Origin of the sequence: Xanthomonas cucurbitae (genome assembly GCF_002939885.1) — a bacterium.
GTDB classification, from domain to species: domain Bacteria; phylum Pseudomonadota; class Gammaproteobacteria; order Xanthomonadales; family Xanthomonadaceae; genus Xanthomonas; species Xanthomonas cucurbitae.
In genome coordinates this window covers 1-56,457 of sequence record NZ_MDED01000006.1, presented here as the reverse complement: position 1 = coordinate 56,457, position 56,457 = coordinate 1, and the positions used below count along the sequence as shown (strand labels likewise).

The 56,457-nt window shown below is 66.2% G+C and carries 47 protein-coding genes, 1 other RNA gene and 1 pseudogene (1 of these 49 only partly in view); 28 read left to right on the top strand and 21 right to left on the bottom strand.

Going from position 1 to position 56,457, the window contains the following annotated elements; all coding sequences use genetic code 11:
• The 4 genes and pseudogenes from XcuCFBP2542_RS05165 to XcuCFBP2542_RS05150 form a co-directional block, all read left to right on the top strand.
• Positions 1 to 1,774, top strand: a pseudogene (locus tag XcuCFBP2542_RS05165) (phospholipase effector Tle1 domain-containing protein); its annotated part reaches 1,277 nt to the left of the window's first position; the annotation flags it as partial.
• Between the two features lie 807 nt (positions 1,775 to 2,581).
• Positions 2,582 to 4,321, top strand: a complete 1,740-nt coding sequence (locus XcuCFBP2542_RS05160) for a type IV secretory system conjugative DNA transfer family protein (RefSeq protein WP_104602551.1) — start codon at positions 2,582 to 2,584, stop codon at positions 4,319 to 4,321.
• Positions 4,322 to 4,586: 265 nt separating this feature from the next.
• Entirely contained in the window at positions 4,587 to 5,402 is an 816-nt protein-coding gene (locus tag XcuCFBP2542_RS05155; protein ID WP_104602550.1) for an SDR family oxidoreductase, read from the top strand.
• 246 nt (positions 5,403 to 5,648) lie between these two features.
• Positions 5,649 to 6,875 carry an acetylornithine transaminase gene (locus XcuCFBP2542_RS05150; RefSeq protein ID WP_104602549.1) on the top strand — a complete coding sequence of 409 codons (1,227 nt, stop codon included), beginning with the start codon at positions 5,649 to 5,651 and terminating at the stop codon, positions 6,873 to 6,875.
• A gap of 120 nt (positions 6,876 to 6,995) precedes the next feature.
• Here the strand turns inward: XcuCFBP2542_RS05150 and XcuCFBP2542_RS05145 are convergent, their stop codons facing one another.
• Positions 6,996 to 7,598, bottom strand: coding sequence for an HAD-IA family hydrolase (locus tag XcuCFBP2542_RS05145; protein ID WP_104602548.1), 603 nt, complete (start codon positions 7,596 to 7,598; stop codon positions 6,996 to 6,998).
• Positions 7,599 to 7,621: 23 nt separating this feature from the next.
• Positions 7,622 to 8,911, bottom strand: a complete 1,290-nt coding sequence (gene hemL / locus XcuCFBP2542_RS05140) for a glutamate-1-semialdehyde 2,1-aminomutase (RefSeq protein ID WP_104602547.1) — start codon at positions 8,909 to 8,911, stop codon at positions 7,622 to 7,624.
• Positions 8,912 to 9,205: 294 nt separating this feature from the next.
• Between hemL and XcuCFBP2542_RS19705 the strand changes: the two genes are divergently transcribed.
• Positions 9,206 to 12,385, top strand: a complete 3,180-nt coding sequence (locus XcuCFBP2542_RS19705) for an outer membrane beta-barrel protein (protein ID WP_170066952.1) — start codon at positions 9,206 to 9,208, stop codon at positions 12,383 to 12,385.
• A 440-nt stretch (positions 12,386 to 12,825) separates the two neighbouring features.
• Here the strand turns inward: XcuCFBP2542_RS19705 and thiE are convergent, their stop codons facing one another.
• Complete coding sequence (gene thiE, locus XcuCFBP2542_RS05130; RefSeq protein ID WP_104602546.1) at positions 12,826 to 13,464, bottom strand: thiamine phosphate synthase; 639 nt, start codon at positions 13,462 to 13,464, stop codon at positions 12,826 to 12,828.
• Positions 13,465 to 13,487: 23 nt separating this feature from the next.
• On the opposite strand from thiE, the gene XcuCFBP2542_RS05125 reads away from it, so the two are divergent.
• Positions 13,488 to 13,727, top strand: coding sequence for a rubredoxin (locus tag XcuCFBP2542_RS05125; protein WP_104602545.1), 240 nt, complete (start codon positions 13,488 to 13,490; stop codon positions 13,725 to 13,727).
• An 88-nt stretch (positions 13,728 to 13,815) separates the two neighbouring features.
• Here XcuCFBP2542_RS05125 and XcuCFBP2542_RS05120 read toward each other — a convergent pair whose 3' ends face one another.
• The 8 genes from XcuCFBP2542_RS05120 to XcuCFBP2542_RS05085 all read right to left on the bottom strand — a co-directional run bounded on the left by XcuCFBP2542_RS05120 (position 13,816) and on the right by XcuCFBP2542_RS05085 (position 18,025).
• Complete coding sequence (locus XcuCFBP2542_RS05120) at positions 13,816 to 14,697, bottom strand: SirB1 family protein (protein WP_104602544.1); 882 nt, start codon at positions 14,695 to 14,697, stop codon at positions 13,816 to 13,818.
• A 40-nt stretch (positions 14,698 to 14,737) separates the two neighbouring features.
• A complete protein-coding gene (locus XcuCFBP2542_RS05115; RefSeq protein ID WP_104602543.1) occupies positions 14,738 to 15,184 on the bottom strand; it encodes a DUF192 domain-containing protein in 447 nt (148 codons plus the stop codon).
• Between the two features lie 156 nt (positions 15,185 to 15,340).
• The gene (gene rpiA / locus XcuCFBP2542_RS05110; RefSeq protein WP_104602542.1) at positions 15,341 to 15,988 is read right to left on the bottom strand and encodes a ribose-5-phosphate isomerase RpiA; all 648 of its coding nucleotides are present in this window, start codon (positions 15,986 to 15,988) and stop codon (positions 15,341 to 15,343) included.
• Positions 15,989 to 16,041: 53 nt separating this feature from the next.
• Positions 16,042 to 16,512: an EVE domain-containing protein gene (locus tag XcuCFBP2542_RS05105; protein WP_104602541.1), complete on the bottom strand. Its 471-nt coding sequence runs from the start codon at positions 16,510 to 16,512 to the stop codon at positions 16,042 to 16,044.
• Positions 16,509 to 17,099, bottom strand: a complete 591-nt coding sequence (locus XcuCFBP2542_RS05100; protein WP_372372302.1) for a 5-formyltetrahydrofolate cyclo-ligase — start codon at positions 17,097 to 17,099, stop codon at positions 16,509 to 16,511. The genes XcuCFBP2542_RS05105 and XcuCFBP2542_RS05100 overlap by 4 nt, the downstream gene beginning before the upstream one ends.
• Positions 17,100 to 17,227: 128 nt before the next feature.
• Positions 17,228 to 17,411, bottom strand: a non-coding RNA gene (gene ssrS, locus XcuCFBP2542_RS05095) — 6S RNA.
• A gap of 96 nt (positions 17,412 to 17,507) precedes the next feature.
• A complete protein-coding gene (locus XcuCFBP2542_RS05090; protein WP_104602540.1) occupies positions 17,508 to 17,807 on the bottom strand; it encodes a cell division protein ZapA in 300 nt (99 codons plus the stop codon).
• The gene (locus tag XcuCFBP2542_RS05085; protein ID WP_104602606.1) at positions 17,804 to 18,025 is read right to left on the bottom strand and encodes a TIGR02449 family protein; all 222 of its coding nucleotides are present in this window, start codon (positions 18,023 to 18,025) and stop codon (positions 17,804 to 17,806) included. Before XcuCFBP2542_RS05085 ends, XcuCFBP2542_RS05090 begins: the two co-directional genes overlap by 4 nt.
• A gap of 237 nt (positions 18,026 to 18,262) precedes the next feature.
• On the opposite strand from XcuCFBP2542_RS05085, the gene XcuCFBP2542_RS05080 reads away from it, so the two are divergent.
• The gene (locus tag XcuCFBP2542_RS05080) at positions 18,263 to 18,805 is read left to right on the top strand and encodes a YecA/YgfB family protein (RefSeq protein ID WP_104602539.1); all 543 of its coding nucleotides are present in this window, start codon (positions 18,263 to 18,265) and stop codon (positions 18,803 to 18,805) included.
• 13 nt (positions 18,806 to 18,818) lie between these two features.
• Positions 18,819 to 20,150: an aminopeptidase P N-terminal domain-containing protein gene (locus XcuCFBP2542_RS05075; protein WP_104602538.1), complete on the top strand. Its 1,332-nt coding sequence runs from the start codon at positions 18,819 to 18,821 to the stop codon at positions 20,148 to 20,150.
• Positions 20,151 to 20,335: 185 nt separating this feature from the next.
• On the opposite strand, the gene XcuCFBP2542_RS05070 is transcribed toward XcuCFBP2542_RS05075, so the two are convergent.
• The 7 genes from XcuCFBP2542_RS05070 to rph all read right to left on the bottom strand — a co-directional run bounded on the left by XcuCFBP2542_RS05070 (position 20,336) and on the right by rph (position 27,666).
• Positions 20,336 to 20,734: an XVIPCD domain-containing protein gene (locus XcuCFBP2542_RS05070; protein ID WP_104602537.1), complete on the bottom strand. Its 399-nt coding sequence runs from the start codon at positions 20,732 to 20,734 to the stop codon at positions 20,336 to 20,338.
• 28 nt (positions 20,735 to 20,762) lie between these two features.
• On the bottom strand, positions 20,763 to 22,088 hold the full coding sequence (gene pepQ, locus XcuCFBP2542_RS05065; protein ID WP_104602536.1) for a Xaa-Pro dipeptidase: 1,326 nt from the start codon (positions 22,086 to 22,088) through the stop codon (positions 20,763 to 20,765).
• Positions 22,089 to 22,149: 61 nt separating this feature from the next.
• Positions 22,150 to 22,497, bottom strand: a complete 348-nt coding sequence (locus XcuCFBP2542_RS05060; protein ID WP_104602535.1) for a PilZ domain-containing protein — start codon at positions 22,495 to 22,497, stop codon at positions 22,150 to 22,152.
• Positions 22,494 to 24,911: a DUF1631 domain-containing protein gene (locus XcuCFBP2542_RS05055; protein ID WP_104602534.1), complete on the bottom strand. Its 2,418-nt coding sequence runs from the start codon at positions 24,909 to 24,911 to the stop codon at positions 22,494 to 22,496. Before XcuCFBP2542_RS05055 ends, XcuCFBP2542_RS05060 begins: the two co-directional genes overlap by 4 nt.
• A 195-nt stretch (positions 24,912 to 25,106) precedes the next feature.
• Positions 25,107 to 26,264, bottom strand: a complete 1,158-nt coding sequence (gene hemW, locus XcuCFBP2542_RS05050) for a radical SAM family heme chaperone HemW (RefSeq protein ID WP_104602533.1) — start codon at positions 26,262 to 26,264, stop codon at positions 25,107 to 25,109.
• A 15-nt stretch (positions 26,265 to 26,279) separates the two neighbouring features.
• The gene (rdgB, locus tag XcuCFBP2542_RS05045) at positions 26,280 to 26,879 is read right to left on the bottom strand and encodes an RdgB/HAM1 family non-canonical purine NTP pyrophosphatase (protein WP_167526934.1); all 600 of its coding nucleotides are present in this window, start codon (positions 26,877 to 26,879) and stop codon (positions 26,280 to 26,282) included.
• Between the two features lie 61 nt (positions 26,880 to 26,940).
• On the bottom strand, positions 26,941 to 27,666 hold the full coding sequence (gene rph / locus XcuCFBP2542_RS05040) for a ribonuclease PH (protein ID WP_104602531.1): 726 nt from the start codon (positions 27,664 to 27,666) through the stop codon (positions 26,941 to 26,943).
• Positions 27,667 to 27,775: 109 nt separating this feature from the next.
• Between rph and XcuCFBP2542_RS05035 the strand changes: the two genes are divergently transcribed.
• From XcuCFBP2542_RS05035 to XcuCFBP2542_RS05020, 4 genes are all read left to right on the top strand, one after another.
• Positions 27,776 to 28,636 carry a YicC/YloC family endoribonuclease gene (locus XcuCFBP2542_RS05035; RefSeq protein WP_104602530.1) on the top strand — a complete coding sequence of 287 codons (861 nt, stop codon included), beginning with the start codon at positions 27,776 to 27,778 and terminating at the stop codon, positions 28,634 to 28,636.
• Positions 28,637 to 28,755: 119 nt separating this feature from the next.
• Positions 28,756 to 29,367: a guanylate kinase gene (gene gmk, locus XcuCFBP2542_RS05030; protein WP_104602529.1), complete on the top strand. Its 612-nt coding sequence runs from the start codon at positions 28,756 to 28,758 to the stop codon at positions 29,365 to 29,367.
• Positions 29,368 to 29,654: 287 nt separating this feature from the next.
• Positions 29,655 to 29,954, top strand: coding sequence for a DNA-directed RNA polymerase subunit omega (rpoZ, locus tag XcuCFBP2542_RS05025; RefSeq protein WP_002812428.1), 300 nt, complete (start codon positions 29,655 to 29,657; stop codon positions 29,952 to 29,954).
• Between the two features lie 128 nt (positions 29,955 to 30,082).
• Positions 30,083 to 32,254 carry a RelA/SpoT family protein gene (locus XcuCFBP2542_RS05020; protein ID WP_104602528.1) on the top strand — a complete coding sequence of 724 codons (2,172 nt, stop codon included), beginning with the start codon at positions 30,083 to 30,085 and terminating at the stop codon, positions 32,252 to 32,254.
• Positions 32,255 to 32,320: 66 nt separating this feature from the next.
• Here the strand turns inward: XcuCFBP2542_RS05020 and XcuCFBP2542_RS05015 are convergent, their stop codons facing one another.
• Positions 32,321 to 33,190 (bottom strand): LysR family transcriptional regulator, encoded by an 870-nt coding sequence (locus XcuCFBP2542_RS05015; RefSeq protein WP_104602527.1) that lies wholly within the window; start codon positions 33,188 to 33,190, stop codon positions 32,321 to 32,323.
• 295 nt (positions 33,191 to 33,485) lie between these two features.
• Here XcuCFBP2542_RS05015 and kdgD point away from each other — a divergent pair, with 295 nt between their 5' ends.
• The 11 genes from kdgD (at position 33,486) to XcuCFBP2542_RS04960 (ending at position 47,655) form a co-directional block, all read left to right on the top strand.
• Positions 33,486 to 34,403, top strand: coding sequence for a 5-dehydro-4-deoxyglucarate dehydratase (kdgD, locus tag XcuCFBP2542_RS05010; protein WP_104602526.1), 918 nt, complete (start codon positions 33,486 to 33,488; stop codon positions 34,401 to 34,403).
• Entirely contained in the window at positions 34,403 to 35,983 is a 1,581-nt protein-coding gene (locus XcuCFBP2542_RS05005) for an aldehyde dehydrogenase (NADP(+)) (protein WP_104602525.1), read from the top strand. Before kdgD ends, XcuCFBP2542_RS05005 begins: the two co-directional genes overlap by 1 nt.
• A gap of 115 nt (positions 35,984 to 36,098) precedes the next feature.
• Complete coding sequence (locus XcuCFBP2542_RS05000) at positions 36,099 to 37,493, top strand: MFS transporter (protein WP_338000097.1); 1,395 nt, start codon at positions 36,099 to 36,101, stop codon at positions 37,491 to 37,493.
• Between the two features lie 19 nt (positions 37,494 to 37,512).
• The gene (gene gudD / locus XcuCFBP2542_RS04995; protein ID WP_104602524.1) at positions 37,513 to 38,868 is read left to right on the top strand and encodes a glucarate dehydratase; all 1,356 of its coding nucleotides are present in this window, start codon (positions 37,513 to 37,515) and stop codon (positions 38,866 to 38,868) included.
• Positions 38,869 to 38,944: 76 nt separating this feature from the next.
• Positions 38,945 to 40,216 (top strand): OprD family porin, encoded by a 1,272-nt coding sequence (locus tag XcuCFBP2542_RS04990; protein WP_104602523.1) that lies wholly within the window; start codon positions 38,945 to 38,947, stop codon positions 40,214 to 40,216.
• 36 nt (positions 40,217 to 40,252) lie between these two features.
• Complete coding sequence (garD, locus tag XcuCFBP2542_RS04985; protein ID WP_104602522.1) at positions 40,253 to 41,794, top strand: galactarate dehydratase; 1,542 nt, start codon at positions 40,253 to 40,255, stop codon at positions 41,792 to 41,794.
• Positions 41,795 to 42,188: 394 nt separating this feature from the next.
• The gene (locus XcuCFBP2542_RS04980; protein ID WP_104602521.1) at positions 42,189 to 42,569 is read left to right on the top strand and encodes a RidA family protein; all 381 of its coding nucleotides are present in this window, start codon (positions 42,189 to 42,191) and stop codon (positions 42,567 to 42,569) included.
• Positions 42,570 to 42,599: 30 nt separating this feature from the next.
• Positions 42,600 to 44,741: an ATP-dependent DNA helicase RecG gene (recG, locus tag XcuCFBP2542_RS04975; protein ID WP_104602520.1), complete on the top strand. Its 2,142-nt coding sequence runs from the start codon at positions 42,600 to 42,602 to the stop codon at positions 44,739 to 44,741.
• Between the two features lie 140 nt (positions 44,742 to 44,881).
• The gene (locus XcuCFBP2542_RS04970) at positions 44,882 to 45,820 is read left to right on the top strand and encodes a nucleoside hydrolase (protein WP_104602519.1); all 939 of its coding nucleotides are present in this window, start codon (positions 44,882 to 44,884) and stop codon (positions 45,818 to 45,820) included.
• 72 nt (positions 45,821 to 45,892) lie between these two features.
• Positions 45,893 to 46,135 (top strand): type B 50S ribosomal protein L31, encoded by a 243-nt coding sequence (locus XcuCFBP2542_RS04965; protein WP_104602518.1) that lies wholly within the window; start codon positions 45,893 to 45,895, stop codon positions 46,133 to 46,135.
• 230 nt (positions 46,136 to 46,365) lie between these two features.
• Positions 46,366 to 47,655, top strand: a complete 1,290-nt coding sequence (locus tag XcuCFBP2542_RS04960) for a citrate synthase (RefSeq protein ID WP_104539991.1) — start codon at positions 46,366 to 46,368, stop codon at positions 47,653 to 47,655.
• Positions 47,656 to 47,828: 173 nt separating this feature from the next.
• Here XcuCFBP2542_RS04960 and XcuCFBP2542_RS04955 read toward each other — a convergent pair whose 3' ends face one another.
• A complete protein-coding gene (locus XcuCFBP2542_RS04955) occupies positions 47,829 to 48,476 on the bottom strand; it encodes a hypothetical protein (protein WP_104602517.1) in 648 nt (215 codons plus the stop codon).
• Between the two features lie 244 nt (positions 48,477 to 48,720).
• Positions 48,721 to 51,147, bottom strand: coding sequence for a penicillin-binding protein 1A (locus XcuCFBP2542_RS04950; RefSeq protein ID WP_170066951.1), 2,427 nt, complete (start codon positions 51,145 to 51,147; stop codon positions 48,721 to 48,723).
• A gap of 214 nt (positions 51,148 to 51,361) precedes the next feature.
• Between XcuCFBP2542_RS04950 and XcuCFBP2542_RS04945 the strand changes: the two genes are divergently transcribed.
• Genes XcuCFBP2542_RS04945 through XcuCFBP2542_RS04925 form a run of 5 tightly spaced genes read left to right on the top strand, consistent with a single transcriptional unit; the run spans position 51,362 to position 56,333 of the window.
• Positions 51,362 to 52,420 carry a pilus assembly protein PilM gene (locus XcuCFBP2542_RS04945; protein WP_104602515.1) on the top strand — a complete coding sequence of 353 codons (1,059 nt, stop codon included), beginning with the start codon at positions 51,362 to 51,364 and terminating at the stop codon, positions 52,418 to 52,420.
• Positions 52,420 to 53,157 (top strand): PilN domain-containing protein, encoded by a 738-nt coding sequence (locus XcuCFBP2542_RS04940; RefSeq protein ID WP_104602514.1) that lies wholly within the window; start codon positions 52,420 to 52,422, stop codon positions 53,155 to 53,157. The genes XcuCFBP2542_RS04945 and XcuCFBP2542_RS04940 overlap by 1 nt, the downstream gene beginning before the upstream one ends.
• A complete protein-coding gene (locus XcuCFBP2542_RS04935; protein WP_104602513.1) occupies positions 53,154 to 53,819 on the top strand; it encodes a type IV pilus inner membrane component PilO in 666 nt (221 codons plus the stop codon). Before XcuCFBP2542_RS04940 ends, XcuCFBP2542_RS04935 begins: the two co-directional genes overlap by 4 nt.
• A complete protein-coding gene (locus XcuCFBP2542_RS04930; RefSeq protein WP_104602512.1) occupies positions 53,816 to 54,349 on the top strand; it encodes a pilus assembly protein PilP in 534 nt (177 codons plus the stop codon). The genes XcuCFBP2542_RS04935 and XcuCFBP2542_RS04930 overlap by 4 nt, the downstream gene beginning before the upstream one ends.
• Before the next feature lie 19 nt (positions 54,350 to 54,368).
• Positions 54,369 to 56,333, top strand: coding sequence for a type IV pilus secretin PilQ (locus tag XcuCFBP2542_RS04925; RefSeq protein WP_104602511.1), 1,965 nt, complete (start codon positions 54,369 to 54,371; stop codon positions 56,331 to 56,333).
• The last annotated feature ends 124 nt before the right edge of the window (positions 56,334 to 56,457 follow it).

The window sequence follows — 56,457 nt, the reverse complement described above, 5'->3', positions numbered from 1 at the left end:
GTTCGACCATCCTGGCGTGCGGGCTGCTGGCGCGCTGGGTGTTGCCGCCACGCTCTACGAGGCGCAACAATCCGGCGAGAAGATCGCCGCGCTGCTGTCGCAAAGCAACCCGCTGGCTGCGCAGTCGGAGTTGGCGCATTTCACCGGCCGCAACGTCGGTGGCTGGGCCGGTGGCGCTGCGGCAGCCTACGCGCTGGGCGCATCCGGCGCCGGGCCGATGGCCTTGATCGCCGCCGATGCGTATTTCATGAGCAAGGCGGGGGAGAAGGTCGCTGATTTGCTCGACAACCGCGCCATCTACACCCAGACCGATCGCCAGGGGACGCAGTGGTCGTTCAATGGCACCGCGTGGGCGCGCGAGGGCAAGGCCGATACCACCGATGATGGCGTGGACAATCCCACGTCCACGCAGATCGTGGCCAGTTACGCCAAAGCCCGCGAACTCAATTATCAGGCCACCAACGCCGCTGCGGTGCTGGCGCTGAAAGATGCGCCAGCACCGCAGGATCCGTACCGGTTGCCGGCCAACGCCACCGATCCGCCCAGCCTGAGCACGGCCGACTGGGCGCGCGATCCCACCGACGGGCAATGGCGGCGCACGCTGCAAAGCGGTGTGGTCGCAGACGCCGATAGTGCTGTGTATCGCACCGATATCGCCGCGCCAGCGCGTGCAGCGGAACTGGACGCACAAGCGCAGCAAGTGATCGCCGGCAACATCGCCAACAGCCCCGGCGCGATTGCGGCGCGTTATGAACTGGCTTATCAGCGCAGCGGCTGGGCCGCCGCCGGTTTGCCATTGTCGGACACACTCCGCCAGGCCCTGCCCAATCCAGACGCGTTGACCGCGTCGGATGGCCACGCCTATCGCCGCGATGCGCAGGGCCACTGGTCTGGTGAGGGCGGCGTTGTCGCCGGCAATGTGGCGCTGGAACTGGAGACCACGCGCCGCCTGCTACAGCCGGCCCTGGCCGAGCATGCACAGGTGGTTGCGGCCATCGCGCAGTCGCCGCCCTCGCCGCAGGATCAACAGCGCGAGGAAACGCTGTACCGCTATCGCATCACGGGCACCGAGCTCAAACCGGATTGGCAGCAAGCCATCGAATTGGCGACCCAGCGCACGCGCGCGGCGCATGGCCTCACCGGCGATGGCGCCATGAAACTCCAACGTGGCCCGGCCGGCACGTTTGGCGCCGATAGTCCGATTGCGCATCTGCAACGCGATACCGATGGGGTGGAGCGTGTTGCCGCAGTGACCAGCAGTGAGGACATTCGCCAAGCGTTGCGCGAGGTGCAAATGCGCGGGCAGGGCCTGGCCACTGGCGCTGAACGCGCGCTGCCGCAGGTGGCCGCGCAGCCCTCGCAGCCCTCGCAGCCTAACGCCCAGCAGGTAGCGCCGCACGCAGCGCCTGAGATCGCCACGCTCGCCACCGTCAACGTGCGTGCGCCCGAAATCGACAATGTGCCTGTGCCAGCCATCCCGGCTGTCGGACCGTCGGTTGCACCGCCAGCGCTACGCACTGACAACGGTTTGCCCATCACCGCAGGAGTAGCTGCCAGCTTGGCGCCCAGCGATCAGGGACACCTGCAACCCGGCGACCGTGGCGCCGAGGTGCAGGCGCTGCAGGCCAGTTTGATCCAGCTGGGCATCAACGAACGGATCAAGATCCCGGTGGAAATCAATGGCGTCTACGATCAACCTACCGAACGTGGCGTGCAGGCCTTCCAGCTGATGCACGGCATGGAGGAGGTCAGCGGCATTGCCGACCGCAGCACATTGGCCGCGTTGCAACAACAGGCCGGCATTGCCATTGCCCAGCGCGATATGGTGCCGCAACAGCCCGGCGTCGCGCTGCAGGATGCGCCCCATCGCGCGATGGTCATGCCCTCCACACCATCGCCGGCCGTCGCGCCCGAACGCAGCCAACCCGATCTGCATGCGCAACAGCAGCAACAAGCGCTGGAGCAACAACGCCAGCTGCAACTGCAGCAGGATCAACAGCTACAGTTGCAGGCCCGGCAATACCAGCAGGAGCAGGCGCAGCGCGACGAAGACGAGAACAGCCGCAAGGCACAGCGCGACAAGGAGCTGTCGGCCACCGCCGTCCAAGACGACGCGCACACACCGCCGCCAGGTCTACGCCCCTACAGCAATCCCGCGCATCCCAAGCATGCCCTGTATGCGGACGTGCAAGAGCGGATGCAGGCGCAAGGCCATCAGTTTTCGGAGGAACGCCTGACCCAGATCACCGCAGCGCTGAACGAGTCCTACTTCAAGCCAGGTTGGAAGGGGCAGTTCTATGTAGCGCGCGACACCGTGTTTGCGCTCAATTACGATCACCCGCTTGGCATCGCGCGCGTGCAGATGCATGAGGCGGCACCGTCGATCCAGGCTTCGATGGAAGTGGCGCAGGCCGGCGATCTGAAACACGCGCAGATCAGCGAGTACATCGCCCAGAGCCGCATGCAGGCGCAAGCGCAGTCGCAGCCCGGCATGGGCATGGGCATGTAAGGCGATCAGGCGACGCCCGCCCTGCATGGCGCTGTGTACTTGCTGAATGCAATGAACCCCGGAGATGGATGCATGAGTAGCAAGGCGAAGGTAGCCGTAGTCGTGGTCGTGTTGATCCTTGCACTGGTCGCCGGGGTATACCTGTCGGGTTTCATCACCCTGCTGCTGTTGAACGTGCAGGTGCCATTGAAGGCGACCACCTACCTGGAGTACTGGAAAGCGCTCGATCTACCGCAAGTCAAGCCCTACGTTCTGCGCGTCAAGGCAAGCGGCGCTCTTGGCTTCGGGTTGCCGCTGTTGGGCTGGTGGCTGCTGCTGATCCCGATGCTCAGGACCAGGAAACAATCCCTGCACGGAGAGGCGAGTTTTGCCAGTGTCGCCGACTTGAAGAAAGCTGGCATGCTCGAGAACAAGCCGGAAAGCATCCTGGTGGGCAAGCTCAACGGTCGCTACATCTACATCAACGGCGCACTGCATGTCATCGTGGTGGCGCCCACACGTTCGGGCAAGACCACCTCGATTGCGATCCCTGTCCTGCTGACCTACCAACAGTCGATGGTGGTCCTCGATTTGAAGGGCGAATTATTCAAGGCCACCAGTGGATACAGGGCATCGCAAGGTCAACAGATCTATGTCTGGGCGCCGTATGCAATCGATGGAAAGACCCATCGCTTCAATCCACTCACCTTGGTGCCGGACGATCCGCGTGAGCGCATCGCGTCCATACAGACCATGGCGGCAATTCTGTATCCGGATGAACCTGGCAAGGACAGCTTCTGGATCACGCAGTCGCGCGCCGCGTTTGTGGCGTTCGCCTGTTTCATGTTCGAAAAACGCGATCACTTGCGCAGCCAGGGCTTTGCGGGCGTGGACGATCGCAATCAAAGCCTGCTGTCTCCTAGCCTGGAGCGGTTGCTGCGCTTGTCTGCAGGCGGCGACGCTGGCCAGAGCACCGCAGACCTGTTGAAAGGCCTGCTTGCAGATACGCAGGTGAGTTACCTCAGCCCGCAGACCCGCTCCACCTTCAGCGCGCTCGCAGGGTTGGCCGAACAGACCTTCTCCTCGGTCATGGCCACCATGCAGGCCCCGTTGCAGCAGTTCTTGAGCCCGATCCTGGCGGCCGCCACCAATGCCACCGACATCGACGTCACTGCGATCCGCAAACGGCTCACCACCGTCTACGTCATCATCCCCACCCAGAAACTGGATGAAAGCAGCAAGCTGTTGAATATCTTCTTCAGCTCCGTCATCGGCAACAATCTCGATAAGCAGCTCAACGAAGATCCCGCCCTGAAGTATCAGATGCTGATGCTCATGGACGAATTCACCGCCATGGGTCGGGTCGATGTCTGGGCCAAGCGCATCTCGATCTCGGCCAGCTACGGCGTGCGCGATTTGTGCATCATCCAGAGTCAATCGCAGTTGCGTGCAACCTACGGCGCCGACGATGCGAAGAACTTCATCACCAATCATGCGGCCAGCATCGTGTTCACCCCGCGCGAGCAGGAAGATGCCAATGCCTACAGCGACATGCTGGGCTATGCAACCATCGGCAGGCAGCACCGCTCCACCAGCAGCGGCGGTGGCGCAAGCAACGTGTCCTACAGCTATACCGAAGAACGCCGTGCACTGATGCTGCCGCAGGAAATCAAGGAGCTGCCCGGTGATGATGAGTTGCTGTTCTTTGAAGGCAGCAAGCCGATCCGCTGCGAAAAGAACTGGTTCTTCAAGGACAGCGTATTGAAAAGTCGCATCATGGACCCGGTGGCAGTGCCTGCGCCCGGGCCGGAGCAGGCACCTTGCACGTCGTGAGTGAATCCACCCGCTCTTTATCACCGGAGCCTCGCGCGGGGTGGGGTTGGCGATGAGTGGCCGGGATTGGTCATTCGGGATTAGGGATTGGTCACAGCAGATGGCTTGAGCGGTGGGCTGGTCGGTGTAAGGAACGAAGGAATAAGCTCTTACGAATCCCCAATCCCCAATCCCCAATCCCCAATCCCCAATCCCGACTCCCGACTCCCGACTCCCGACTCCCGACTCCCGACTCCCGACTCCCGACTCCCGACTCCCCAATCCGATGACGTTAAATGGCAAAACCCTCTTCATCACCGGTGCCTCGCGCGGGATCGGATTGGCAATCGCGCTGCGGGCGGCGCGCGATGGGGCCAATGTGGCGATCGCGGCCAAGTCGGCGGTGGCCAATCCAAAACTACCCGGTACCATCCATAGCGCCGCCGATGCGGTGCGTGCGGCGGGTGGGCAGGCGCTGGCGCTCAAATGCGACATCCGCGACGAAGCGCAGGTGCATGCCGCTGTGGCCGCCACCGTGGAAGCGTTTGGCGGGATCGATATCCTGGTCAACAACGCCAGCGCGATCTGGCTACGCGGCACGCTGCAGACGCCGATGAAGCGCTTCGACCTGATGCAGCAGGTCAATGCGCGCGGCAGTTTTGTGTGCGCGCAAGCGTGCCTGCCACACCTGTTGCAGGCGCCCAATCCGCACATCCTCAGCCTGGCCCCGCCGCCCTCGTTGAATCCGGCGTGGTGGGGCGCGCATACCGGCTACACGCTGGCCAAGATGGGCATGAGCCTGGTGACGCTGGGGCTGGCCGCCGAATTCGGCCCGCAAGGCGTGGCGGTCAATGCGCTATGGCCGCGCACGGTGATCGCCACCGATGCGATCAACATGCTGCCCGGCGTGGAGGCGGCTGCCTGCCGCCGGCCGGAGATCGTGGCCGATGCGGCGCATGCGGTGCTCACGCGCGAGGCGGCCGGCTTCCACGGGCAGTTCCTGATCGACGAACAGGTGCTGGCGCAGGCCGGCATCACCGATCTGCGCGGGTATGCGGTGGATCCGGCGCGTGACTTGCTGCCGGATCTGTTTCTGGACTGAGCGTGTGCATGTGCGGCTTGATCGCCGTGCTGCGGTAGAGCGCACCGCTGGTGGCGCGTGTGATGCGTATCGCCGCAGTCGGACCTGCCGGCTGCGTGCGACCTGCGTGGGTTTGCCTCAGCCGCTGTCGAGCGCCGCCAGCGGGCGTGAGCCGGGGATCGAAAGAGGGCGCATGCGCGCAGTGTGCCGCAGGCGTGCGAATGCGCGAGAATGCGGGTTCCCCTTCCGCTTCCGCGACCGATCCCCATGCACACCGCTGCCGATTCGCCCCTGTCACTGGCGCACTACTACCTGCCGGTGTATCGCCCGCGCCAGGTGGTGCTGGAGCGCGGCCAGGGCAGCCGGGTGTGGGACGAGGCCGGGCGCGAATATCTGGATCTGTCCTCGGGTATCGCGGTCAGCGGACTGGGCCACAACGATCCGGACCTGGTGGCCGCGCTCACCGAACAAGCCGGCAAGCTGTGGCACACCAGCAATATCTTCTACAGCGCGCCACCGCTGCGGCTGGCCGAAGAACTGGTCCAGGCCTCGCGCTTTGCCGACAAGGTGTTCCTGTGCAACTCGGGTACCGAGGCCAACGAGGCGGCGATCAAGCTGGTGCGCAAGTGGGCCAGCGATCAGGGCCGCCCGCCGGAGCGGCGCGTGATCGTGACCTTTCGCGGCAGTTTCCACGGCCGCACGTTGGCTTCGGTCACCGCCACCGCGCAGCCGAAGTACCAGGAAGGCTACGAGCCGTTGCCGGGCGGATTTCGTTATGTGGATTTCAACGATGTGCCGGCGCTGGAAGCGGCAATGGCGGCAGGCGATGTGGCGGCGGTGATGGTGGAGCCGATCCAGGGCGAGGGCGGGGTGATGCCGGCCGCACCGGGCTTCCTGGCCCGCGCACGCGCGCTGTGCGACCAGCACGATGCCTTGTTGGTGCTGGACGAGATCCAGTGCGGCATGGGCCGCACCGGCACCTTGTTCGCGCATTGGCAGGAGCAGGTGACGCCGGACATCGTGACCTTGGCCAAGGCATTGGGCGGCGGTTTCCCGATCGGCGCGATGCTGGCTGGCCCCAAGGTGGCGCAGACCATGCAGTTCGGCGCGCACGGCACCACCTTCGGCGGCAATCCGCTGGCCGCGGCGGTGGCACGGGTGGCGGTGCGCAAGCTGGCCTCGCCGGAAATCGCGGCCAATGTGGAGCGTCAATCGGCTGCGTTGCGTGCGGGGCTGGAGGCCTTGAATGCCGAGTTCGGCGTGTTCGCGCAAATCCGCGGGCGCGGCCTGATGCTGGGCGCGGTGCTGGCGCCGGCGCATGCCGGCCAGGCCGGCGCGATCCTGGACCTGGCCGCCGGGCATGGATTATTGCTGCTGCAGGCCGGGCCGGATGTGCTGCGTTTCGTGCCGGCGCTCAACCTGACCGACGCCGAGCTGGCCGATGGGCTGCAGCGCCTGCGCCTGGCCATTGCCGAGTACGCCGCGCAGCGGTGAGCCGTTGCCATGGTGGGGAGGATTGCCGTGGTTGCGGTTGCTTGCGTTGCAACCGCGTACCCTCACCCGCAACCCGTCTCCCGATGGTAGCGGGGCCAGCACGTCTGATGCACCACTGCCTCATCCCAACCCATAGCGCTTCAATACCCGCCGCACTGCCCGCGCATCGCGCACCGTGTCGGCATGCAGGCCGGCGGCGCGCGCGCCACGCACGTTGACGAACAGATCGTCGAGAAACAAGGTGTCTGCTGCGGTCGCATCGAGGGCGGCAAGCGCGCGGTGGTACACCTGGACATCCGGTTTGCGCCCGCCCAGTGCGCCGCTGCACAGCACGCGTCCCTGCAGCAACGGAAACAGCGATGGCACGATCTTCGCGATCGCGTCAGCCATCAACGGGCCGTTGTTGGTCAGCACTGCCACGGGCGTTGTCGCCGAGACCGTCAGTACCTGCGCCACGACCGCGGCGTCTGCGCGGCAGGCGGCCACGCGCGCATCGATCCAGGTGGCCCGATCGATCCGGTGCCCCAGGCCGTCGCCAAGTTGGCTCAGGTAGGTCGGCGTGTCGAGCGTGCCAGCATCGTAGGCGCGCTCGAGTCCCTGTTCGAACAGCACCTGCTGCACGCGTTGCGGGGCACAGCCGGCTGCACTGGCAAGTGCTGCCACACGGCGTGGGCGCGAATAGCTGGCCAGCACGCCATCGAAATCGAGCAGGAGCAAGGACATTCGCCACGCCCCCTTGGCCGCTCTCAGCGCGCGACCTCCGCAAAGGCCTCGCGTGCGGCGGCAAGCGTGGCCTCGATCACTGCCTGGTCGTGTGCGCTGGACATGAAGCCGGCTTCGTACGCCGACGGCGCCAGGTACACGCCCCGCTGCAGCATTGCGTGGAAAAAGCGGTTGAAGCGGGTGCTGTCGCAGGCGGTGGCCTGTGCATAGCTCTCCACGATCTCGTCGGTGAAGAACAACCCGAACATGCCACCCACCTGGTTGGTAGTGACGGCGATGCCGGCCGCATGCGCGGCGTCTTCCAGGCCTTCGCACAGCGCATTGGTTGCCTCGCTCAGGCGGTCGTGGAAGCCCGGTGCCTGCACCAGTTCCAGCATCGCCAGGCCCGCGGCCATGGCCACCGGATTGCCTGACAAGGTACCCGCCTGGTAGATCGGCCCGGCCGGGGCGATCTGTTCCATCAGCTCGCGTCGGCCGCCGTAGGCGCCCACCGGCATGCCGCCGCCGATGATCTTGCCGAAGGTGGTCAGGTCCGGCGTCACCCCGTACAGCGCCTGCGCCCCACCCAGTGCGACGCGAAAACCGGTCATCACCTCGTCGAAGATCAACAGCGCACCGTGGCGCGTGCACAGCGTGCGCAGATGCTGCAGGTAGCCGGCCAGCGGCGGGATGCAGTTGGCGTTGCCCACCACCGGTTCGATGATGACTGCGGCCACCTCGGCGCCGATCTCGTCGAACAACGCGGTAGCGCCTTCGAAGTCGTTGAAGCTGAGCGTGGCGGTCAGCTCGCTCAGGCCGGCCGGCACGCCCGGCGAGGTGGGCACGCCCAGGGTCAGCATGCCGCTGCCGGCCTTGACCAGGAACGAGTCGCCGTGGCCGTGATAGCAGCCTTCGAACTTGATGATGCGGTTGCGCCCGGTGGCGCCGCGCGCCAGGCGCACTGCCGACAGCGTGGCCTCGGTGCCGGAGTTGACCATGCGCACCATTTCGCAGGAAGGCACCAGCCGGGTGATGGTGTCGGCCATGGTCACCTCGGCCGCGCACGGCGCGCCGAACGACAGCCCGTCGCGGATGGCGCGTTCCACCGCCTCGCGTACCGCCGGGTGATTGTGGCCGGCGATCATCGGGCCCCACGAACCTACGTAGTCGATATAGCGGTTGTCGTCTACGTCGTACAAGTACGCGCCATCGGCACGCGCTACGAAGAACGGCTCGCCGCCCACCGACTTGAATGCCCGCACCGGGGAATTGACGCCGCCGGGCAGCAGGGTCTGCGCCTGGGCGAACAGGGCGTGGGAGCGGGTGTGATTCATGCGCGCAGATCCTTGAGGAAGACCGATGGGGGGCATCGATGCCCGGTCGTGGGCATCGCGTGCGCCATTGTCAGGCCTGCAGCCTCGCACGCCTACCCGGCAGAGGTCCGTCTGCCTGTCGGAGCCGGCGGGTAGCACACCCCGGCGGCCTGCGATCGAACACGACGATTGAGCATGAGCTGATGGCCTGCGGTCATTGGCGCCCCGCTGCAGATGTTCAGAAAGTGTGATTCCGGTGGCCGTTGGCCCCGTTCAGTGGTCGCCTTGCGACAGTTCCAGACTTGAGGAAAAAGCATGAACCGTGGGATCCAGAAGCGTGCCCTGGCGTTGGCCCTGGTGGTGGCCATCGGCAGTGCACACGCGCAGTCGACCACCGGCAGCATCGTCGGCAGCGTGGGGCAGGGCAGCGGCACCAGCGTGGTGGTGGAAAACAACAGTGGCCTTAGTCGCGAAGTGCCGGTGGATGCGCGCGGCCGCTACACCGCCGGCAACCTGCCGCTGGGTACGTACAAGGTGACGGTCAAGCGCGACGGCGCAGTGGTGGAAACCCGCGAAAACGTCGCCATTACCGTTGGCGCCAATACCGACGTCTCGTTCGCCGCCAGTGCCGCGGGGAGCGGCGTGCAGACCCTGGACAGCGTCACCGTCAATGCCGCCAGCCTGGCCACCATCGACGTCAGCAGCGTGGATACCCGCACCGTGGTCACCGCCGAGCAGCTGGCGCAGCTGCCCTTGGGCCGCACCGCCGAAGCGATCGCACTGTTGGCGCCGGGCGTGGTGGTCAACAGCGGCGGCTTCGACAACGGCCCGCTTGGCGGCTCGCTGCCCAGCTTCGGCGGCTCGGCCGCCAGCGAAAACGCGTATTACCTCAACGGCTTCAACACCACCACCATCAGCAATAATCTGGGCGGCCTGACCCTGCCCTACGGCGCCATCGACCAGCAGGAAATCTTCACCGGCGGCTACGGCGCGCAGTTCGGCCGTTCCAATGGCGGCGTCATCAACCAGATCGGCAAGCGCGGCACCAACGCATGGAAGTTCGGCGCCGCCGTCATCTGGGAACCCAATGGCCTGCGTGCCAACCAGCGCGATCTCTATTGGCGCCCGGATAGCCAGGCCAGCACTGTCAACAATGCCGCCTACCGCTACGCGCGTGCGGCAGGCGGCCTGTACCAGCCGGCCAGCGAAGCCGAAGCCAACCAGACCACCTATAGCGCCTATGTCGGCGGGCCGATCATCCAGGACAAGCTGTTCTTCTTCCTGGCCGCCGAGCAGGTGGATTCGGATGGCGTGCGCGTGGGCACCAATCGCGACACCGACAACGGCCGCACCGGCGGCCTCACCGACTACGACTACACCCAGAAGCGCTGGTACGCCAAGGTGGACTGGAACATCACCGACAATCACCTGATCGAGGTGACTGGTGCCAGCGACGAGGCCGAGACCAACGGATCGATCTACCGCTACGACTATGTCAACCGCCAGCGTGGCAGTTATTTCACCGACGAATCCAGCTGGAAAACCGGCCCGACCCTGTTCACCGGCAAGTACACCGGCTACATCGGCGACACCCTCACCGTGACTGCGCTGTACGGCAAGATGACCACGCCCGACGAGCTGACCCCGTTCAACTACAATGCGGCTGGCGGGCCCGTCATCAATAGCGCCGCGTTGCAGAATCCGGCCTACACCGGCGGCACGCCGCGCATCGGCAACCAGCTGGTGACCTCGGTCAGTTCGCCCGACCGCGAATACAAGAAAGACAATCAGCGCCTGAATCTGGAATGGCGCCTCGGCCATCACACGCTCAACTTTGGTATCGACAACCAGAAGTCCGAAGGCATCGACGTGGGCTCGGTGCTGTCTGGCCCCGGCTTTGCATGGACCTATGGACAGACCAACGACCCCAACGGCCTGGCCACCGGCGGGCTGGTCAGCCAGTCGGCCAACGAGGCCGGCGGCATCGGCGCGCCCAGCCCGGGGTTGGTGGATCCGGTCAACGGCTCCAGCGGCTACTACGTGGTGCGCAACATCAACACCAGCCTGTATTCGTACGAGGCAAAACAGCGCGCCTATTACATCGAAGACAAGTGGCAGGTCACCGACAACCTGCTACTCAGCCTGGGCCTGCGCAAGGACGAATTCACCAACTACACCCCATTAGGCGACCCCTACATCGAGGTGGACAACGCCTGGGCACCGCGGCTGGGCTTCAGTTGGGACGTCAACGGCGATTCCAGCCTGAAGGTATTCGGTAACCTCGGCCGTTACTACCTCGGCCTGCCGCTGTCGGCGGTGAGCCTGTTCACCCCGGCCACCACCACCGACACCTACTCCACCTATAGCGGCATCAATGCCGACGGCACGCCGATCCTGGCGCAGCAACTGGGCTCGGCGGTCTCTGCCAATTCGCGCTTCGGCCGCATTGCCGACGTGCGCACGGCAGTGGCCAAGGACATCGAAGGCGAGAACCAGGACGAACTCATCCTCGGCGTTACCAAGCAACTCGACAGCGGCTGGGTGCTGGGCGTGCGTGGCACGCACCGTCGTCTCAATGCCGGCATCGACGACCAGAACTACGATGTCTCCAATACCGCGTTGATCGACGCGGCGGCGGCGCAAGGCGTGACCATCGATTTCTCGAAGGTGGCGGGCGCTGCGTTGATCAATCCCGGCCAGACCAACACCTGGGGCGTGATTGGCACCGATGGCCAGTTCCACGAGGTATCGGTGACCCGCGAGGCGTCGGGCTTTCCGAAGCTCAAGCGCAATTACTCGGCCGTGGAATTCAATCTGGAGCGCCCGTTTGACGGCCAGTGGTATGCCAAGGTCAACTACGTGTGGTCGCACAGCTACGGTACGACCGAAGGCCAGGTGCGTTCGGACCTGTGGCGCACCGGCGGCGCGCTGGGCAGCTACCAGGGCCAGGCCTCGGTGTCGACCACGCAGAGCTGGGACCACCCGGCGTTGATGGAACATTTCAACGGCGATCAATCCAACGATCACCGTCATCAGCTCAAGTTGTTCGGCTTCTACCAGTTCAACCCGCAATGGGGTGCGTCGGCCAACTACAGCCTGATCTCCGGTGCGCCGCGTAACTGCCTGGGCAATTACTACGGCACCGAGTACAGCGGCCGCGATCCGGCCGGCTATGGTGGCAGTGCGATCACCGGTGGCCCGTATCACTACTGCTACAACCCGGAAACCGGCACCGGCGTGACATCGCCTCCGGGCTCGCAGGGGCGGCTGGGCTGGATCGCCCAGCTCGACCTGGGCGTGACCTACAAGCCAGCCTTCGCCGACGGCAAGCTGGCGCTGCGCCTGGACGTGTTCAACATCACCAACGAGCAGACCGCGACCAATATCTACCCGTTCTCGCAGCTGCCCGACAACACCACCAATCCGTTGTGGAACCAGGTCGTGGCCTATCAGGCGCCGCGCTCTGGCCGGGTGACGTTGAGCTACGACTTCTGACCGCGTAGCCGATAAGTCGGTCCCGGCAGCGACGCGTGGTGGCGCGCGGCGCTGCTTTTTTTCTGGGAGGTGATGGTTACATCGGCGCTGCAACGCTGCAGGTCTGCCACTTGGTTGCAGGGCCCTTGCCCGCCCACCATCGCAGGACACGCCGCAAGTACGTCCCTGTAGGCTCTTACGCGGCATCCATGCCGCGTAAGGTCCCGCGACGGTAGGCGGGCAAGGACCAGTCGAGATGGTCGGTGTGCAAGGCTTTCAACAAGCAATCAGCAAGCTGGCGAAACAGTGCCTCGCTCTTCAATAGACCGCCGGCCTACTGTCTGGTGCGGCGAGGGCACCGCGCACCCGACCAACCAGCTTTTGAAATCAAGCGATGCCGCGAGTGAAATCTTGCTGTCGTGAAGCAGAGCGTCGAGCTGGAATAAATAACCTGCAGCGCTTCAGGGTTTGTCGCGCGCCCCCGCAAACCCTGCCCGATACGCCTGCACTGCAGCGACCGGATCCGGCGCCGCGTACACGCCACTGACCACGGCCACCAGATCGGCGCCTGCGGTGACGAGTTCGGGCACCTGTGTAGCGGCGATACCGCCGATCGCCACCCGCGGCAGCCCTAGCTCGGCCGCCTGCTGCAACAGCGCAGGCGTGGCGCGCCGCGTGGTCTGCTTGGTGGGGGTGGGGAAGAACGCGCCGAACGCCACGTAGCTGGCGCCGGCAGTTGCGGCGGCGCGCGCGCGCGCGATCTCGTCGTAGCACGACACCCCGATGATCGCCTGCTCGCCCAACAAGGCGCGCGCGGCCGCCACGTCGCCATCGTCCTCGCCCAGGTGCACGCCTTGCGCGCCGATCTGCGCAGCCAGCTGTGCATCGTCGTTGACGATCAAGGGCACGCCATGTGCCGCGCAGGCCTCGCGCAGGGCGCCGGCCTGGCGCAGCCGCAAGGCCGCATCAGCCTGCTTGTTGCGGTATTGCAGCCAGGTGATGGATGACAACAAAGGTGCGGTGCGCAGGAGCAAACGGTGGGTGTTGGGCTCATCGGGGGTAATCAGGTACACGCCGCGGGCGTCAAGGCGGTTGGGCATGGCAGCGCTTCCGAAAGCGGTGAGTGGAGTGGGACAATGCAGCCCCACCGTTACGTGACCGCGATTATCCAATGAGTGACGCATCCACCACCATCTACCGCACCTGGATGTGCGTCGTCTGCGGATTTCTCTACCACGAGGCCGACGGCATTCCCGAAGAAGGCATCGCGCCAGGCACCCGCTGGCAGGACGTGCCCGACACCTGGACCTGCCCGGACTGCGGCGTCACCAAGGACGATTTCGAGATGGTGGAGATCGATTAAAGCGCTTGTCTGCCCGGATGGGGTATCGATCACGGGTAGCAGGGCCATACTGCGGTGGCCAAGCGGATCGCGTGACGCGTACAGGGGGTCAGTGCGCGTGCGTGCGCTGGCTGTTCAACTCGACCAGGTGCTCGTGCAGATTGCCTGCATCCTGTGCGCTCGGATTGAGCAGCACGTAACGGGACAGATCGTGGCGTGCACCGGAGCGATGGCCCAGGTGCAGGTAGGCCATGCCGCGGTCACGTAGTGCCTCGGGTTGGTCCGGAACCAGCTTCAGGATGCGGTCGGCGCTGCGCGCGGCCCGGTCCCAGTGCTCGGCGTCGGCGTAGACGCCGTGCAGGTTGCGCAGGATGCGGATCAGGATCGTGCGGTGCGGTGCCGGGTCGAGGATCTGCGCCAGCGCACGGTCGTCGGGGATCTCGCCGCCCAGGTGCGGGCGGGCGCGCTCGCGTAGCTCGTCCACGCCCAGCGGGCGACCGCCGTTGAACGGGTCCATGACCAGCACGCCGTCGTCCACCGGCAGGCGCACCAGGAAATGTCCGGGAAACGACACACCTGCCAGCGGGATCCCCAGGCGCCGCGCCACTTCGATCTGCACCATCGCCAGCGAGATGGGGTTGCCCAGGCGGCGCTCGAACACCTGGTTGAGATAGCTGTTGCGCGGGTCGTAGTACTCGTCGTGATTGCCCGAATACCCCAATTCATCGAACAGGTAGCGGTTGATCGCCGCCATCTTCAATGGCCACAGGTCGATCGCGTCCACTTCGCGGCGTAGGTGTTCGACATGGCTCTGCACCAGCGTGTCGTACAACCCGGCGTCCAGCTGCGGATACTCGTCGCGCGCGATCAGCAGCGCGGTGGACATCAGCGGCACCGCCTCGTCATCCAGGCTGGCGAGCGCGGTCCAGTGGGGAAGTGGGAGCATGTCGACCATGCTGCCAAGAGTGTCGGCAAGCGGCATGGGGTTCAAGTCCGGTACTTCCTGACAGGCGACACCGCATCGCTGTGAATCACTTCAGCTTGGGAATGTCCGGGCTGAAAACAAGCTCGCTGCCGTCCTGGAGGTTGAGCCGGGCGGCCTGGCCGGCATTGAGTTCCAGCACGTAGCGCGCCGGCCCCTTGCTGGGGTAGGGCGGGCAGGCATCGCCGCCAGAGCAGGGCGGCACGTCGCGCTGCTGCGACACCAGGCGGCGCTGGTTGTCGAAATACAGGATGTCCAGCGCGATCTTGGTGTTCTTCATCCAGTACGCCAGCGGTTCCTGGCGGTCGTGGATGAACAGCATGCCGCGGTCCTCGTCCATGGCATCGCGGAACATCAGGCCCTGGGTGCGGTCGGCGTCGTTCTGCGCCACTTCCACCCGGTAGCGCGTGCCGGCCAGCTCCACCCATGGGCCGCGGCTGGCGCAGCCACCGAGCAGGATCAGGCAGGCAAGGGCGAGGAAGCGGACAAGGTGCATGGGGCAGACCGACGAGGCGAGCAATGGCGCACCATCTGCCATGCGTCGATGCGCGTCAAGCCGCTGGCGCGCATCCGGCACAAGGCAGGCTCGGTGACGGGGGGGAGTCGGCGCGCTTGCGGGGAGCTTGAGAACGCGCGTTGCAGTCGTCGTGCGTCAGAGCACGCGCGGCGGTTCGCCTCCGACGATCACCACATCGGCCGGGCGGCGCGCAAACAGGCCGACGCAGACCACGCCGGGGATCTGGTTCAAGCTGCGCTCCAGTGCCACCGGATCGGTGATCTGCAGGTTGTGCACGTCCAGCACCACGTTGCCGTTGTCGGTGACCACGCCGTCGCGCCACACCGGCTGGCCGCCGGTCAACGCCAGGATCTGGCGGGCCACCAGGCTGCGCGCCATCGGGATCACCTCCACCGGCAGCGGGAAGCGGCCCAGCACCGGCACCTGCTTGCTCGGATCGATGATGCAGATGAAGCGCTCGCTGGCCTCGGCAATGATCTTCTCGCGCGTCAACGCGGCGCCGCCGCCCTTGATGAGGCAACGGTTCGGATCGCACTCATCGGCGCCATCCACATACAGCGACAGGTTGCCGGTGTGGTTGAGGTCCAGCAACTCGATGCCATGCTGGCGCAGCCGTGCGGTGCTTTGTTCGGAGCTGGACACCGCGCCCTTGATGCGCTGGCCGATGCGGCCCAGTGCATCGATGAAATAGGCCACCGTCGAGCCGGTACCCACACCGACGATCATGCCGTCTTCCACGTAATCGATCGCTTTCTCGGCGGCCAGGCGTTTTGCTTCGGACATGGGTAAGAGCTCGGGATTGGGGAATCGGGAATCGCAAAGGCGGCTGGTCGCGGCTATTCCATCGCCAGCAACAGCTTCCATTGCGCGGCAGTCACCGGCAGGATCGACAGGCGGTTGCCGCGCGCAATCAACGCAAAGCCTTCGCCCAGCGCGTCGGCGTGCTGCTTGATCTCGTCCAGCGCGATGGTGCGCTGGAGTTTGCGCTCGAATGCCACGTCCACCAGCATCCAGCGCGGATCTTCGCGGCTGGACTTGGGGTCGTGGTAGTCGGATTTCGGGTCGAATTGGGTGTCGTCCGGGTACGCCGCGCTGGCCACCTTGGCGATGCCGACGATGCCAGGCACCTTGCAGTTGGAGTGGTAGAACAGCACGCCATCGCCCGCCCGCATGCCGTCGCGCATGAAATTGCGCGCCTGGTAATTGCGCACGCCGTTCCACGGCTCGGTGCCGACGCGCTCCAGATCATCGATGGAAAAGGTGTCCGGCTCGGACTTCATCAACCAGTAGCGCGTGCGGGCAGTCATACGGAAACGGCGTCGTCTTTCAGGAAGGTGGCGTGTTCGGTGCAGATGGCGTCCACCGCCACGTCCCAGGGTTCGGTCGGCAGGGCAGGCACCTGTTGTGCGGCGAAGCCGACACCGACCAGCCACGGCGGCGGCGCCTGGCGATGCCGGAACGCGAAGCTGCGATCATACCAGCCGCCTCCCATGCCCAGCCGCCGGCACGCCGCATCGAAGCCGGTCAGCGGGGCGATCACCAGGGCCATGTCCTCCGGTGCCAGGGTGTCGGCGCGGTCTACGTCCGGTTCCGGAATGCCGTAGCGATTACTGGTCAGCCCCTGGCCGGGGCGCCACGGCGCAAAGCGCAGCACCCGCCCGTCCAGCAAGGGCAGGCAGTAGCGCACGCCGGCCGGCAAACCGAGTTGCCAGCGGTGCAGCGCGATTTCGCCATCCATTGCCCAGTACCCGGCCACCGCACCGGTCTGCGGTGCGAATGGCAGCGCCAGCAGACGTTCGCACAAGGTATCGGCCGCCGCCAGCCGCTGCGCTGCCGGCAGCGCACGGCGCTGGGCGCGCAGCCGTTGACGCAATGCGTTTCTGTCGTCGGTCATCGGACGCTCGTGACGAAGGGAGGGAGCAATGTGGTTGCTGCGCGGTTGCAGCGACACGGGGCGATTGTCGTGGGTTTGGCGACAGAGACGCAAAAAGAAACGACGCCCGGAGGCGTCGTTTCAGATTTGCATTCTCCGCCGTGACGATGCGGGCGAAACGACCTTGAACCCGGGGTTCAAGTGGGAACGTTGTGAGGCCATCGGGCTTCCCGCTACAAGGCGGACTTGCACACCCGGCTTCGTCGCGCCCCCATGGTCGTCATTAAGGGACAAGGCGAATGTTTTGCACGCTGTCGTTTACAGCAGAGAACGCAGGTGAAGTATAGACCTCTGCGGCGCGATGGCTAGCCCATTCGTCGGCGCGCGCGTTCAAAAGTTCATCTTTGCGACGGCAGTGCGACGTACGCCTCAACGCGGCGTGTCGGCGACGCTGTCCAACCGGCGATTCAAGGTGTCCAGCGTGGTGGCCAGTTCACGCTCGTAGCGTGTCTGCTGCTCTCGCACCTGTTGCAATTCGTGCGCCAGATTCAGTGCAGCCAGCACGGCGACGCGATCGACGGCAGCCATGCGATTGCTGCCGCGGATCTCACGCATGCGCAGATCCAGCAGGCGTGCCGCTGCGGTGAGGCTCTCGCGCTCTTCCGCCGTCACGCCCACCGTGTATTCACGATCCAGAATACGCACGCTGACCGGTTCGTTGTTGCTCACGTGTGCTGCTCCAGTGACTTCAGGCGCGCGATCATCGCTTCCACGCGCGAGCGTGCCTGCTCGTTCTTGGTCAGCAATTGCGCGCGTTCGCCGATCAGTTGTTCCTGCTGGTGGCGCAGGCTGCGGTTTTCGTCGCTCAGCCGTTGAGCACGCTCGACCAGCGCCTCCACGCGGGCGGCAAGTGCGCGGATCTGGGCGAGGGCAGCGGCATTGTCCATGTGCCCACGATAGGGGGGCGTGCGCGCAGCGGTCAAGCGCTCGCTGGACGGGCGGTTGCGCCGCGCAAGGTCAAGCCTGCCAAGGCCTGCAGCCAGCGGCAGCGACACGCACGACATGCGTGGAACGCTGCATGGAACCTCAAGCAAGAGGTCGAGCGGAGGCCGCCTTGGTACACTGGAACGTCAGCTTGCCCGCCAGCGTGCGGGCACCTTTCTGCTCTTAGCCTGGATGACTCGATGGATCTGCCTGACGTGACCGCTGTGCAAACCGAAAGCCGCCAGCTTGCGCTGGCGTCGTCTGCGGCGGAATTGCATGGCGGGCTGTGCGGGTGGCTGTCCGGTGGCGGCGCCGATGGCGCCGACTGGCTGGCGCGCATCCTGGCCGAACCCTCCCAGATGGCGCCCAAACAGGGCGGCGCGCTGGATCAGCTGCGCCAGGCCACGGTCATGCAGCTGGAAGACCGCGACTTTGCGTTCGAGCTGCTGCTGGTGGAGGACGGCGCCCCGCTGTCGGCGCGCACGGATGCCTTGTTCGACTGGTGCCGTGCATTTCTGGGTGGGTTCGGGCTGGCCGCGCAGCAGCACCCGGCGCTGACCGAGGAAGGCGAGGAAGCGTTGCAGGATCTGGCGCGGTTGGCGCAGGCCTCCAGCGAGGATTTCGATGCCGGCGAGGAAGACGATGCCGCGCTGGCCGAGATCGAGGAATTCGTGCGCGTGGCGGTGCTGTTGCTGCATGGCGACTGCGTGATGGGGCCGCGTTTCCGCCAACGTCTGAACTGATCGTCGCACCGACATGAAAAAGCTCACCGGGATCGGCGCGGCCGAATACGCGCGCCGGCGCAAGCAACTGATGCAGATGGCCGGCGAGCACGCCATCCTGATCCTGCCGGCCGCGCCCGAGCGTGTGCGCAGCCATGACACGCATTACCCGTACCGGCAGGATTCGGACTTCTGGTATCTGAGCGGGTTTCCCGAACCCGAAGCAGTGTTGGTGCTGGTGCCTGGCCGCAAACATGGCGAGGCGATCCTGTTCTGCCGCGAGCGCGATGCCGAGCGCGAAGCCTGGGACGGCCCGCGCGAAGGCCAGGAAGGCGCGGTGGAGCACTATGGCATGGACGATGCCTATCCCATCGACGATGTGGACGAGATCCTGCCGGGCCTGCTGGAAGGCCGCAGCCGGGTGTACTACCACTTCGGGCGCGACGTCGATTTCGACCTCAAGCTGATCGGCTGGCTCAAGCGCGTGCGCGAGCAGGTACGCCACGGCGCGCAGCCGCCGCACGAGTTCCTGGAGCTGGGCCATCTGCTGCACGAGCAGCGCCTGTTCAAGTCGCGCGACGAGATTGCGTTGATGCAGCAGGCGGCCGACATCAGCGTGCGTGCGCATCGTGCGGCGATGCGGCTGGCACGCCCGGGCGTGCACGAATACGCGTTGCAGGCCGAGGTGGAGCGCGAATTCCGCGCCGCCGATGCGTGGCCGGCGTACGGCAGCATCGTCGGCACCGGCAGCAATGCCTGCGTGCTGCATTACCGCGCCAATGCGGCGCGCTGCCGCGCCGGCGAGCTGGTGCTGATCGACGCCGGCGCCGAGTACCGCGGCTACGCCGCCGACATCACCCGCACCTTTCCGATCAATGGCCGCTTCACCCCGGCCCAGCGTGCACTGCACGATCTGGTCGGTGCCGCGCAGGCCGCTGCGCTGGCCCAGGCGCGCCCCGGTGTGGCCTACGAAGCCGGGCATCTGACGGCAGTGGAGACCCTGACCGAAGGCCTGCTGCGCCTGGGCCTGCTCAAGGGCAAGCTGGAGCGCAACATCGCCGAAGGCCATTACAAGCGTTTTTATCGGCATAAGACCGGTCACTGGCTGGGCCTGGACGTGCACGATGTTGGCGACTACAAGCTGGCCGGCGAGTCGCGCCTGCTCGAGCCCGGCATGGTATTCACCATCGAGCCGGGGCTCTATGTGTCCGCTGACGACACCTCGGTGGAGGCCAAGTGGCGCGGGATCGGCATCCGCACCGAAGACAATGTGCTGGTGACTGCCGATGGGCATCGCGTGTTGACCGATGCACTGGCACGCAGCGCCGAGGAGATCGAGGCAGACATGGCAGGCGCGCAGGCCTGAGGCCGCCGCCTACGCGCTGTACGGGCACCGACCAGCGGGTGATCGTACCGTGCGTGCCCACGCCTGCCATGCCCGCGCCGCGCACCACATTCACGCGTAGGAGCGCGCTGGCGCACGATGAAGCGTTATCGGCAAGGCCACAGCGTGCGCCAGCCTGCGTCACCAGCCAGTGCCGCCGACGCGATCTACTGATCGAGCTGGGGCGTCTGCGTGCGCTCGGGCTGCGGCACCTGCTCGGCGGGGCCGGCGAGCTGGCGCGCACGTTCGAACGACTGCTCTTCCGGTGTGTTCAGTGCCTGCTCGGTGTTCATGCGCGCGCGCAGGTGGGCGTGATGGGTGGGGTCGCCCTCCACCACGAACACGTTCTCGCCGTTGTGCACGCCGTTGCCATAGGCCTGGCTCATCAGGACGTGGTCCACGCGCGACAGGCCGTTTTCCTTGGCCAGCGGCAACAGCGCGGCAGTGAGCCGCGCGCTGGCCTGGTCGGGTGTGCGGCCGTGCGCGGCGTCGATGGCATGCACGCCGCGTTCGATCTGCTGGTACATCGCGTGGTCGGGATGCGAGGCCTGACGGGGGTCGTTCATGGGAATGCTCCGTGCGGGACAGGACGGGTCATGGTACGTCGAATACCGGGCGCGTCAGGTTTTCCGGCGCCTCGTCGGTGCAGACGACTTCGTCTTCGATGCGGATGCCGCCATAGGGCTTGAAGTGCTCCACGCGCTGCCAGTCGATGCTGGCGGCGTGGCCGTTGCGCTTGACCTCCTCCAGCAGCATGTCGATGAAGTACACGCCCGGCTCGATGGTCACCACCATGCCCGGTTCCAGCACGCGGGTCAGGCGCAGATACGGATGCCCTGCCGGCCTCTCGATGCGGCCGCCGCGGTCGCTGGCGGCAAAGCCGGCCACATCGTGCACCTGCAGGCCGATCAGGTGGCCCAGGCCATGCGGGAAGAACGCGGCGCTGACGCCGGTGGCCAGTGCCGCCTCGGGCGAGACGGTGAGGATGCCGAACTCCTTGAGGATGCCCATCAGCGCCAGGTGCGCGTCCACATGCAGCTGTTTGTAGTCCACGCCGGCACGCACGCTCTGGCCCATGCGCACCTGCGCGGCGTCCACCGCCTCGATCAGCGCCTGGAACTCGCTGCCGGTGTCGGCGGCGTAGGTGCGGGTGATGTCACTGGCATAGCCGTAGGCCGAGGCGCCGGCATCGATCAGGAAGCTGCGCAGCGGTTGCGGCGGCTGCTGGCCCAGCTCGGTGTAGTGCAGCACCGCGGCATGTTCGTTGAGCGCGATGATGTTGCCGTACGGCAGCTCGTTGGCGTCCTGGCCTACTGCGGCGCAGTACGCCATATGGATGCCGAATTCGCTCTGGCCGGCGCGGAACGCCGCTTCGGCGGCGCGATGGCCGCGCACCGCCAGTTGCTGGGCGATACGCATCAGCGCCAGTTCGTAGGGCGTCTTGAAGGCGCGCTGGTACTCCAGGTCATCCAGCACCGGCGGCGGGTTGTTCGGCACGTAGGCACCGAGCGCGCTGTTTGCCTCGCCCAGGATGGCGCAGCGTTCGCTGCGCGCGGGCAGCAGTTTCAGGGCCTCCTCGGGCGTGCGGATGATGTGGATGTCGCAGTACTCCACCCACCAACCGTTCGGCGCATCGGGCACCACGTGCCAGTAGTCGAAGGGTTGATGGAAGATTACCGTCGGGCGCTGGCCCGGGGTATAGACCAGCCAGCTGTTGGGCACCCGCGTCAGCGGCACCCAGGCCTTGAATTGCGGGTTCACCGCGTACGGGTAGTCGCGGTCGTCGAACACCTGGTAGTGCAGGTTGCCGCTGGGCACCACCAGGTGATCGAAGCCGCCGCGCTGCAGCGCCTGGTCGGCGCGCGTGCTGAGCGTGCGCAGGTGGTCGGAATACAGGTGGCTGAGGGAAGGCTGGGGCATGCGGGACTCGATCGGCAATGCAAAGGCAGGGCGCGATTTTGCCGCAAACCCGGTGAAGGGGTCAGCCGACCAGGTGTTCTTCGGCGATCCAGGCGCGCAGGCGCAGGCGGTGCGGTTCGGACAGGCTCAGGAAGCGGAAGCCGGCCCAGGCCTGCCCCGGCGCGTGCGCCGCGTCGGTCCACAGCAGATGCACGCCGACATCGATCTCGGTGCTGCGGCCACTGCGCTCGGGCAGGCTGAAACGCAGCTGGTACAGCGCATCGTCGCGCAGCGGAGCCGAGGCCAACAGCAGCATGCCGGTTTCGGAGACGTTGCCGACGCGGCCGATCTGCGCCTCGCTGAGCATGTCGATGACCGGCACCAGGTCGCTGGGCTGGCGACGGGGGGCGCGGCGGGTGTCCTGCATCATGGGGACGCCTCTGCGGAGGAGTGGCCGGCCAGGCTGCGCAGGGTGCGCACGGTGGCATGCCAGGCGCGGTCGATCAGCCGCGATTTGTCTTCCACCAGCAGCCGTGCCTGGCCGCTGGCCATCAGCCGTGCCAGGGCGTCGAGCGAGTAGTCGCCCAGTTTCTGTCCGCGTTGATTGACGAACAGCGCGTGGTCGGTCATCGGGCTGTACCAGGACAAGCGCTGCCGTCGCAGGTCGCCTTGCTGATTGAGGGTGAATTCGAACCAGGTGCCGAACGGCAGGCTGCGCAGCCGGGCGTAGCAGTCCTCTTCGGCCGCCGTGCGCGGGGCGGCTGCCGGTTTGCGTTGCGCATCGTCGCCCTGGTCGCCCAGCCGCGCACGCGCCTTGAGTCTGGCGGCCAGTTCGGTGCGCGAGGTGAGGTCGTCTTCGCCACCGGGCGTGGCCAGGCGCCGCGCGATCGCGGCCGCTTCATCGTGGTGATAGCCGACCTGCAGCAGCGCGGTTTCCACATCAGTGGCGAGCGCGGTGTCGATGGGCTCACCCTTGCTGCGGCAGGTGACCTCGGCAATGCGCGCGGTCAAGGCCTGGCGTTCGTCCCATTCGGGCGACGGCCCGCCCTGGCGCAGCAGGGTGAGCGTGAGCACGTCGGACCATGCCTGGCGCAGCAACGACTGCACGAAGCGCGGCGGTGCGCTGCGTTCGCACAGTTCCTCGATGCGTGCCTGGGCCTGTTGCTTGGCCAATTCCAGGCGTTCCTTGCCGCGTGCGGCATCCACATGCCGGCGCTCGGCGACCTCGGCCTTGCGGCCGTGTGCGCGTAGATGCGCCTGGATGTCGTCGTTGGCCGCGGCAAACACCGCCTCGTCGCCCTGGTAATTGACGACCACGCTGTCGACCACGCTGCCCAGCTTGTGCAGCAACTGCGGGTCGGTCTCGTCTTCGCTCAGCCACGCGGCGCCGGACTCGGCAACGCTGTTGAGCAACTCGCGCATCGGGTGCTGGTCGCGGACGAAGAAATGCGCGTCGGCCAGCGCAGCGCGCAGCGCGGGCACCTGCAATTTGGCTAGCAGGGCCCGCGCCGGCGCGCGCTCGTGCACTTCGCGCTGCATCTGCGCATAGAGCAAGCCCAGCAGATCGAAGGTGTCGTTGTCTTGCGAAGAGAGCGCCGCATCCGGGCCATGCTGGGCGCGCAACAGGTCGATGACCTGGCGCTGCAGCGTGTCGATGCCGGTTGCCGGCACAGCCGCCGCCGCAGGAGCGTGCAGCGCCTGTTGCAGGCTGGCCAGTGCTTCGCCAAGCGCGGCGGCGGGCACGGCGAGCGCTTCGGCCTCGGTGGCCGATGCGACCGGGTGCGCAGCGGCGGCCTGCACCAGGCTGCCCGGCGCGCCGGCGTGGGCCGCGTGGCGCGATGCCTGCGCGTGGCGAGCCGACGACAGCAGGCCGCCGAGTGCATGCACGGCACCGCTGAGCACGGGCGCGCCGGGCTGCACGTCGGCAGCAGCGACAGCAGCCCCGGCCGTGGCAGGCGCGAGGGCCGTGCCGTCAGGCGGGTCGAGCAGTGCGCTTTGCCAGGCGGTCGGCGGGGTGGACGCTGCATTCCGGGCCGTGGCCGGATGCGCTGTACGTGCGGCGCTGCCCACGCCGCTGTGCGCGGGAGCATCTGTAGCCGACGGCGCTGTGCGCCGGGTCCGGACCTGGGTCGGTTTGACCAGGTAGGGATGGTAGATCAGCCCCGGCAGAATGCCCTCGTGTTCGAGCGTGGCATTGGCGCGTTCGAGCAGATCGCCCAGCCGCTCCATCAGTTGGCGCACGAAGACCTTGTACAGGGTGATCTGCCCATCCTGGTTAAGCCCCAGGGCCAGGCCACAGTCGCGCACGATCCGGCATAGCGCATATGGGCCCAGCGGCACGGCTTCCAGTTCGAACTCCGGCACCGCGCCGATCACGGCCAGCCGCTGCGACAGCAATTGCAGCGCGTCGGCGCGTCGCGAGGTTTCGCGCCGGGCGATCTCGCCGAGCACGATGTCGCGGTCGATGTCGCTCTCTTCCACCAGGCTGAGCATGGGTGGGAACGCCGCTGCGTCCGGTGGCGGCAACAGTGCCGGACGCTCCTGCAAGTTGGCCAGATCCTGCGCCAATGCGTGCAGGAAGCGCTGCGGGAACTGGTCCAGATGCTCGCGCAACCCACGCGTCTGCGCATAGGCATCGGCCTGCAGCTGACTGCTGCGCGCATGCTCGGCCTGGTGCAGCAGCTCGCGTTCCAGCTCGACGATGGTCAGCCGCAGCGGCCCGCCCAGCGCCTGCACGCAGTGCGCCTGCAGCATGCCGAGCAGACGTCGGCCGCGCGCGGAGACGGGCGCATCGGCAATCGGGCCAAGGAGCGTGGGTGGCTGGGAAAAGGCGGGCATGGGCATTCGGGGGAGGCAGGCGCGGTTCGAAGCGTGAGCTATGTAGCATGTTTTCCGCTTGCTCAGCGAACAGCTGTGCCTTGGCTGCATGCGGGAGCGAAGACAGTGGCGATTGCAGAGCGCGAACCGGTGCCCGCGTGCAGCGGCGGCTGGCCGTTTGCCGGACAGGTGCGGTCGGTGGTAGGTATCGGTAGGCCGCGCTCAGTCCAGGAACAGCTCCACCACGTCGTTGGTGAAACGGCGGCCCAGTTCGGTAGGCAGCACGCGCCCGTCGTGCTCGACCAGCCAACCTTGTGCCACCGCCTGCGCCAGTGGTGCGGCGATGGCCGCTGCCGGCAGCCCGGTACAGGCTTCGAAGTCGCCCAGCCGGAAGCCTTCATGCAGCCGCAGCAGGTTGAGCATGTACTCGAACGGCAATCGTTCGCGTGGCACGCTGTCGTCGCCGCCGATCGACGCCTCAGTGCCGGCGCTGGCCAGATAGCTTTGCGGATGCTTGTGTTTCCAGCGGCGCAACACCTGCTGCTGCGCGCCCGAGCTGATCTTGCCGTGCGCACCGGCGCCGATGCCCAGGTAGTCGCCAAAGCGCCAGTAGTTGAGGTTGTGCGCGCACTGCCGCCCAGGCTTGGCATACGCGCTGACTTCGTACTGCGCATAGCCGGCGTCGGCCAGCAGGCGTTGGCAATGTTCCTGGATATCCCAGGCCGCATCGTCGTCGGGAATACCCTTGGGCGGCCGCGCGAAGAACACCGTGTTCGGTTCCAGCGTGAGCTGGTAATGCGACAGATGCGTGGGCTGCAGCGCGAAGGCGCGCTCCAGATCGTGCTCGGCCTGGGCCAGCGTCTGCTCTGGCAGGGCGTACATCAGGTCGATGTTGACATTGTCGTAGCCGGCATCCTGCGCCAGCTTGATCGCACGCTCGGCCTCGCCGCTGTCGTGGATGCGCCCCAGCCGTTGCAGCGCCACATCGTCGAAGCTCTGCACGCCGAAGCTCAGCCGGTTCACGCCCGCTGCGCGGTAGTGCTCGAAACGGCCATGTTCGGCGGTGCCCGGGTTGGTTTCCAGGGTGATTTCCAGACGCGGCGCAAACCGCAGCCGCGCCGCGGCCGCCTGCAGGAAACGGTCGATCGCTGCGGGTGGAAACAGGCTGGGCGTGCCGCCGCCGAAGAACACCGAATGTACCACCCGGCCCCAGACCAGCGGCAGATCCGCATCCAGATCGCGGATCAGTGCATCGACATAATCGTCGAACGGCAACGCGCCCTTGGCCGCATGCGAATTGAAATCGCAATACGGACATTTGCGCACGCACCAGGGCAGGTGCACATAGAGCGAGAGCGGGGGCGGGATCAGGTCAGGCATGACACCATGTGTCGGTCACAGCGCCAGTGCATGCAGCTTGTGCTGCAGCGTGGCCAGCGCCACTGCGCGATGGCTCAGGCGGTTCTTCAGGTCGCTGTCCATTTCTGCGGCGGTCAGGCCATGCACCGGGTCCAGGAACACCGGGTTGTAGCCAAAGCCACCATCGCCGCGCGGCGCGGTGGTGATGACGCCTTCCCAGCTGCCTTCGGCGATCAGCGGTTGCGGATCTTCCGGGTGGCGCAGCAGCACGATCACCGCATAGAAACGCGCGCTGCGGCGCTCGGCCGGCAGCTCGCGCATCGCCTCGAGCAACTTGGCGTTGTTGGCGTGTGCGTTGGTGGGGCTGCCGGCATAGCGCGCGCTGTAGAGGCCGGGCGCGCCGCCCAATGCATCCACGATCAGGCCCGAGTCGTCGGCCAGTGCCGGCAGGCCGGTCACCGCACTGGCGTGGCGCGCCTTGATCAAGGCGTTCTCGACGAAGGTCAGGCCGGTTTCCGGCACATCCTCCACGCCCAGCGCGCCCTGCGCCACGATCTGCAGCGGCAGGCCGGCCAGCATGGCGCGCAGTTCTTCCAGCTTGCCGGCGTTGCCGCTGGCCAATACCAGTTGTTTCATTGCCTGGCCTCCAGCAGATCCCACGCCGTGTCGTACAGCGTGGTCAGGGCGATACGCCACTTCATCCGGCCAGCGCGGCGCGTTGCAGCGCAAACAGCTCGCCCATGCCTTTTTCGGCCAGCGACAGCAGCGCATCGAGTTCTTCGCGACGGAAGGCGTGGCCTTCGGCGGTGCCCTGCAGCTCGATGAATCCACCGCCGTCGTTCATCACCACGTTCATGTCGGTGTCGCAGTCGCTGTCTTCCGGGTAATCCAGGTCCAGCACCGGCTCGCCGCGGTAGATGCCCACCGACACTGCCGCCACCGCGCCGATCAGCGGGTGCTTCTTGATGTCGCCACGCTTGAGCAGCAGGTTCACCGCATCGGCTAGTGCCACATAGGCACCGGTGATGGCTGCGGTGCGGGTGCCGCCATCGGCCTGCAACACGTCGCAGTCCAGGGTGATGGTGCGCTCGCCCAGCGCATTGCGTTCCACGCAGGCGCGCAATGCGCGGCCGATCAGGCGTTGGATTTCCAGCGTGCGGCCGCCTTGCTTGCCGCGTGCGGCTTCGCGGTCGGAACGGGTGTGGGTGGAGCGCGGCAGCATGCCGTATTCGGCGGTGACCCAGCCTTCGCCCTTGCCGCGCAGGAACCCCGGCACGCGGTTTTCCACGCTGGCGGTGCACAGCACGCGGGTGTCGCCGAAGCTCACCAGCACCGAGCCTTCGGCGTGGCGGGTGAAGGAGCGTTCGATGCGCACCGGGCGCAGCTGATCGGCCGTGCGGCCGCTGGGACGGGAAAAGGTCATGCGATGAGTCCGGAAGTCGGGAGGTTGTCAGGTCGCCACTGCGCAGCGTGCAGGCAGCTGGCAAGGGCGGCTAGGGTACCATTCGCGCTTTGATGGAACGGGATTGACGATGATCCGAAGCATGACCGCGTTTGCCGGCGGCGAACGCATCACGCCCTGGGGCACGCTCGGCTGCGAGCTGCGCTCGGTCAACCACCGCTTTCTGGAAGTGGGCACGCGCCTGCCGGAGGAATTGCGTGCGCTGGAGCCGTTGCTGCGCGAGCGCGTGGCGGCCAGGAACAGCCGCGGCAAGCTGGACCTGACGCTGCGCCTGCGCGCGCCGGACAACGCGCAGACCCTGGCGGTGAACGAGGCGCTGCTGCAGGAACTGGGGGCGCTGGCCACGCGCCTGGACGCGAGCTTCCCAAGGCTGCAGGTGGGCTTCACCGAGCTGCTGCAGCTGCCCGGCGTGCTGCAGGTGCAGGATGTCGATGCGCCGGCCCTGCAGGCGCAGGCGCTGGCGCTGCTGGACGAGGTGGTGGACGGCTTCGTCAGTGCACGCGAGCGTGAGGGCGCCAAGCTGGCCGAGGCGATCAGTGAGCGGGTGGATGCGATCGAGCGCATCGCCGCGCAGGTGCGCAGCCTGATCCCGGTGATCCGCGAAGGCCAGCGCGCCAAGCTGGCCGCACGCCTGGCCGACCTGCCGCATCCGGTAGACCCGGGCCGTGCCGAGCAGGAACTGGTGCTGTGGCTGCAGAAACTCGATGTGGACGAGGAGCTGGACCGGCTGTCCAGCCACATCGGAGAGATCCGCCGCGTGCTCACGCAACGCGAACCGGTCGGCCGCCGCCTGGATTTCCTGCTGCAGGAGTTCAACCGCGAGGCCAATACGCTCGGCTCCAAGTCGGTGGACAGCCGCACCTCCAACGCCGCAGTGGAGCTGAAGGTGTTGATCGACCAGATCCGCGAGCAGGTGCAGAACATCGAATAGCCGGGAATAGGCAATCGGGAATGGGGAATGGGGAATCGTCAAAGCAGGTACGATTCACCCCTGGCCTGCTTGCTTGGCGCGGTGCCCCATTCCCTATTCTCGACTCCCTATTCCCTAAAATGCGCGGCACTCTCTATATCGTTGCGGCCCCCTCGGGCGCCGGCAAGAGCAGCATCGTCAACGCCACCCTGGCACGCGACCCGAAGATCGCCTTGTCGATCTCGTTCACCTCGCGCGCGCCGCGGCCGGGCGAACGGCATGCCGAGCACTACCATTTCGTGTCCGCCGACGAGTTCCAGGGCATGATCGAAGCGGGTGATTTTTTCGAGTACGCGCTGGTGCACGGCGACTGGAAGGGCACCGCACGGCAGTCGGTGGAGCCGCAGCTGGCCGCCGGCCATGACGTGCTGCTGGAGATCGACTGGCAGGGCGCGCGCCAGGTGCGGCAGAAGGTGCCCGATGCGGTGAGCGTGTTCATCCTGCCGCCGTCGCGGCAGGCGCTGGACGAGCGCATGCGCAAGCGCGGCCAGGACAGCGAGGACGTGATGGCGCAGCGCCTGGCGGCCGCGCGCGAAGAGATGCTGCATTTCGAAGAATTCGACTACGTCATCATCAACGAAACCTTCGATACCGCCGTGGCGGAGATGTGCGCCATCTTCACCGCCAGCCGCTTGCGTCGGCAGGCGCAGCAGCAGCGGCATGCGGGGCTGATCCAGGCGCTGCTGGAGTAACGACCAAGGGCACGTGGCGCGGTGATCGGGTCGTCGCGTGGCCGGCGTGCCGGGCCGCAGTGGGCAGGGTGGCGATCGGCACGCGGCGGCTCCAAGAGGCGCACGCGCTGGGGCCGGGGCGTCGTTCTGCGCACAAAGTCGAGGAAACGGGACGATGGCCCTTGCCCAAGTTGCTGATTCCAAAGGCAACCTAGCGGCCGCCGGTTGCCTGGGCCGTGTAGCGGGCGTACACTCCGCCCCCTTTCCCTCATTCGATGCGCGGCCGTTGCTGGTCGCCGGGAGCCCGCATGGCCCGCATTACCGTAGAAGATTGCCTGGAAGTCGTGAACAACCGTTTTGAGCTGGTCATGATGGCCTCCAAGCGCGCCCGTCAGCTCGCCAACGGCGTGCAGCCGCTGATCGAAAACGCCGACGCCAGCGACAAGCCCACCGTGATGGCGTTGCGCGAGATCGCTGCCCGCCGGATCGACAATGCGCTGATCGATGAAGTCGAGAAGGCCGAACGCGAGCGCGCCGAGCGCGAAGCGCTGGAGTGGGCCGCCGCCGAAGTGGTCGCCGACGAAGACATGTCCAAGAACGACGACTGATTGCCCGCATCGCGGCGATCGATCCGAACAGTCCGCTTTATCGCGGGCTGTTTTCGTTTGGGGCGTTGGCGGTACGCCGGCGTGTGCAAACGTTTGCCGTCATTGCGCCACTGGCATAGTCTTCCGCCATGAACCCAGGCCCTACTGCCCAGGCGAGCGTGGCGAAATCCCCGCCCTCCGATCCGGCGATTCCAGATTACGTTCTGTACTTCGAGCGCGCTGCCAGCTACCTGCCCAAGGAGCAGCTGCCGATCCTGCGCCGTGCCTGGGAAGTGGGCGCCACCGCGCATGCCGGCCAGACCCGCAAGTCCGGCGAGCCCTATATCACCCACCCGGTGGCCGTGGCCAGGGTGCTGGCCGAGCTGGGCCTGGACATGGAATCGCTGATCGCCGCGATCCTGCACGACACCATTGAAGACACCCCGCTGACGCGCGAAGAGCTGGCCTCCGAATTCGGCGAAGCGGTGGCCGAGCTGGTGGATGGCGTCACCAAGCTGGACAAGCTCAAGTTCCGCGACCGCCAGGAAGCGGCGGCCGAAAGCTTCCGCAAGATGCTGCTGGCGATGTCGCGCGATTTGCGCGTCATCATGATCAAGCTGGCCGACCGCCTGCACAACATGCGCACGCTGGGCGCGCAAAGCACCGAGGCACGCGGGCGCATCGCACGCGAAACGCTGGAGATCTACGCGCCCATCGCCCAGCGCCTGGGCATGAGCCTCATCAAGTCCGAGCTGCAGAACCTGGGCTTCCGCGCGCTGTATCCGTGGCGCCACGCCATCATCGAAAAACACATCCGCAGCCAGCCGGTGGTGCGGCGCGAATCGATGGCACAGGTGGAAGTGCAGCTGTCGCAGCGGCTGGCCAGGGAAGGGCTGGAACACCGCCTGGTCAGCCGTATCAAGACGCCGTGGAGCATCTATTCGAAGATGCACGAGGAGAACAAGTCCTTCGACCAGGTGATGGACGTGTTCGGCTTCCGCCTGGTGGTGCGTACGGTGGCCGATTGCTACCACGCACTGGGCGCGGTGCATGCCAGTTTCAAGCCGCTGGACGGGCGCTTCCGCGATTTCATCGCGATCCCCAAGGCCAATGGCTACCAGTCGCTGCACACGGTGTTGTTCGGGCCGTACGGCTCGCCGATCGAGGTGCAGATCCGTACCGAAGAGATGGACCTGATCGCCGAGCGCGGCGTGGCCGCGCACTGGACCTACAAGGTGGGTTCGGCCGCGCCCAACAGCGCGCAGAGCCGTGCGCACGACTGGATCGTGGAGCTGATCGACTCGCAACGCGCGGCCGGTTCGTCGCTTGAGTTCCTGGACAACGTCAAGGTGGATCTGTTCCCGGACGAGGTCTACCTGTTCACGCCCAAGGGCAAGATCCTGGCGCTACCGCGCAATTCCACCGCGCTGGATTTTGCCTATGCGGTGCATACCGACGTGGGCAACCGCGCGGTGGCCTCGCGCGTGGACAAGAAGCTGGTGCCGCTGCGGACCAAGCTGGTCAGCGGGCAGGCGGTGGAGATCATCACCGCGCGCTCGGCCACGCCCAAGCCGCAGTGGCTGGAATTTGTGGTCAGCAGCAAGGCGCGCACCGCGATCCGCCACCAGCTCAAGCAGCTCGAACACGAAGATGCGGTACAGCTGGGCCACCGCATGCTCGACCGCGCGCTGGAAGCGATGGACTCCTCGCTGGAGCGCCTGCCCAAGGGCCGGCTGGATGCGTTTCTCAACGAACACCGTTACCCGCGCCTGGAAGCGCTGCTGGCCGATGTGGCGCTGGGCAACTGGATGCCCACCCAGGCCGCGCAGGCGCTGATGGCCTATGCCGAACTGCGCGGTGGCGGGCATTCCAGGCACTCGCACGAAAAGATCCTCATCGATGGCAGCGAGCGCGGCGTCATCAGCTTCGCCAATTGCTGCCAACCGATTCCCGGCGACGAAATCATGGGCTACCACACCGCCGGCAAGGGCATCGTGGTGCACCGGCTGGATTGCCCGAACCTGGCGGAGCTGCGCAAGTCGCCCGAGCGCTGGGTGCTGATCGATTGGGATTCCAGCGTCAGTGGCGATTACGACACCGCGCTGATCGTCGAGGTGGAAAACCGCACCGGCGTGCTCGCGCAGCTGGCCGCGGCCATTGCGCAGAGCCAGTCCAATATCGAACGCGTGGATTATCTGGACCGCGATTTCAATGCCGCGGTGCTGAGCTTCAATATCCAGGTGCGCGACCGCCGCCATCTGGCCGAAGTGATGCGCCGGCTGCGTCGCCTGCATGTGGTGCAAAGCGTAGGGCGGCAGTAACCCGCATCGCCGGGTCGGGCAGTCGCCGCGCAGGATGGGGCTGGTGGCGCCTGCAGCGGGGGGGGCTCAGGCAATCAATCGGCGCAGCGCCGGATTGTCGTTGTCCTGCTTCCACACCAGATGCAATTCCACCGGCGTGGCCGGCGCCTCATCGCGCAGCGGCAGGTACACGATGCCGGCATAGCGCAGGCCGCTCGCGCCTTCGGGCACCAGTGCCATGCCCATGCCGCCGCGCACCAGTGCCAGCACCGAGTGGATCTGGCTGACGTATTGCACCGAGCGCGGCGCGATGCCGCGGCTGCCGAACAGCTGCGCTAGCAGATCGTAGAAGTAGCGCGCCTCATCGGGTGCGTAGTTGACCAGCGGCTGGTCGTCGAAATCCTGCAGGCGCAGGCTGTCGCGGCGTGCCAGCGGCGCGTCTTCGGGAAGCGCGGCGATCAGCGGCTCACGCGCCACGCACCGGCTGTGCAGGCTGGGACGCTGGATCGGCGGGCGCAGCAGGCCGATATCCAGCCGCCCCGCGTCCAGCGCATCCAGCTGCGCCAGGCTGACCATTTCCTTGAGTTGCAGGTCCACATCCGGCGCCTGCCTGCGCCAGCGCGCGATGGCCTCGGGCAGGAAGCGATAGCTGGCCCCGGCAGTGAAGCCCACCGACACGCTGCCCGCATCGCCGGTGCCGATCCGGCGTGCACGCAGGCCGGCGTTCTCGGCCATGCGCAGGATCGCGCGCGCCTCGGCCAGCAGGCTGCGCCCGGCCTGGGTCAGCCGCACATGCCGGCTGTTGCGCTCCAGCAAGGCGGTGCCGACGCTGTGCTCCAGCAGCTGAATCTGCCGGCTCAGCGGTGGCTGGGTCATGTTCAGCCGCTCGGCTGCGCGTCGAAAATGCAGCTCGTCGGCAACCGCGACGAAGCAGCGCAGCTGGGGCAGATCGAACATGAAAGCAGCCCCTCGCTGGGCGATTTGGATGAATTCGATGCTGCACGTGCAACATCTCTGCGCGCGGCGCGCGGATGAATACGCGGGGCATGGGCAAGGCATCGACAACGAGCACGAGCATCCATAATTACGTAGGTCACAGAAAACCGTTGCAAAGCAGCCATTTGCACCGGTTTCGCGTCATCCATGACGCGATTGATTCGAATCATGTATCAAACAATACGTAATTTGGTTTGGACCAGCAACGATCTGCGTTCCTAGGATCAGCCCACCCCCGCCTAGGAGCGTTTGTCCGATGAGCAGCAGATACACCCCGTCCGAAATGGCCCAGGCGCTTGGCGCCGGGTTGCTGTCGTTTCCGGTGACCCATTTCGATGCCGAGCGGGCGTTCGACGAACCGGCCTATCGCACCAACCTGGACTGGCTGTCCTCGCATCCGGCAGCCGGGCTGTTTGCCGCCGGCGGCACCGGCGAGCTGTTTTCGCTGAGCCTGGACGAGGTCAACCGCGCCGTACGTGCCGCGGTGACCCAGACCGCCGGGCGCATGCCGGTAATTGCGCCGGCCGGCTACGGCACCGCGATCGCCATCGAGATGGCACAGGCCGCCGAACGCAACGACGCCGACGGCCTCCTGCTGTTTCCGCCGTACCTGACCGAGTGCGATGCCGAGGGCGTGGCAGACCATGTCGAACGCGTCTGCAAGGCAACCAAGCTCGGCGTGATCGTCTACGGCCGCGCCAATGCCAAGCTCGACGATGTGACCCTGGCGCGCGTGGCCGAACGCTGCCCCAACCTGGTGGGCTACAAGGACGGCATCGGCGACGTGGATCGCATGACCCGCATCTATGCGCGGCTGGGCGACCGGCTGCTGTACGTGGGCGGGCTGCCTACGGCCGAAACCTTCGCGCTGCCGTATCTGGAAATGGGCGTTACCACCTATTCGTCGGCCATCTTCAATTTCCTGCCCGAGTGGGCGCTGGCGTTCTATGCGGCGGTGCGCGCGCGCGACCACGCCACCATCTACCGCGAGCTCAACGATTTCGTGCTGCCGTATACGGTGCTGCGCAATCGCCGCGCCGGCTATGCGGTGTCCATCGTCAAGGCCGGCATGCGCGCGGTGGGCCGCCCGGCCGGTCCGGTGCGCACGCCGTTGGCCGACCTCAACGAGGACGAATTCGCCCAGCTCAAGCAATTGATCGGAGGACGCCGCTGATGCATGCCATCCAGGGTGAATCGTTGATCGGCCAACGCAGCGTGCCCGGCGCCGGCGCGGTGTTTCAGGGGCTGGATGCGGCCAGCGGCGAAGCGCTGCAGCCGGTGTTCGCCTCGGCCAGCGCACAGGATCTGGAACAGGCCTGCGCGCTGGCGCACGCGGCGTTCGATGCCTATCGCGACACCTCGCTGGAAGTGCGCGCCGGCTTTCTGGAGACCATCGCCGAGCAGATCCTGGCACTGGGCGATGCGCTGATCGAACGCGCCATGCGCGAAAGCGGGTTGCCGCGTGCACGGCTGGAAGGCGAGCGCGGACGCACCGTGGGCCAGCTGCGCCTGTTCGCCAACGTGGTGCGCGAAGGCAGCTGGCTGCAGGCGCGCATCGACCCCGCCATGCCGCAGCGCACGCCACTGCCGCGTGCGGATCTGCGCCAGCGGCATATCGCATTGGGGCCGGTGGCGGTGTTTGGTGCCAGCAACTTCCCGCTGGCGTTTTCGGTGGCCGGCGGCGACACCGCCTCCGCCCTGGCGGCCGGCTGCCCGGTCGTGGTGAAAGCGCATGGCGCCCATCCGGGCACGTCCGAACTGGTGGGCCGCGCGATCCAGGCCGCAGTGGCGCAGTGCGGTCTACCTGAAGGCGTGTTCTCGCTGCTGTTCGATGCCGGCATCGAGATGGGCGCGCAGCTGGTGGCCGATGCACGCATCAAGGCCGTGGGCTTCACCGGCTCGCGTGGCGGCGGCATGGCGTTGGTCAAGATTGCTTCCGCACGCCGCGAGCCGATTCCGGTGTATGCGGAAATGAGCGCCATCAACCCGGTCTATCTGTTGCCGCATGCGCTCGAAGCGCGCGCGTCGGCACTGGGCAAGGCGTTCGTCGGCTCGCTCACCCTGGGCGCGGGGCAGTTCTGCACCAACCCCGGCCTGCTGCTGGCGATCGATTCGCCGGCACTGGATGGCTTCATTGTCTCGGTAACGCAAGCGCTGCAGGAGGTATCGCCGGCGGCGATGCTTACCACCGGCATCGGCCATGCGTATGCGCAAGGCGTGCAGCGCCTGGATGCGCATCCGCAGGTCGTCACCCTGGCACGTGGCGCGGCCGCAGACACCGGGCGTTGCCCGGCGGCGTTGTTCGGTACCGATGCCGATGCCTTCCTGGCTGACGAAGCGCTGCAGGCCGAGGTATTCGGCGCCTCTTCGCTGTTGGTGCGTTGCAAGGACATCGCCCAGTTGCGTGCATTGAGCGAACAGCTGGAAGGCCAGCTCACCGCCACCTTGCACATGGACGACGGCGATAGCGAGCTGGCGGGGGCATTGCTGCCGGTGCTCGAGCGCAAGGCCGGCCGCATCCTGGTCAACGATTGGCCCACCGGCGTGGAGGTCTGCCACGCCATGGTGCATGGCGGCCCGTTCCCGGCCACCTCCGACAGCCGCAGCACCTCGGTGGGTACGCTGGCGATCGATCGCTTCCTGCGCCCGGTCTGCTACCAGGACCTGCCGGCGGCGCTGCTGCCGGCGGCCGTGGCGCACGGCAATCCGCTGGGCCTGTGGCGGCGCGTGGATGGCGCGTTGGGCCACGACTGACCGACCCGTTCGCAATGTTGCCTGAGGCGTGCCGGAGGAGGGTCCGGCACGCCAACCGCAGGCCCACTTGGAATCCCGAAGCGCAGTGCGCTTCCATCGTCATAGGTGAGGAACGATGATGGCTATCGATTCAAAAACGGTCGGTTCAACGACAGTCGGCGCACCGACGGTTCCGCGCAGGCGGTATCTGATCCTGTTGATGTTGTTCGTGGTGACCACGATCAACTATGCCGATCGCGCCACCTTGTCCATCGCCGGTTCCGCGGTCCAGGATGCGCTGGGCATCGACGCGCTGCAGATGGGCTTCATCTTTTCCGCGTTCGGCTGGGCCTATGTGGCCGGGCAGATTCCCGGCGGCTGGTTGCTCGACCGCTTCGGCTCGCGCCGCGTGTATGGGCTGTCGTTGCTGATCTGGTCGTTGTTCACCGCGTTGCAGGGCTTCATCGGCTGGGTGCCGGTCGCCTGGGCGGTGACCACGCTGTTCGTGTTGCGCTTTCTGGTGGGCATTGCCGAAGCGCCGTCGTTCCCCGGCAACAGCCGCATCGTGGCAGCGTGGTTTCCCACCGCCGAGCGTGGCCTGGCCGCCTCCATCTTCAATTCCGCGCAGTACTTCGCCACGGTGGCGTTTGCGCCGCTGATGGGCTGGCTGGTGCATGCCTGGGGCTGGGAGCATGTGTTCCTGGTGATGGGTGGGGCGGGCGTGCTGCTGGCACTGGTGTGGCGCAAGACCATCTACGCCCCACGCGAACACCCGCGCCTGTCTGCGCAGGAGTTGGACTACATCCAGCGCAATGGTGCACTGGTGGACATGGAACAGGGCAGCAAGCCCGGTAGTCAGCCCAAGGGGACGCAGTGGCATTACGCCAAGCAGTTGCTGTGCAACCGCATGCTGCTGGGCGTGTATATCGGCCAGTACTGCATCACCACGCTGACCTATTTCTTCCTGACCTGGTTCCCGGTGTACCTGGTCAAGGAGCGCGGCATGTCGATCCTGGAGGCAGGCTTCGTGGCCTCGTTGCCGGCGGTGTGCGGCTTTGTCGGCGGTGTGTTGGGCGGCTATGTGTCCGACCGCATGGTGCGGCGCGGGTACTCGCTTACCGTCTCGCGCAAGACGCCGATCGTGGTGGGCATGCTGATGTCGGTGACGATGATTGGCTGCAACTACGTGCAGGCCGAATGGATGGTGGTGGGGCTGATGGCGCTGGCCTTCTTCGGCAAGGGCATCGGTGCGCTCGGCTGGGCGGTGGTGGCCGATACCTCGCCCAAGGAAATCGCCGGCCTGTCCGGTGGCCTGTTCAACACCTTCGGCAACATCGCCGGCATCACCACGCCAATTGTCATTGGCTACATCGTCTCCACCACCGGCAGCTTCGAGTGGGCGCTGGTCTTTGTCGGGCTCAATGCGCTGCTGGCGGTGGTGTCCTATCTGTTCGTGGTCGGGCAAATCAAGCGCGTGGAACTGAAGGCCCCTCCGGGTGGCCCGGCCGCGCCCATGCCTGTATCGCGTTGACCGTCTTCGGAGAGTCCTGATGAACATCCATACTTCTGCTGCAGGCATCGGCGCCACGCCGCGCATTACCGACATCCGCGTGGTGCCGGTGGCCGGCCAGGACAGCATGCTGCTCAACCTCAGTGGCGCGCATGCGCCGTACTTCACTCGCAATGTGTTGGTGCTGCGCGATTCGTCCGGGCGCACCGGCGTGGGCGAGGTGCCGGGTGGTGATGCCATCGCCGGCCTGTTGAACGAGGCGGCCTCGCTGATTCGCGACCGTTCCATCGCCGACTACCAGCGCATCCTCAATCAGGTGCGCACCGCCTTCGCCGACCGCGACAGCGCCGGACGCGGCCTGCAGACCTTCGATCTGCGCATTACCATCCATGCGGTGACCGCCATCGAAGCGGCATTGCTGGACCTGCTCGGGCAGTTTCTGGATCAACCGGTGGCCGCGCTGCTCGGCGAAGGCCAGCAACGCGATGCGGTCGACGTGTTGGGCTACCTGTTCTTTATCGGCGATCGTCGCAAGACCGGCCTGGAATACCGCGACGGTAGCGCTGCCACCGATGCCTGGGAGGCCGTGCGCGACCAGGAGGCACTGACGCCGTCCGCGGTGGTGCGGCTGGCCGAAGCGGCCTACGCCAAATACGGCTTCCGCGATTTCAAGCTCAAGGGCGGCGTGTTGCGTGGCGAGGAGGAGATCGAGGCGATCCATGCGCTGCATGCGCGCTTTCCGCAGGCGCGCATTACCCTGGACCCCAACGGAGCGTGGTCGTTGGCACAGGCCATCGCGCTGTGTCGCGACATGCATGGCGTGATGGCCTATGCCGAGGACCCGTGCGGAGCCGAGCAGGGCTATTCCGGTCGCGAGGTCATGGCTGAATTCCGTCGCGCCACCGGCCTGCCGACGGCCACCAACATGATCGCCACCGACTGGCGCCAGATGGGTCACGCCATCCAGCTGCAGTCGGTGGATATTCCGCTGGCCGACCCGCATTTCTGGACGCTGCAAGGCTCGGTGCGGGTGGCGCAATTGTGCCGCGACTGGGGCCTGACCTGGGGCTCGCATTCCAACAACCATTTCGATATTTCGCTGGCGATGTTCACCCAAGTGGCCGCCGCCGCACCGGGGCGTGTCACCGCCATCGACACGCACTGGATCTGGCAGGACGGCCAACGCCTGACCCGCGATCCGCTACAGATCGAAGGTGGCCAGATCCAGGTGCCGGCCAAGCCCGGCCTGGGCGTGGAGCTGGACATGGATGCGCTGGAAGCGGCGCATCGCACCTACCAGGGGTTGAGCCTGGGCGCGCGCGACGATGCCGTCGCCATGCAGGCGCTGATCCCCAACTGGACGTTCGACAACAAGCGTCCCTGCCTGGTGCGCTGAGGCGTCTAGATGCCTGCGGCCGGAGCACCGGCCGCAGCACCTGACCGCGCGTTCACCGCAGCTGGAGAACCGAGCAATGAAAAGCATGATGGCAATCAGCGGCGCCGCGCTGCTGGCGGTCGGCGCGGCCGGGCGTGCGCGTGCGCAGCAGCCCGATGAAGGATTCTGGAATGGCGCCACGGCCGAGGTCACCGCGCTCAATTTCTATTACAACCGTGATTTCCGCAGTGGCGACGGGCAGGGCAAGCGGGCCGAATGGGCGCAAGGCTTCGTGGTCGATGCCAGGAGCGGCTACACCCGCGGCCCGGTCGGCGCGGGGTTGGACCTGCTCGGCATCGGCGACTTCAAGCTCGATGGCGTGCGTGCCGAAGGCGGCACCGGCCTGCTGCCCAGCAACGACGATGGCACTGCGCAGCACGCGCTGGTGCGGGTGGCGCCCACGCTCAAGCTACGCGCCTCGCAGACCGAATTGAAATGGGGCAGCTTCATTCCCAACGAGCCGCTGGTGCGCGCCAGCATCACCCGCATCATGCCGGAGACGTTCCAGGGCGTGACCCTGGAGTCCAAGGATGTGCCCAAGCTCGATCTGCTGCTGGCGCGTTTCACCAGCGCCTGGTATCGCGACGGCGATTCGCGCGTGCCGATCACCCTGGCCAACAAGAACCGCCGCTTTCTCGGGACCCCGGATTCGGACGCGCTCGATCTGGTGTCGGCGACTTATACGCTGGCCCCGGGCACCCAGCTGCGTTATCAGGGCGCGGTGATGGAAGACATCTATCGCCAGCAGCTCTACAACCTGATCCAGACCCAGATGTTCGGCAAGGACCGCCTGCGCGTGGATCTGCGCTACTTCCGCACCGACGATACTGGTCAGTCGCGCGCCGGCTTGATCGACAACCGCATGGTCAGCAGCATGGTGTCCTGGCGCACCGGCGGCCATGAATTCGGTGTCGGCTATCAGAAGCTGTCCGGCCCCAGCGCCATGCCCTGGCCGGGCGGCACCGATGGCAATGTCTTCAACTGGACCTTCATCAACGACTTCCTCGAGCGCGGCGAGCGCAGCTGGCAACTGCGTTACAGCATCGATGGCGACAGCATCGGCATTCCCGGCCTCAGCGTCATGGTGCGCTACATCAGCGGCGACAATGCACGCCCGGCCACCTATGCCGGCGAAGGCCGCGAATGGGCGCGCGATGTGCTCACTACCTATCAGTTCCAGAGCGAGCGCTTCAAGCATCTGAGCCTGATCTGGTTCAACGGCACCTTTCGCTCCAACTACCAGCGCAACGTCGATGAAAACCGGTTGATCCTGCAGTATCGGCGCCAGTTCGACAGCCCCGATCGTTAACGCATTCCACCCCCATGTTCTGCAAGGTAGCCCCTGATGTCCGCAACCCAGCACGCCATGCCCTGGCTCAGCATCCGCGCCCATGCGCGCGACAACGTCGCCATTGTCGTCAACGATGGCGGTGCGCCCGCCGGCGCCGGTTTTCCGGATGGGGTGAGCGCCATCGAACACATTCCGCAGGGCCACAAGATGGCGCTGGTGGACCTGCCGGCGGGCGCGCCGGTGATCCGCCTGGGCGCGGTGATCGGCACCGCCAATGCCGCGATTGCACGCGGCGCCTGGGTCAGCGAGCAGCTGCTGGCGATGCCCGAGGCCCCCGAACTGGCCACGCTGGATCTGGGGCTGCATCCGGCGCCAGCGCCCGAGCCGCTGGAGGGTTACACCTTCCAGGGCTACCGCAATCGCGATGGCAGCGTGGGGACACGCAATATCCTGGGCATCATGACCAGCGTGCAGTGCGTGGTCGGCGTGCTCGGGCACGCGGTGGACCGCATCCGCGCCGAGTTGCTGCCCAGGTATCCGCATGTCGACGATGTGGTGGCGGTCAATCATGTCTACGGCTGCGGCGTGGCGATCACTGCGCCTGAGGCCATCATTCCCATCCGCACGCTGCGCAACATCGCGCGCAGCCCCAACTTCGGCGGGCAGGCGCTGATCGTGGGACTGGGCTGCGAGAAGCTTGCGCCGGAGCGTCTGTTGCCCGACGACGTCAGCGACGACGACAGCGGCGTGTATCGCCTGCAGGAAACCCGCCTGGGTTTTGCCGACATGGTGGGCGCGATCATGGCCATGGCCGAAGAACGCCTGCGCCATCTGGATCGGCGCCGCCGCGAAACCGTGCCGGCCAGCGAACTGGTGGTGGGCATGCAATGCGGCGGTAGCGACGCGTTTTCCGGCGTCACCGCCAACCCGGGCCTGGGCGTGGCCGCCGACCTGCTGGTGCGTGCCGGCGCCACGGTGATGTTCTCGGAAAACACCGAAGTGCGCGACGGCATCCATCTGCTGGTGCCACGCGCCGCCAATGCGGACGTGGCGAAGGCGCTGGTACGCGAGATGGCCTGGTACGACGCCTATCTGGCGCGTGGGCAGGCCGATCGCAGTGCCAACACCACCCCCGGCAACAAGAAGGGCGGGCTGGCCAACATCGTGGAAAAGGCGATGGGCTCGATCGCCAAATCCGGCTCTTCGGCGATCAATGGCGTGGTGCCACCCGGCGAGCGGGTCAAGGGACGCGGCCTGCAGTACTGCGCTACCCCGGCCAGCGATTTCGTCTGCGGTACGCTGCAGGTCGCCGCCGGCATGAACCTGCATGTGTTCACCACCGGCCGCGGCACCCCCTACGGCCTGGGCATGGTGCCGGTCATCAAGGTCGCCACCCGCAGCGAGCTGGCGCAGCGCTGGTCCGACCTGATGGACATCGATGCTGGCGGCGTCGCCACCGGGGCCAAGACGCTGGAGCAACTGGGCTGGGAGTTGTTCCAGCGCTATCTGGACGTGGCCAGCGGCCAACGCACCTGGACCGAGCGGCATCGCCTGCACAACGATCTGGCCTTGTTCAACCCGGCGCCGATTACTTAGCAACGCTTGCTGCACGATGGCGCAGGTCGCCTGGCGTGGCGACGCCGGGGCCCTCACCCCCATCTCTCTTCCGCAGGGAGCGGGGCTTGCCGTTCCCTTCTCCCGATGGGAGAAGGTGCCCCGAAGGGGCGGATGAGGGCAGGTGCGCAGCCTCATGCGCTATGTCGCACAGCGCCCGATAGCACACCCGCGCAGTCTCATGAAAACCATCGTGCGTGCAGGCGAAATCAAGCCGCCATCAACACCCTCGTAAGACACCCACCCCACCGATCAACGCGCCGCCACACCACCGGCCAACGCCCGCGCGCCGTCAGCGCCTATTGCTCACCCATTCGCCCGTCAACGGCATGCGCCGATACAATGCGCGCTCGTTTTCAGTGTTGACGGAGTTCCCATGTCCCAGATCATCCATACCGATCAGGCGCCTGCCGCCATCGGTCCGTATTCCCAGGCCGTGCGCGCCGGCAACACAGTGTATTTCTCCGGCCAGATTCCGCTGGACCCGGCCACCGGCGAGATCGTGCCCGGCGATATCGGCGCGCAGGCACGCCGCGCCTTCGACAACCTCAAGGCGGTGGCCGAAGCAGCCGGCGGCTCGCTCGACAAGATCGTGCGGCTGGGCCTGTACCTGACCGACCTGGGCCAGTTCGCCGCCGTCAACGCGGTGATGCAGGACTATTTCCAGGCCCCGTTCCCGGCCCGCTCCACCATCGAGGTCTCCGGCCTGCCCAAGGGCGCCGGCCTCGAAGTCGATGCGGTGATGGTGCTCGACTGATTCCGTCCGGCTGATCGGCGCCGATCCGTCGTGCCGCGCGCACCCACCGCAGCGCCAAGCCTGGCCGTCGCCGGCCAGGCTGCGTTGTCCAGCCTGCCTGGTGTCGGCCCGAGGGTGGCCGAGAAATTTGCCGCGCGCGGCATCGTGAGCCTGCAGGACCTGTGGCTGCACCTGCCGCTGCGTTACGAAGACCGCACCCGCCTGACCACCATCGCGCAGCTGCAAAGCGGCGTGCCCGCGCAGATCGAAGGGCGGGTGGAGGCGGTGGAACGCGGCTTTCGCTTCCGCCCGGTGTTGCGCGTGGCGGTCTCCGATGACTCGCACGGCAGCGTGGTGCTGCGCTTCTTCCATTTCCGCGCTGCCCAGGTGGCGCAGTTTGCCGTGGGGACGCGCGTGCGGGTGTTCGGCACGCCCAAGCCCGGCCAGCACGGCTGGGAGATCGTCCATCCCAGCTATCGGGTGCTTGCGCCGGGCGAGGATGCCGGCTTGGGCGACAGCCTGGACCCGGTCTACCCGGTGCTCGAAGGGGTCGGCCCGGCCACGCTGCGCAAGCTCATCGGCCAGGCGTTGGAGCGGCTGCCGCCGGAGGCCGCGCTGGAATTGCTGCCATCGCAGTGGCTGCAGGACGACCAGCTGCCCTCGCTGCGCACGGCCTTGCTGACCATGCATCGCCCGCCGGTCGGCACCGATCCGCAGCAGCTGCTCGCTGGCGGGCATCCGGCCCAGCGGCGCCTGGCGCTGGAAGAACTGCTGGCCCATCAACTCAGCCTGCGCCGTCAGCGCATCGCGCTGCAGCGCTTGCGTGCCCCGCAGTTGCGCGGCGGCCGGCTGGTGCAGCAACTGCGCAATGCCCTGCCGTTCCAGCTCACCGGCGCGCAGCAGCGGGTGTTCGAACAGATTGCGCACGACCTTGCGCAGCCCTCGCCGATGCTGCGGCTGGTGCAGGGCGATGTCGGCAGCGGCAAGACCGTGGTCGCGGCGCTGGCGGCGATGCTGGCGGTGGAGCAGGGCAAGCAGGCGGCCCTGGCCGCGCCCACCGAACTGCTGGCCGAGCAGCACCTCACCAACCTGCGCGGCTGGCTGGAGCCGTTGGGCGTGCGCATCGTCTGGCTGGCCGGCAAGGTCACCGGCAAGGCGCGCGCTGCGGCCATGGCCGAGGTGGCCTCCGGCCAGGCGCAGCTGGTGGTGGGCACGCATGCCCTGATGCAGGAGGCGGTGGTCTTCCATGACCTGGCCCTGGTCATCATCGACGAGCAGCACCGTTTCGGCGTGCACCAACGCCTGGCGCTGCGCGACAAGGGTGCGGCCGCCGGCAGCGTGCCGCACCAGTTGGTGATGACCGCCACCCCGATCCCGCGCACGCTGGCGATGTCCGCGTATGCGGATCTGGACGTCTCGGCCATCGACGAACTACCGCCCGGACGCACCCCGGTGCAGACGATTGTCCTGAGTGCCGAGCGGCGTCCGGAGCTGGTCGAGCGCATCCGCGCCGCCTGTGCCGAAGGCCGCCAGGCGTACTGGGTGTGCACCCTGATCGAAGAAAGCGAAGAGCCGGAGAAGGGCGCGCCGGGCGGGCCGCCGCGCATCGAAGCGCAGGCCGCGCAGGTCACCTACGAGGCGTTGTCGGCGCAACTGCCCGGCGTGCGCGTGGCGCTGGTGCACGGGCGCATGAAACCGGCCGAGAAACAGCGGGCCATGCTCGATTTCAAGCAGGGCCGCAGCGATCTGCTGGTGGCCACCACCGTGATCGAAGTCGGCGTAGACGTGCCCAATGCGTCGTTGATGATTATCGAAAACGCCGAGCGTCTGGGCCTGGCCCAGTTGCACCAGTTGCGCGGGCGAGTCGGGCGCGGCGCGGCCGCCTCCAGCTGTGTGCTGCTTTATCAGGCGCCATTGTCGCTGATGGCCCGTCAGCGCCTGGAAACCATGCGCCAGACCAACGATGGCTTCGTGATCGCCGAAAGGGACCTGGAGCTGCGCGGTCCTGGCGAACTGCTGGGTACGCGCCAGACCGGCCTGGCCAGTTTCCGCATCGCCGACCTGGCCCGCGACGCCGGCCTGCTGCCGCGCGTGCAGGTGCTGGCCGACCGCCTGCTGGCCGAGGCGCCGGAGATCGCTGATCGGGTGGTGGCGCGCTGGATCGGGAGCGCGGTGCGGTATGCGGCCGCTTGAGCGGCTGGGAATCGGGAATCGGGATTCGGGAATCGTAAAAGCAAAGGCTGCTGCTTCCTTTTCATCCGAAGGCGTTCGCTTGATCGGCTGATCCTTGCGAAGATGGGGCAACGAATCCCGAATGCCCACTCCCGAATCCCATGACAAAAAAGATACCGCTGCTGATCGATACCGACCCGGGCGTGGATGATGCGCTGGCGTTGCTGATGGCCTTCAACGACAGCCGCCATGCGGTGGTCGGGCTGACCATCGCCGCCGGCAACGTGGGCCTGGAGCACACCGTGCGCAACGCCTTGAAGGTGTGCGAGATCGCCGGTCGCGACGATGTGCCGGTATATGCCGGCTGCCCGCAGCCGCTGCTGCATTCCTCCGTGGATGCGGCACATGTGCATGGCATCGATGGCTTTGGCGACGTTGGTCTGCCGGCGGCCAAGCGTTGCGTCGAAGCGGAACATGCCGCGCTCGCGATCCTGCGCTTGTCGCATGCATACGCCGGCGAGCTGTTGCTGGTGGCACTGGGCCCGCTGACCAATTTTGCCCTGGCGTTGACCCTGGACCCGACCCTGCCGCAGCGCGTGGCGCGGCTGGTGGTGATGGGCGGGGCGCTGACCGGGCACGGCAACATCACCCCGGCAGCCGAATTCAACATCGGTTTCGACCCGGAGGCGGCGCACATCGTGTTCCGCGGTTTCCCGCACTTCGACGTGGCCGACTGGGAGGCCACCATCGCGCACGGCCTGCTGCACCGGGACGTGGAGCAGTGGCTGGCCGCCGATTCGGCCCGCGCCCGCTTCTACGAGGAGATCTCGCGCAAGACCCGCCTGTGGTCCGAAGACAGCCGCGGCGAGTACTGGTATGCGGCCGATGCGCTGGCGATGGCGTTTGCGCTGCACCCGGACGGCGCCCAGCGCCTGGAGCGGCGCCCGGTGCAGATCGAACTGTCCGGCACCCACACCCGCGGGATGACCCTGGTGGACTGGAACCGGCAGGGCCGCGCGCCCGACAATGCCAACCTGTTGCTGCAATACGACCGCCAACGGTTCCACGGGCTGGTCGGCGCGGCACTGGCGGCGAGCTAGGGGCACCTTGCGCAGGGTGCCTGCAGGTCGCTATAATGCTCGGCTTATCCAGGCAGCCCGAGCGCCAAGCCCATGAAAAATAACGTGCATCCCGACTACGAAGAGGTCGTCTTTCACGACGTGACCTCTGATTTCAAGATCCTGACCCGATCCACCATGAGCTCCAAGGATACCGTGATGTGGGAGGACGGCGAGGAATATCCGCTCATCAAGGTGGAAATCTCCTCCGCGTCGCACCCGTTCTACACCGGCAAGCACAATGTGATCGACACCGGCGGCCGGATCGACAAGTTCCAGAGGCGCTACGGGCGCTAAGCCTGCAAGACGGGCTGTACCAGCAACGGCCGCGCACTGCGCGGCCGTTTGTTTTGGGCCTGCCGCCGCTTCGTTTGCGTCGCCCCTGCGACGCGCGTCTACGACTTCAGTCCAAGCGACGACCAAAATGCTGCTGTGCGATAATGACGTGATCCGAGGCGATGCCTTGGACTTCCATCACGTGCCTGCCCATGTGGGATCAGGCGCCTTCCACTGAAGGAGCGTACACAGTGTCCGATCTTGATCAGGTCACGCTCAACGCCGGCGACACGTCGGTCGTTCTGCCGGTTCTCAAGCCCACGCTGGGCAATGACTGCGTCGATATTTCCAAGCTGACCAAAGAAACCGGTCTGTTCACCTACGACTCGGGCTTCACCGCCACCGCCAGCTGCAAGTCGGCCATCACCTACATCGATGGCGACAATGGCGTGTTGTTGTACCGCGGCTACCCGATCGAGCAGCTGGCCGAGAAGTCCAGCTTCCTGGAAGTGTCGTACCTGCTGATGAACGGCGAACTGCCGACGGCGGACGAATTCAAGAAGTTCGACCACGAAGTGACGCATCACACGATGATGCACGAGTCGCTGAAGAACTTCCTCGGCGGTTTCCGCCACGACGCCCACCCGATGGCCATGCTGGCCGGCTCGGTCGCCTCGCTGTCGGCGTTCTACCACGACACCCTGGACCTCAACGATCCGGAACAGCGCCGCCAGGCCGCCATCCGTCTGATCGCCAAGGTGCCGACCCTGGCTGCTGCTGCGTACCGCTATTCGATCGGCTGGCCGATCCGCTACCCGCGCAACAACCTGAACTACGTCGACCGCTTCCTGCACATGATGTTCGAAGTGCCGAGCGAGCCGCTGGAGATCAACCCGGTCGTGGCCAAGGCGCTGGATCTGCTGTTCATCCTGCACGCCGATCACGAGCAGAACGCCTCGACCTCGACCGTGCGTCTGGTCGGTTCGACTGGCGCCAACCCGTACGCATCGGTCGCAGCGGGCATCACCGCGCTGTGGGGCCCGGCGCACGGCGGCGCCAACGAAGCGGTGCTGAAGATGCTCGAAGAAATCGGCACCGCCGATAACGTCGAGTCGGCCGTGGCCAAGGCCAAGGACAAGAACTCCTCGTTCCGCCTGATGGGATTCGGTCACCGCGTCTACAAGAACTTCGATCCGCGCGCCAAGATCATCCGCGAGATGACCCACAAGGTGCTGGGCGAGCTGGGTGTCAACGACCCGCTGCTGGAAGTGGCGCTGAAGCTGGAAGAGGCCGCGCTGAAGGACGACTACTTCGTGCAGCGCAAGCTGTACCCGAACGTCGACTTCTACTCGGGCATCATCTACAAGGCGCTCAATATCCCGGTGGAAATGTTCACTGTGATGTTCGCCATCGCCCGCACCGCCGGCTGGGTGTCGCATTGGCTGGAACAGCAGGTGGACCCGGAAATGAAGATCGGCCGTCCCCGCCAGATCTACACCGGCTACGACAAGCGCGACTACACCGACAGCGCCAAGCGCTGATCGACTCACGTTTCGCTGCGTAAACCAGCGCCCCGCACTGCGGGGCGTTTTCGTTTTTGGCTGCTGCCGTCACTGAAACCGGGGCGCTTGCCAAGCGCGGCTGGCAAAGCCTGGCGAGCAGTCGCCGGATAAATGCCGACGGCCCGCCCAGCAATGGGAGCGCTTGCGCGGGCTCAATCCCGTTGCTGGTACGCGGCGCTCTCCTGTTCGGCGAGCAGCTGCCGCAGTTGCGCCGCCGAGGCGCGCGGCATCGGCTTTTCGTCCAGTTGCGAGAGCGGTGCCTGGCGCAGGGCGTCGTAGGGCAGCACAGTCAGGTCGAAGCTCAGGTCTTCGGCACTGAACAGCCACACCGGAAACTCGCCGTTGCGCTCGCGGTCCAGCCGCAGGCGGCGGGTACGCGCTTCGGCAGGAATGCGGTGTTCTTCCAGAAAGCGTTGCACTGCGTCGGCATCGTCGCTGTGCAGCTGCAACTGCACGGGCGCATTCGCATCGGCAGTGCCCTCCAGCACCGGGCCGGTCAGCCGCGGCTGGAACCGGCTGAGGAAATCCAGCGCCCGCAACGCCGCCTCGCGGCGCTGGCGTAGCCGCATGGTGTGGTCTGGGCCGGCGAACAGGCGCTGATATTGGCGCAAGGCATCTTCGATCTCGCGATTGCGCGGCAGCGAAGCATCGTCATGGATGCCGAGCCGGCTGGCGGCCTTGAGCTTGGCCTGGTGGAAATCGCGGATACCGCCTTCGGCCATCAATCTGGCGGCCTCATGGGCGAGCCGATGGCGGCGTTCCCGGGTGCGCGTATCGGCGTGCTGGCGTGCGTGATGCATGACCCGGCTCCCCTGATGAACCTGGGTTCGACTCTACAACAGCCACATGAAGACATGGCGAATGCGTTGCGCCATGTTGAGCACGAACCGCGTCGTACTGCCGATCTCGCTCCATCAGGCAATCAGCCACAAACGGCAGCTGCCTGTTCGCGTCATTGCACCTGCCTCACCCGCCCAAGAAAAAGGGGAGCCGGAGCAGCCACGCTGTTCCGATTCCCCATTCCCGAATCCCGAATCCCAGCCCTTAAAAAATATCGAACGCCTTCTCGTCCTGCTGTTCCTGCAAGCCGTAGTCGTAATCCTGCAGGCGATCCAGGTCCTCGTTCTTCACCCACTCGACTGCGCCGTTGATGGTGGCCTGGGTCATGCCATCGGGCGGATCGTTGGCGGCGATCGGCTTGTCCTTCAACGCCACGCGCATGTAGTCGATCCAGATCGGCAAGGCCGCCTTGCCGCCGTACTCGCGGTAGCCCAGCGAGCGGAAGTCGTCGCGGCCGACCCACACGGTGGTGGCATACGGACCGCCGAAGCCGGAGAACCAGGCGTCGCGGTGGTCATTGGTCGAGCCGGTCTTGCCGCCCACGTCCTCACGGCCCAACACCTTGGCGGCGGTGCCGGTGCCGCGCTGGACCACGTCGCGCATCATCGACACCAATTGGTAGGCGGTGCGCTCGTCGATGGCGCGGGGGGCAATCTTGGTCTCCGCCGTCGCCGCGGGGGTGGCCTGCGCCGATGCCGGTGCGGCATTGGCGGCCGGGGCGGGCGGCGTAGCCGCTGCCTGCGCGCCGAAGTTGAAGCCGTCCACCACCTGGCTCACCGGTGCGACGTTGCCGCCTTGCAGAGCGCAGGTGCGGCATGCCACCGCCGGCACTTCCTTGAAGATGAGGTTGCCGTCGCGGTCCCTGACCTCATCCACGATCCAGGTGTCCACGCGCGAGCCGCCATTGGCGAACGCCGCGTAGCCACGCGCCACCGACAGCGGCGTCAGCGACGCGGTGCCCAGCGACATCGACAGGTTGGGCGGCAGCTCGGCCTCCTGGAAGCCGAACTGGCTGATGTACTTGCGGGCGAAATCGACACCGATGGCGTCCAGCAGGCGCACCGAGACCAGATTGCGCGACTGCACCAGCGCTTCGCGCAGGCGCATCGGGCCACGGAAGCCGCCGCCGTCGTTCTGCGGCGACCAGGTCTTGCCGCGGCGGTCGCGGAACACCACCGGCGCATCCAGTACGATCGAGGCTGGGTTGAAGCCCTTCTCGAAGGCGGCCGCGTACACGAACGGCTTAAAGCTGGAGCCCGGCTGGCGGCGCGCCTGGGTGGCGCGGTTGAACTTGTTGCCGGCGAAGCTGAAACCGCCGACCAACGCGCGCAGTGCGCCGCTGTTGGCGTCCAGCGACACCAGGGCCGCCTGGCCGCGCGGTAGCTGGTCGATGATCCACTCGCCGTCTTTTTCGTCGGCGCGGATGCGGGTCAGGTCGCCGCGGGTCAGCAGCTTGGCCGGGGTCTTGCTGGTCCAGCGGCTGGCCGAGGCAGGCAGGGTGAGTTCGGTCTTGTCGTGCTGCACGACGGTGACGCCGCCATCGGGGTTGGTGCGCGCCACGATCACCGGGCGCAGCCCGCCCTGGATGAAGACGCCGGACAGATGCTTGGCCAACGCGGCGGCATCGGCATCGGCGGCCACCTCGAAGTGCTGCTCCACCCCGTGCCAGCCATGCCGGTGGTCGTACAGGCGCAGACCTTCGCTGATCGCCGCGTCGGCACCGGTCTGCAGGGTGGCATCGATGGTGGTGGTGACGTGGTAGCCCTTGTTGAGCACGTCGCCACCGTACTTGGCGATCATCTCCTGGCGCACCAGTTCGGTCACGTAGGGTGCGTACACCTGCACCGGCGGCTCGTGCGGCTTGGCGTGCATCGGCACGGCCTTGGCGGCGTCGGCTTCGGCCTGGCTGACGAAGCCCAGCTCGGCCATGCGCTGCAGCACGTAATAGTCGCGCCGTTCTCGCGCGCGCTCCGGGTTGCTGATCGGATTGCCGCTGGAGGGGAACTTGGGGATGCCGGCCAGCGAGGCCATCTCGTCCAGGCTCAACGCGTCCATCTTCTTGCCGTAGTAATACTCGGCCGCAGCTCCCACGCCGTAGGCGCGATTGCCGAAGAAGCTCTTGTTGAGGTACAGCTCGAAGATCTCGTCCTTGCTCAGCTCGCTTTCGATCTTGCGCGCCAGCAGGATCTCGGCCAGCTTGCGGGTATAGCTGTATTCGGAGTTGAGGAAGAACTGCCGCGCCACCTGCTGGGTGATGGTCGAGCCGCCGGGTACGCGCTTGGCGTCGGTGGTGGCCAGCAGCCAGATCGCGCGGCCAATGCCCTTGTAGTCCACGCCCCCATGCTCGTAGAAGCGCGCGTCCTCGGTTGCCAGGAAGGCCTGCTTCAGGCGCAGCGGAACCTCCTTGATCTGGACCGGGTAGCGCCGGGTTTCGCCATAGACGGCCATCAGGCGGCCGTCGCTGGCGTAGACGTACATCGGCTCCTGCAGTTCAACCTGCTTGAGGGACTGTACGTCGGGCAACTTCGATGAAATGGCGTAGTACAGGCCGCCAGCGGCAATGGCGCCAAGCAGGGCGAGCACGACGAGCGCGGCCAGGATCCAGCCCAGCCAACGGCGAATACGGGGCATGTACGAGAGATTCCGATTGCAGATTTCTTGGCCACAGAGTATAGATGACGCCGAGTTTGGCTGGGGCCGAACTCTGGGGATCGCAGAAGACGGCACTGGGGTCACGCTCGCGGGGTCATTGCCTTGCGCGTGAGGGGCTTGTCAACTGTTAAAATTTGATTATTAATGCGAGGACGCAGCGTGCGTCCAAGTGCCCATCGGCAGGGGAGTTACCGTGGGGCTTCTACCCAAGAGTCAGTCGCCACTGATCGGTGTCGATATCAGTTCCACTGCGGTCAAGCTGTTGCAGCTGTCGCGCAGCGGGAACCGTTTCCGCGTGGAACACTACGCGGTGGAACCATTGCCGCCGAATGCGGTGGTAGAAAAGAACATCGTCGAAGTGGAAGCGGTGGGCGAAGCCATTCGCCGCGCCATCAACCGTTCCGGCAGCAAGGCCAGGAACGCGGCGGCGGCCGTGGCCGGCTCGGCGGTCATCACCAAGCTGATCCCGATGCCCGCCGACCTGGACGACAGCGATCTGGAAGCGCAGGTCGAGCTGGAGGCCACCAACTACATCCCGTACCCGATCGAGGAAGTGAATCTCGATTTCGAGGTGCTCGGCCCGATGCCCAACAGCCCGGACATGGTCCAGGTGCTGCTGGCCGCTTCGCGCTCGGAGAACGTGGAGCTGCGCCAGTCGGCGCTGGAACTGGGCGGCCTGGTCGCCAAGGTGATGGACGTGGAGGCCTTCGCGGTCGAAAACGCCTTCGCCCTGGTTTCCAGCGAACTGCCGGTGGCAGCCGATGCGGTGGTGGCGCTGGTGGATATCGGCGCCACCATGACCACGCTGAGCGTGCTGCGCTCCGGCCGTAGCCTGTACAGCCGCGAGCAGGTGTTCGGCGGCAAGCAGCTGACCGACGAAGTGATGCGCCGCTATGGCCTGACCTACGAAGAGGCCGGCCTGGCCAAGCGCCAGGGTGGCTTGCCGGAAAGCTACGAGGTCGAGGTGCTTGAGCCGTTCAAGGAGGCGACTGTGCAGCAGATCAGCCGCCTGCTGCAGTTCTTCTACGCCGGCAGCGAATTCAATCGCGTGGACTGCATCGTGCTGGCCGGCGGCTGCGCTGCGCTGTCGCGCCTGCCGGAGATGGTCGAAGAACAGCTGGGGGTGACCACCGTGGTGGCCAACCCGCTCGCACAGATGACGCTGGGTCCCAAGGTTCAGGCCCATGCGCTGGCGCTGGATGCGCCCGCCCTGATGATCGCCACCGGCCTGGCCCTGAGGAGCTTCGACTGATGGCAAGAATCAACCTGTTGCCCTGGCGCGCTGAGCGCAGGAAGGCGCGCGAGCGCGAGTTCTATTCGATGCTGGGCTTCGCCGCGCTGGGCGGGGTGCTGTTGTCGGCGTTGATCTGGTTCTACTACGACGCGCAGATCAGCGGCCAGACCGAGCGCAATGCGTTCCTGACCGCCGAGATCGAGAAGGTCAAGGCGCAGAACGAAGAGATCAAGGAACTCGACAAGAAGAAAGACCGCCTGCTGGCCCGCAAGAAGGTCATCGAGGAGCTGCAGGCCAACCGCTCGCAGATGGTGCACCTGTTCGATTCGCTGGTGCGCACCATTCCCGATGGCGTGGCGCTCACCAACGTCAAGCAGGATGGCGACATCCTGACCCTGGAAGGCCGCTCGCAATCCAATGCGCGCGTCAGTACCTACATGCGCAACCTGGAGGGCTCGGGCTGGATGACCAGCCCGGACCTGTCGATCATCGAGGCCAAGAGCCAGGACAAGGCCGCCGGCCAGCCCGCCGCCGCGTCGGTGGAGACCAAGGCGCTGCCGTATGTGTTCACGCTGAAGGTCAAGCTGGCCAATCCGAACGAGGCCGACAAGAACGGGACGGCGCCGGTCGACGGGCAGGCACCCGGTGCAACGCCAGCGGGCGCTGCACCGGCACCTGCCGCCACACCGGCGCCGACACCCGCAGCGCCTGCACCGGCGCAAGCCACCCGGCCGCAGGAGGGGGCGGCGTCATGAGTAAGAAATCATTCAAGCTCAGCGATCTGGATTTCAACAACATCGGCGGCTGGCCGCAGCAGGCGCGCATCGTGTTCTGCGTGGTCGTGGGCCTGTTCATCATGGTGCTGGCCTGGTTCCTGCTCATCAGCAGCAAGCGCGATGAGCTGGAAGGCCTGGAAGGCACCGAATCCCAGCTGCGCACCGAGTTCGAGACCCAGCAGGGCCGTGCGGTCAACCTGGAGCCGCTCAAGCAGCAGCTCGCGCAGATGGAGCAGGTGCTGCAGCAGATGCTGCGCCAGCTGCCCAGCAAGACCGAAATGCCGGACCTCATCATCGACATCTCGCAGACCGCGCTGTCCAGCGGCCTGTCCAACGAGCTGTTCCAGCCGGGTCCGGAATCGCCGAAGGAGTTCTACGCCGAGAAGCCGATCGCCCTGCGCATGGTGGGCAGCTATCACCAGTTCGGCGCCTTCGTCAGCGGTGTGGCCTCGCTGCCGCGCGTGGTGATCCTGACCATGCACGACATCAACCTCAAGCCCAGGGATGCCAAGGCCGGCATCACTGCGCGCGGCGCGCTGGAATTGTCCGGCACGGTCAAGACCTATCGTTATCTGGACGATGAGGAAATGGCCGAGCAGGAGAAGGCGACGGCCGACGCGGCGAAGAAGGGCGGCCAATGACCATGAAATTGCTCAAGATCCTGTCCTGCGTGGCGCTAATTGCAGTATTGCCGGCGTGCAGCCGGAGCATCACCAGCACGCCCGGTGATGCGCCCAATCTGGAAGCCTGGGTGGCCGAGGTGCGCGCGCGTCCTGCGCCGCCGCTGGAACCGCTGCCGGTGATGCAGCAGTTCGAGACGTTCGAATACGCAGCGCAGTCGATGCGTGACCCGTTCAGCGATGCCTGGGTCAGTGCGGAAGGCGGCAACGGGACGCGACCGGACCCGAACCGGCGCAAGGAGCCGTTGGAAGCCTTTCCGCTCGACGCCCTTGACATGGTGGGGACCATCGGGGGTGGGTCGGGTCTGATCGCGCTGGTCATGGCGCCGGACAAGGTGACCTACCGGGTGCGGCCGGGTGTGTATCTGGGACAGAGCGATGGCCGGGTGACCGGGGTCTACGAAGACCGCATCGAGCTGATTGAACTGGTGCCGGACGGTGCGGGTGGATGGCTTGAACGGCCGGCCGCACTCGCACTGGAGGATCAATAAAGTGATAGGGGATAGCACGATGACGTTTTCCAATGCCCAGCGGCTGCGTCCGGTTCGGCGCCACGCCACGCTCCGGGCCTGCGCGCTGGGGTTCGCGCTGGCGCTGGCCAGTGGCAGCGCATTCGCGGCCACCGCGCTGGCTTCGCCTGCACAGGAACCGGCCAGGACCGCTCCGGCAAGCCTGGCCGTCTCCAAAATCGACTTCAAACGCGGTGACGACGGTGCTGGCCGCCTGATCCTGCAGTTCGACGGCCAGGGCGCCAGCCCCGACCTGCGGACCCAGGGCGACACCGTGCTGGTGGACATCAGCAACGCCAAGCTGCCCGCCGAACTGCAGCGGCCGCTCAATGTCACCGATTTCGCCACTCCGGTGCAGCGCGTTGAGGTCAAGCCGTCCGGCTCCGGCTCGCAACTGGTGCTGTCCACCAAGGGTGCATTCGATTCGCTGGCCTACCAGACCGGTAACGAATACGTGGTCGAGATCAGCCCGCGCAAGGGCCAGCCGGCCATGGGCGGCGTCAGCCCGGCGGCGGTGACCCAGGAGGCCGCGCAGATCGCGGCGCGCGGCTACAGCGGCCGCCCGGTGACGTTCAACTTCCAGGACGTGCCGGTGCGCACCGTGCTGCAGCTCATCGCCGAAGAATCCAACCTCAACATCGTCGCCTCCGACACCGTGCAGGGCAACGTGACCCTGCGCCTGATGAACGTGCCGTGGGACCAGGCGCTGGACATCGTGCTGCGTGCCAAGGGCCTGGACAAGCGTCGCGACGGCGGCGTGGTGTGGGTCGCTCCGCAGCCGGAGCTGGCCAAGTTCGAGCAGGACAAGGAGGACGCCCGCATCGCGATCGAGAATCGCGAGGACCTGATTACCGATTATGTGCAGATCAACTACCACAACGCGGCGGTGATCTTCAAAGCGCTGACCGAGGCCAAGGGAATCGGCGGCGGCGGTGGTGGCGGTGGTCAAGGTGGGCAGGGCGGGGCAGGCCAGCAGGACAATGGTTTCCTGTCGCCGCGTGGCCGTCTGGTGGCCGACGAGCGCACCAATACCCTGATGATCAGCGATATCCCGAAGAAGGTCGCGCAGATGCGCGAGCTGATCTCGCATATCGACCGTCCGGTGGATCAGGTGTTGATCGAAAGCCGGATCGTGATCGCGACCGATACGTTCGCGCGTGACCTGGGTGCGCGGTTCGGCATTTCCGGTGCCACCGGTCGCGGCATTTTGAGCGGCTCGCTTGAAAGCGTGGTGAACTACAAGAACACCTCGGCGCAGCGTGCCAATGAGCTTGCCAACACGGCGACCCCGACGACGCCGGGAACCAGCAACACGATTCCTGCATTCCTGTTCCCTTCGGGATTGAACATCGATCTGGGAGCCAGCGGATTTACCAATAACCGGGCCGCTGGTTTGGCGTACACGCTGCTAGGCTCCAATTTCAACCTGGATATCGAGTTGTCTGCGATGCAGGAAGAAGGCCGGGGCGAAGTGGTGTCCAACCCGCGCATCGTGACCGCCAACCAACGCGAGGGCGTCATCAAGCAAGGCCGCGAGATCGGTTACGTCACCATCAGTGGAGCGGGCGTGGCGGGCGGTGGATCGCAGGCCAACGTGCAGTTCAAGGAAGTCCTGCTCGAGCTGAAGGTCACTCCGACGATCACCAACGATAATCGCGTTTTCTTGAATATGAACGTCAAGAAGGACGAGGTGGCACGTTTCATCAATCTGCCGCAATACGGCACCGTGCCGGAAATCAATCGCCGTGAGGTCAATACGGCAGTCCTGGTCGGTGATGGCGAGACCGTGGTGATCGGTGGTGTCTACGAGTTCACCGACCGCGAAAGCGTTTCCAAGGTGCCGTTCCTGGGCGACATTCCCTTTCTGGGGAATCTGTTCAAGAAGCGTGGTCGCAGCAAGGAGAAAGCCGAGCTGCTGGTGTTCGTGACGCCCAAGGTCCTGCGGGTTGCAAGTGCTACGCGCTGAGGGTATCGGTTGAGAGGAAAAGGCCGCGTCAGCGCAATGCCAGTCAGTTAACGCTGATTGGCATTTTTCGTTGGGAACTTCGAAGCGCGGTTCTTGACGACTCTGGGGAAGCTTCGTTCGGTGC

What these genes read in the sequence shown, in the direction of transcription:
- XcuCFBP2542_RS05160 (WP_104602551.1), top strand. Translation starts at nt 2,582, where the DNA reads ATGAGTAGCAAGGCGAAGGTAGCCGTAGTCGTGGTCGTGTTGATCCTT.
- XcuCFBP2542_RS05155 (WP_104602550.1), top strand. Translation starts at nt 4,587, where the DNA reads ATGACGTTAAATGGCAAAACCCTCTTCATCACCGGTGCCTCGCGCGGG.
- XcuCFBP2542_RS05150 (WP_104602549.1), top strand. Translation starts at nt 5,649, where the DNA reads ATGCACACCGCTGCCGATTCGCCCCTGTCACTGGCGCACTACTACCTG.
- XcuCFBP2542_RS05145 (WP_104602548.1), bottom strand. Translation starts at nt 7,598, where the DNA reads ATGTCCTTGCTCCTGCTCGATTTCGATGGCGTGCTGGCCAGCTATTCG.
- hemL (WP_104602547.1), bottom strand. Translation starts at nt 8,911, where the DNA reads ATGAATCACACCCGCTCCCACGCCCTGTTCGCCCAGGCGCAGACCCTG.
- XcuCFBP2542_RS19705 (WP_170066952.1), top strand. Translation starts at nt 9,206, where the DNA reads ATGAACCGTGGGATCCAGAAGCGTGCCCTGGCGTTGGCCCTGGTGGTG.
- thiE (WP_104602546.1), bottom strand. Translation starts at nt 13,464, where the DNA reads ATGCCCAACCGCCTTGACGCCCGCGGCGTGTACCTGATTACCCCCGAT.
- XcuCFBP2542_RS05115 (WP_104602543.1), bottom strand. Translation starts at nt 15,184, where the DNA reads ATGCACCTTGTCCGCTTCCTCGCCCTTGCCTGCCTGATCCTGCTCGGT.
- rpiA (WP_104602542.1), bottom strand. Translation starts at nt 15,988, where the DNA reads ATGTCCGAAGCAAAACGCCTGGCCGCCGAGAAAGCGATCGATTACGTG.
- XcuCFBP2542_RS05105 (WP_104602541.1), bottom strand. Translation starts at nt 16,512, where the DNA reads ATGACTGCCCGCACGCGCTACTGGTTGATGAAGTCCGAGCCGGACACC.
- XcuCFBP2542_RS05100 (WP_372372302.1), bottom strand. Translation starts at nt 17,099, where the DNA reads ATGACCGACGACAGAAACGCATTGCGTCAACGGCTGCGCGCCCAGCGC.
- XcuCFBP2542_RS05085 (WP_104602606.1), bottom strand. Translation starts at nt 18,025, where the DNA reads ATGGACAATGCCGCTGCCCTCGCCCAGATCCGCGCACTTGCCGCCCGC.
- XcuCFBP2542_RS05080 (WP_104602539.1), top strand. Translation starts at nt 18,263, where the DNA reads ATGGATCTGCCTGACGTGACCGCTGTGCAAACCGAAAGCCGCCAGCTT.
- XcuCFBP2542_RS05075 (WP_104602538.1), top strand. Translation starts at nt 18,819, where the DNA reads ATGAAAAAGCTCACCGGGATCGGCGCGGCCGAATACGCGCGCCGGCGC.
- XcuCFBP2542_RS05070 (WP_104602537.1), bottom strand. Translation starts at nt 20,734, where the DNA reads ATGAACGACCCCCGTCAGGCCTCGCATCCCGACCACGCGATGTACCAG.
- pepQ (WP_104602536.1), bottom strand. Translation starts at nt 22,088, where the DNA reads ATGCCCCAGCCTTCCCTCAGCCACCTGTATTCCGACCACCTGCGCACG.
- XcuCFBP2542_RS05060 (WP_104602535.1), bottom strand. Translation starts at nt 22,497, where the DNA reads ATGATGCAGGACACCCGCCGCGCCCCCCGTCGCCAGCCCAGCGACCTG.
- XcuCFBP2542_RS05055 (WP_104602534.1), bottom strand. Translation starts at nt 24,911, where the DNA reads ATGCCCATGCCCGCCTTTTCCCAGCCACCCACGCTCCTTGGCCCGATT.
- hemW (WP_104602533.1), bottom strand. Translation starts at nt 26,264, where the DNA reads ATGCCTGACCTGATCCCGCCCCCGCTCTCGCTCTATGTGCACCTGCCC.
- rdgB (WP_167526934.1), bottom strand. Translation starts at nt 26,879, where the DNA reads ATGAAACAACTGGTATTGGCCAGCGGCAACGCCGGCAAGCTGGAAGAA.
- rph (WP_104602531.1), bottom strand. Translation starts at nt 27,666, where the DNA reads ATGACCTTTTCCCGTCCCAGCGGCCGCACGGCCGATCAGCTGCGCCCG.
- XcuCFBP2542_RS05035 (WP_104602530.1), top strand. Translation starts at nt 27,776, where the DNA reads ATGATCCGAAGCATGACCGCGTTTGCCGGCGGCGAACGCATCACGCCC.
- gmk (WP_104602529.1), top strand. Translation starts at nt 28,756, where the DNA reads ATGCGCGGCACTCTCTATATCGTTGCGGCCCCCTCGGGCGCCGGCAAG.
- rpoZ (WP_002812428.1), top strand. Translation starts at nt 29,655, where the DNA reads ATGGCCCGCATTACCGTAGAAGATTGCCTGGAAGTCGTGAACAACCGT.
- XcuCFBP2542_RS05020 (WP_104602528.1), top strand. Translation starts at nt 30,083, where the DNA reads ATGAACCCAGGCCCTACTGCCCAGGCGAGCGTGGCGAAATCCCCGCCC.
- XcuCFBP2542_RS05015 (WP_104602527.1), bottom strand. Translation starts at nt 33,190, where the DNA reads ATGTTCGATCTGCCCCAGCTGCGCTGCTTCGTCGCGGTTGCCGACGAG.
- kdgD (WP_104602526.1), top strand. Translation starts at nt 33,486, where the DNA reads ATGAGCAGCAGATACACCCCGTCCGAAATGGCCCAGGCGCTTGGCGCC.
- XcuCFBP2542_RS05005 (WP_104602525.1), top strand. Translation starts at nt 34,403, where the DNA reads ATGCATGCCATCCAGGGTGAATCGTTGATCGGCCAACGCAGCGTGCCC.
- XcuCFBP2542_RS05000 (WP_338000097.1), top strand. Translation starts at nt 36,099, where the DNA reads ATGATGGCTATCGATTCAAAAACGGTCGGTTCAACGACAGTCGGCGCA.
- gudD (WP_104602524.1), top strand. Translation starts at nt 37,513, where the DNA reads ATGAACATCCATACTTCTGCTGCAGGCATCGGCGCCACGCCGCGCATT.
- XcuCFBP2542_RS04990 (WP_104602523.1), top strand. Translation starts at nt 38,945, where the DNA reads ATGAAAAGCATGATGGCAATCAGCGGCGCCGCGCTGCTGGCGGTCGGC.
- garD (WP_104602522.1), top strand. Translation starts at nt 40,253, where the DNA reads ATGTCCGCAACCCAGCACGCCATGCCCTGGCTCAGCATCCGCGCCCAT.
- XcuCFBP2542_RS04980 (WP_104602521.1), top strand. Translation starts at nt 42,189, where the DNA reads ATGTCCCAGATCATCCATACCGATCAGGCGCCTGCCGCCATCGGTCCG.
- XcuCFBP2542_RS04970 (WP_104602519.1), top strand. Translation starts at nt 44,882, where the DNA reads ATGACAAAAAAGATACCGCTGCTGATCGATACCGACCCGGGCGTGGAT.
- XcuCFBP2542_RS04965 (WP_104602518.1), top strand. Translation starts at nt 45,893, where the DNA reads ATGAAAAATAACGTGCATCCCGACTACGAAGAGGTCGTCTTTCACGAC.
- XcuCFBP2542_RS04955 (WP_104602517.1), bottom strand. Translation starts at nt 48,476, where the DNA reads ATGCATCACGCACGCCAGCACGCCGATACGCGCACCCGGGAACGCCGC.
- XcuCFBP2542_RS04950 (WP_170066951.1), bottom strand. Translation starts at nt 51,147, where the DNA reads ATGCCCCGTATTCGCCGTTGGCTGGGCTGGATCCTGGCCGCGCTCGTC.
- XcuCFBP2542_RS04940 (WP_104602514.1), top strand. Translation starts at nt 52,420, where the DNA reads ATGGCAAGAATCAACCTGTTGCCCTGGCGCGCTGAGCGCAGGAAGGCG.
- XcuCFBP2542_RS04935 (WP_104602513.1), top strand. Translation starts at nt 53,154, where the DNA reads ATGAGTAAGAAATCATTCAAGCTCAGCGATCTGGATTTCAACAACATC.
- XcuCFBP2542_RS04930 (WP_104602512.1), top strand. Translation starts at nt 53,816, where the DNA reads ATGACCATGAAATTGCTCAAGATCCTGTCCTGCGTGGCGCTAATTGCA.
- XcuCFBP2542_RS04925 (WP_104602511.1), top strand. Translation starts at nt 54,369, where the DNA reads ATGACGTTTTCCAATGCCCAGCGGCTGCGTCCGGTTCGGCGCCACGCC.